We start from the raw sequence: 55960 nt of genomic DNA, 5'->3' as shown, positions 1-55960 counted from the left end.
CGCGTGCCCGGGTTCGCCCGGGTCCTGTGAGTCGCACTGCCAGGTCCCGGGTGACGATCGTCCACTCGAGGTCGGGGCTTTCGTCCCTGAAATCCGGAGCGCGTGGGCGGGAGCGTGGAGGTATGGATGAGTCGTTCACTACCAGAGAGCAAGCCTTCCGCGGCGATGCTGTGGTGGCGTCGGGGCTGGTCAAGGACTTCGGATCCACCAGAGCGCTCGATCATCTGGATCTGACTGTTCATGCCGGCGAGGTGCATGGCTTCCTCGGCCCGAACGGTGCCGGGAAGACGACCACGATTCGCATCCTGCTCGGCCTGCTGCGCGCGTCCGGGGGCCGCGTCACGCTGTTGGACGGCGACCCGTGGCGCGAGACCGCGGCGCTGCATCGCCGGTTGGCCTATGTGCCTGGTGAGGTGAACCTGTGGCCGAACCTCACCGGCGGTGAAGTGATTGATCTGCTCGGGAGTCTTCGGGGCGGGCTGGTGACATCACGTCGGGCCGACCTGCTGGACCGGTTCGAGCTCGACCCGACCAAGCAGGTCCGGGCCTACTCCAAGGGCAATCGCCAGAAGGTCGCCCTGGTGGCGGCGTTCGCCTCCGACGTCGAGCTGTACCTGCTGGACGAGCCGACCTCGGGTCTCGACCCGCTCATGGAGACGGTGTTCCAGGACGTCGTCCAGGGCGTACGCGATCGTGGACACACGGTCCTGCTGTCCAGCCACATCCTGTCCGAGGTCGAGGCCCTGTGTGATCGGGTCACGATCATCCGGAACGGGCGCGCCGCGGAGTCGGGCACCTTCGCCGAGCTACGGCATCTCACTCGCACCGCGGTGGCGGTCGAGACCAGCCGGCCGCCCACCGGCCTGGGTTCGCTGACCGAGCTGCACGACCTGATCATCGAGGGCAGCAAGGCGCGGTTCAGTGTCGATGCCGGCGACCTCAACACCGTGCTCGAGCGGCTCGTGCAGTACGACGTACAGTCCCTGACCAGCTCCCCTCCGACGTTGGAGGAGTTGTTCCTGCGGCATTACGGCGACCAACTCGACCGGCCGACGGAGCTTGAGGCGGTGTGAGCTATGGGCACCATTACGGCAGCCGACTTCAGCGGCACCTGGCGCCTGGCCCGTCTGGCCGCACGCCGCGACCGCTACACCTTGGCCGCGTGGTGCGGAGGACTGGGCCTGTTCGTGGCCGCGACGGCGGCGATGTTCGATCAGAGTCTTGCCGTGCGCGAGGACCTCGTGCGCGAGACCCGGATGGTTGCCGTCAACGCCGGCATGCGCCTGCTCGGGCTCACCTCCGGGCCCAGCGTGGGCGGGTACATGCTGCACCGCGAGTATGTGACTCTCGCTGTGCTGGCTGCCTTGATGAGCACGTTCGCGGTGATCCGGCACACCCGTCAGAACGAGGAGCTCGGTCGCGCCGAGTTGCTCGGCTCCACCGTGGTCGGCCGCTACGCCGGCCTCGCCGCGGGAGTGCTCGTTGCAGTGGCCGCCGACGTCGTCCTGGCCTTGGTGCTCGCTGCCGGCATTGCGGTCAGCGGGCAGCCCCTCGGCGGCGCCCTGCTGGCCGGGGCGTCGGTCGCGGCAGTCGGATTGGTGTGGGTGGGCGTCGCCGCGGTGACGTGCCAGCTGTCCTCCACGACCCGTGCTGCCGCCGGCATCGCGGCCGGCGCCCTGGGACTAGCCTTCGCGATCAGCGGTATCGGCAACATGCTCGGCACCGTCGACCAGGCCGGCCTGCGGGTCACCAGCGCGTGGCCCGCCTGGTTGTCACCGATCGGGTGGGGACAGCAGACACGCCCCTTCGGTGGTGCCACCTGGTGGCCGCTGCTCATCGCCGTCGCCGCCCTCGGCATCCTGCTCGCCGTCGCGGTCGCGCTCGCCTCCCGTCGCGATGTCGGCCGTGGCTTGTGGCCAGAACGGCGCGGCCGGGCCGAGGCAGGACACCTGTTGCTGAGTCCGGTCGGACTGGTGTGGCGCCTGCAACGGAGCGCCTTCACGGGATGGGCGGTGGCCCTGACGACGTTCGGGCTGATCTTCGGCAACCTCACCGAGCAGATCCAAGGGCTCGAGGGCAACGCCAAGGACTGGTGGACCAAGACGGGCGGAACCGACCTGATCATCGACGCCTACAAGGTCTCGATCATCCAGATGGCCGGCATGTTCGTCGCCATCTACCTGGTACAGGTGCTGTTGCGCCTGCGGGCCGACGAGAGCGGCGGCACACTGGAGGCCGTGCTGGCCTCGGGTGTCACCAGGGCGCGATGGCTGGCAGCTCACCTGGTGAACGCAGCCGCCGGCTGCGTCGTCCTCATGGTGCTGTTCGCGGTCAGCATGGGCTTGGCCGCTGGACAGGTTCTCGGAGATCCCGGCACCCAGGTCCGTGAGCTGGTCTGGGCAGGCATCGTGCAGGTCCCCGGCATCCTGGTGATGGGGGCCGCCGTGGCAGCGGTTCTCTGCGCCGTACCGCGTTGGTCGGTCCCGATCAGCTGGACCATCCTGCTCTCCGCCCTCGTGGTGGGCCCGATGTTCGGACCTGGGCTCAACCTGCCCGCATGGGTGCAGGACCTGTCGCCGTTCACCCACAGCCCCAAGGCGCCTGCGGTAGCAGTCACCGCCGCACCCCTGCTCGTCCTGACCGCGGTATGCCTCGGTCTCACTGTGGCGGCGCTGATCTCACTTCGACGTCGCGACCTGGCCCTTCCGGCCTGAGGCGGACCACCCTGATTCAGGACGTGGCGCTCACGCGCAGTTCGGTCAGCACCGCCTCCACCAGCCGAGGCACCGCGGCGGCGACCGGCGCCGACAGATCGGTGCCGAGGGCAACGTCGGTCGCCTCGACCGCATAGACGATCAGCCGATCCGGCAGCCGGTCCAGCACTTCGGCGAGCCGCAGCGCATCAGGGATGCCGAGACCGTGCGAGCCGGCTGCGTGGTGCGAGCGGAGAGCCCCGGCCTGATCGGGCAGCTCGGTGCGATGGATCTCGCCGGGCGTCGACGGCTCGCACAGGACGGCGTCGATCACCACGGCCAGTGGCGCGCCGGCCCATTCCTCGATCAGTCGTGCCGGTTCGCCGTCGGACACCACCAACCGCACACCGGTTGGCCGACGCTTCTCCAGCTCGGCGACGAGTGCCGGCCCGACACCGTCGTCGCGGCGATACTCGTTGCCGATCCCGATCACCACCGGTGTTTTCACAGCCGCTCCACGGAGAGCTCGAGGAAGTGCGTCGAACACGAGATGCACGGGTCGTAGTTGCGGATCGTCCGCTCGCACAGCGCCGTCAGCGGTTCGTCACCGAGATCCAGATGGGCCGAGACGACCCGTCGAAGGTCGTCCTCGATGGCGGCCTGGTTCTGCGATGTCGGCGGTACGATCGTCGCCGCCCCGACCAGGCCGTCGGCGCCGATCGCGTAGCGGTGGTACAGGAGGCCGCGCGGCGCCTCGCTGACACCATGCCCGACCCCGTCGCGTGGACGAACGTCGACGTACGGCGGCTCCGGCGACTGGTACGACTCGATCAATCGCAAGGCTTCCTCGACCGCGTACACGGTCTCGACGGCACGGACCACGATGCTGCGGAACGGATTGCGGCACTCACTGCCGAGCCCGGCGTCGGCCGCGAGCCCGAGAGCCAGCGGCGACAGGCGTTCGTGGTTCAGGGTGTATCGGGCCAGCGGTCCGGTGAGGTACCGGCGGCCGTCGAGCCGGGCGTGCAACGCGGTCGAGTGCGGCACCTGCTCCTCGACAACATGGTTGCCGAAGGCGTCGACTTCGAACGCGGGCCCGTCGGTACGGCGTAGCGTCGTACCACGCTCGATGGCATACCGGTCCGGGTTGTGGACGGCGAGCAGCTCGTGGTCCAGCTCGAGGTCCGGGAAGTCGAAGCCGGCCACCCACCGCACCGTGGCGATCGCGGCGTCGAGTGCCGGGCGCAACTGCATTGCCAGCTCGTCGAGCCGATCTCGGCCGGGTGCGGAGTAGAAGCCGCCGACGCGCACGTTGATCGGGTGGATCGGCCGGCCGCCGACCAGCTCGAGGATCGCGTTGCCGGCCTTCTTCAGCGCGAGCCCCCGCTCGACGATGTCGCGATGGTGAGTGGCCAGGGCGATCGCGTCCGGGTAGCCGAGGAAGTCCGGCGCATGCAGCAGGTAGATGTGCAGCGCGTGGCTGGAGATCCATTCGCCGCAGTACAGCAAGCGCCGCAGCTCACCGATCGGGCCGCCGACCCGAATCCCGCAGGCGTCCTCGATCGCCGTGCACGCACTGGTCTGGTAGGCGACCGGGCAGATGCCGCAGATCCGCGCGGTGATGTCGGGCGGCTCGGTGTAGCTTCGCCCGCGCAGCAAGGCCTCGAAGAAGCGCGGCGGCTCGTAGATCTGCAAGTCCGCACGCTCCACCACGCCGTCGCGGACGGTGACATGCAGCGCACCCTCCCCCTCGACACGGGCGAGCGAGCTGACCGTCAGCTGCCTGGCGCGGTGGCTCATGAGGACCAGCCGCCGGCCGCCGCGTTGAACGTGAGGAAGACCCGGTCGACGTCGCCGTCGGTCATCCCGGCCGCCCGCAGCCGCGGGAGCAGCGCCGCCACGTTCGGCTGCGCCATCGGGCCGAAGCAGCCGAAACATCCACGCCGGTACGCCGGGCACAAGGCCCCGCACCCGGCGTGGGTGACCGGCCCGAGGCACGGCGTACCGTCAGCGACCATCACGCAGGTCAGGCCACGGCGCTTGCACTCGGTGCACACGGAGGTGTCGGGCAGATCCGGCTTTCGGCCGGCCAGGAACGCTGTCAGCACCTCGAGCAGCTGGCGGCGGTCGATCGGGCAGCCACGCAGCTCGAAATCGACCCGGACGTGGTCCGCGACCGCGGTCGAGGTGGCGAGGGTCTCGATGTAGTCCGGCCGGGCGTACACCACCGACGCGAACTCGGCGACATCGCCGAAGTTGCGCAGTGCCTGGATCCCGCCGGCCGTCGCGCAGGCACCGATCGCCACCAGCACCCGCGACTCGGCCCGGATCCGCCGGATCCGCTCGGCATCGGCCGCCGTGGTGATCGAACCCTCGACCAGTGACACGTCGTACGGACCGGGCAGCACCGCGCTCGACGCCTCCAGGAAATGGGCGATCCGCACCCGCCCGGCCAGCGCGAGCAGCTCGTCCTCGCAGTCCAGCACGGTGAGCTGGCAACCGTCACACGAGGCGAGCTTGAAGATCGCAAGCGTCGGAGTGTCCATCATGCCGAGCACACCAGGGTGACTGACGCCTTCGCCAGGGACCGAAGACCGCGCCACCCGGGACCTTCGACCCTGGGGTCGGTACGGCGGCCACCGCACGATCGCGGTATGGGTGCAGCGATCATCGACTCCGTAGGCCTCGGCGCTCTCGTCCAGGTGCTGATCGCCGACGGCTACCAGGTGATCGGGCCAACCGTGTCCGACAGCGCGATCGTGCTGGCCGAGCTCACCGACGCCGGACAACTGCCCGCCGGCTGGGGTGTCGAGACGGGTCCGGGCCACTACCGGTTGCGGCCGCGTGAGGACGGCGCGATGTTCGCCCACTCCGCGGGCCCCCAGTCCTGGAAGACGTTCCTGCATCCGGCCCGCCGCAAGCTGTGGTCCACGGAGGGTGAGGGATCGTTCCGCGCCGCCGAGGAGGAGACGCCGAGGTACGCGTTGCTCGGCGTCCGGGGTTGTGATCTGGCCGCGATCGCGAAGCTTCGCGATGTGCTGGCCGGCGGCAGCCATCCGGACGGGTCGTTCGAGGCGCGGCACCGGTCGTTGGTCGTGATCGCGGTGAACTGCACCGAACCCGGCGAGGTGTGCTTCTGCGCCTCGATGGGCACCGGCCCCGCGGCAGGCCCCGGCGCGGACCTGACCCTGACCGAGCTGACGGCACAGGCACCTGCCGACAGCCATCGATTCCTGGTCGAGGCCGGCACCGATGCCGGCCGCGACCTGCTCGCCCGGATCGACCACCGCGACGCGGCCGATTCCGAGACCGACAGGGCACGTACGGCGGTCGAGGCAGCCGGGCACCGGATGGGACGGGCGATGCCTGAGGTGGATCTGCGAGCGTTGCTGGCCGGCAGCCGTGAGTCGACGCACTGGGAGGACGTCGCGCAACGATGCCTCACCTGCGGCAACTGCACGATGGTCTGCCCTACCTGCTTCTGCACCACCACCGAGGATGTCAACGACCTCACCGGGGACCACACCGAACGCTGGCAACGCTGGTCGTCGTGCTTCGAGCTCGACTTCTCCTACCTGCACGGTGGCAGCGTGCGCAGCTCCGGCGAGAGCCGCTACCGGCACTGGCTCACCCACAAGCTCGGCACCTGGTACGACCAGTTCGGCGGATCCGGGTGCGTCGGCTGTGGCCGGTGCATCGCCTGGTGCCCCGTCGGGATCGACCTGACCGAGGAAGTGGGCCGGCTCGCCGCGGCGGCAGCGACCGGGGAGTCCACTGATGCCTAACATCAGCTTGTTCGACGCCCTCGGTCCGCACGAGCGGGAGGTGCTGCTCAGCACAGCCCAGGACGTGGACTACGACGACTGCGAGCGGCTGTTCGACGAGGACGGCCCGGCTGACCGCTGCTGGCTGATCCAGCACGGCCGCGTCGCGCTCGACACGGCGGTCCCCGGCCGCGGCCATGTCGTCATCCAGACTCTCGGACCTGGCGATCTGCTCGGTTGGTCCTGGCTCGTCCCGCCGTACCGCTGGCAGTTCGGCGCCCGAGCGATCGGTACCGTCCGTGCGACCGCGTTCGACGCCGAGCGGCTCAGGCTGCTCGCCGACCAGGATCCCTCGCTCGGCTATGCGCTGACCCGCCAGCTGCTGGTCGTCGTACTCGACCGGCTGCAGTCCACCCGCGCTCGGTTGCTGGACCTCTACGGCAATCCGGGCGACGAGGGCCGCGCCGATGCCGACTGAACCGATGCTGCCGGTCAGGTACCGGGTCATCAGCCGCACGGTCGAGACCCAGGACTCGGCCACGCTGTGCCTGAAGCCGGTCGACCGTCCGCTGGACCCGTTCCGGCCGGGGCAGTTCGCCATGCTCTACGCGTACGGCGTGGGCGAGGTGCCGATCTCGATCAGTGGCATCGGCCAGGACGGCACGTTGACGCACACCGTCCGGTCCGTCGGTGCGGTGAGTCGGGCCCTGTACGACGCCCGCCCTGGATCCGTGATCGGTGCCCGCGGCCCGTACGGTACGGCGTGGACACCGGAAGGTGCCGCTGGCAACGATCTCGTCGTGGTCGCCGGTGGCATCGGCCTGGCTCCACTGCGCCCGCTCCTGCTGGACGCGCTGGCCGAACGGACGGCGTACCGCAAGATCGTGCTGGTAGCCGGCGCTCGCACACCGGACGAGTTCCTGTTCCGCGCCGAGCTGGATCGCTGGGCGGCGCGTGACGACCTCGACGTCGAACTCACCGTCGACCGGCCCGCGCCGGGCTGGGACGGCCCGGTCGGTTTCGTCACCGAGCCGCTGTCCCGGCTCCGGATCGATCCGGATCGAACGGTCGCGTTCCTCTGTGGTCCCGAACCAATGATGCGTTTCGGTGCGCGCGTCCTGATCCGCAGTGGGCTGCGCGCCGAGCGGATCCGCGTGTCCCTCGAGCGTTCGATGAAGTGCGGGATCGCGCTGTGCGGACACTGCCAGCTCGGCCCACTACTGATCTGCCGCGACGGCCCGGTCCTGGACTACGCAACCGCCGACCCCCTCCTCGCCATACCCCAACTCTGAGCCCACCAGCCACTGGCCTTTGCGCACCCTCATGCGAGTGCTCGGCGAGGTCGGCATCGCCCACTACGCCGCGGAGGGCCAGTCGCCGACGTGCACGGGCCAGCTGGATCAGTGAGGTCCGGGACAGCTGCGCTACCCACGCGCTGCAGATCTGAGGCTGGTGGCTAGGTGACTACGTTTGGCCCGAGCAGCTCACCGACGGACCTCGCCCCGAGCCGACTGAGCGCCCAGTCGAGCCACCCTTGCTCGGCGTTCGTCAACGACCCTACGATCCGCAACTGGTCGGGCAGCAGAAGGCGGCGATGAACCGTGACCGTCTCCCGTACCACCCCTCCAGGCAGGCTCCGCTGTACGGCGAAGCCAGTGTGGTCGACCGCGTCATTGTCGATCGGTACCTCTGCACGCACAACCCGGCTCCAGACGACGCCGCCGACGTGGAACCGCTGAGCAAGCATCGGCTCGGCCAGGGCGCCGAACGTGGCCAGCTTCTCCTGGAGTGGCATCGTGACGAACGGTGTGTACGGATACAGCCCACCGTGGTCTTCGACCCAGACCCACGCGACGCCGGCATCTCGCGTCTGTACGGCCTTCTTATCCAGCACGCCGTACAGACGTGCGCCGAGGTCGACAGTGATCTGAGGGCCGTACAGAGTTCGGTTCCCCGGTGGCTCACCCGGATGAACGGTGAGCACGCCCCAAGGACCGGTGATCTCGACCGCTGCGTTCGACTCCTTACACAGCACGGACGCCTCCACGACCCTTGCTTCCCACGACACCTCGTCGGCTCTGTTGAGAAACCCCGGGACGTTACCCTCCCAATGCAATCCATCCTCATTGGTGATGAGACGCAGTACATGCCCGTCATAGGCCAGTTGGTCCTCGTTCGGAACTGGCCCGAACGTAACAACCTCCAAGAACAGCTCGCGGTTGCCATGTTTGATGAGGACATCGCGCCGAATCGTCTTGATGCCAGCAACGTCTCTGTCGACGAGCAACTGAAGGCTCGCCCACCATCGCAGCGCCTCGATGAACGCCTCAGGCCGGCGGGCGGGAGTCAGGCTGAGCACCGGCGACGCAGCCCCGAGTTCATTGACTCGCTGTCCACTCCCTGGCTGCGTGGCCCGCGACAGCCACGTCGATCCGAAGAAGGCGGTCAAGTCAGCGGCCGCCTGTCCCGCGACTTCCTTACCCGCCTCCGTCAGATAGCCGGCTCCCGCGGCTGCCCGAACCAAGCCTGCCAATCGAGCGGCCGATCACCACGATCAATCCCAAGCCACACATCACGATCCGCAGGATGCACACCTCCCCCTACGACAGCGCCTGCGGCCAGAGCTCGGCTCGAATGCCGGATCAGCCAGGTGATGTCTGGGTCGGTCGCCTCACCGAACGGATGCCGATCGCCCGACGGGTCGACGGGTCGACGGGTCGACGGCATCCTCTCGCTGTAGACACCACTCACCGAGGATACACACTGGCCTGCACGCCAAACTGAGCCGTCACGGGTCACCGGCGGAGATCACTTGTCGGTGCCGTGGATCAGGCCGTCCCAGTCGATCGGAGGGCGGCCGGACACGCCGTCTCCAAGGACGAATCTGCTGGGGTCTCCGGCGGCGCGGGCACCCGATGCCAGCCAGGCAGCCAGGCCGTGGGCGTTGCGGCGTTCGAGCTCGTCGAGGTATGCCCGGCGTTCCTCGACGACTTGTAGCCGCTGCGCCGACGAGGTGGCGTTCTGCAAGGCGGAGAAACTGGCTCGCCACACCAGGCACAATGCATCGTCGCTCAGTTCGGCGGTCTCGACCTCTGCCCGTGCGTCGGACTCAGCCTCGAGCGGCGGGGCGAATTCCAGTACAGCAGTTGGCGAGAGCTCGCCCGAGACCCGTTGGATGGGCCGAGAAGGCACTGTCGAGAGATGACCGTGTTTCCTGAGCCAGCGAACGTAGCGGCGAATTGACCACGGCGATCCACCGATCGCGAGTGCCATGACCAGCATCGCCATCGGAGCGCCGAGTAGCGCCCCCAGTCCGGCGGATGCCACGCAACCGCCGCCACTGAGAGCCGCGCTGGTGGCCACCACTTGTCGTCGGTCCCGCGGGAGTCGGGTGGCGTCTTCGGGATCGAAGGTGATCATCGCCAAGACGCCGCCGACGAGGGCGGCCACGACGAGCAGCATGATGATCGCCCCAAGTGGCCAAGTGAACGCGACGATTCCGCCCACCACGCCGAATACGCCGCAGAAGGCCAACCATACGAAGCGATAGACGCTCCTGGTGGGTTCCACGACACACCTCCTTGCGGTGCTCCGAGTCTGATTCGTACAGCTACGACTTTGCCGCCTTGCGGCAGGGACTGGTACGGCCGCAATCGGCGAACCTGACCGCGGCTTGATAGCCGACGCCCGGCAACCACGGCGGCACGAGTCAGCGTCGCGGTCGAGGCCGTGCCGGGCGCTTTACACCGGCTGGCCATAAGGCTGGTCACAGTTTCGCCGATCGTGGCGGTACGTTTCCGTCTCCTCGAGCGGCACAGTCCGTATCGCAGGCATCCAGAACTGGAGCGGAGCGGCTGTATGACGAAGACGACGGCTGGAAGGTACCGCGGCCAGCGACCGACGGCGTCGCCAGCACCGCGATGTCGCCCTCGATCGTGTCGTTCACCCCGCCGGCCTTCGCGCCCGCCACCGAGCTCTTCGGCGAGGCCGGCAGCATGCTCGCACGTGGGTGCGAGGACTTGGATCTCGTTCTCCTCACCGGCCCACCGCGCGGCGATGCCACGGGCCATGTTCCCGGCGCCGATGATCGTGATCTTCGCCATCGTCAAACCTCCGCGGGACAACCCTGCTCACGTTCCTACTCCCGGCAAAGACCGTTTCACGCATCAGCTCTCAGCAGGAGGATCGGTCGCGGAGGCATCTCCCTTCGACTGCGTCTGCTCAGAGCCCGCCTCGTGATCATCGGGGCCTCGATCGGCGTCAGCCTCGCCCTCGTCCGGATCCAGCAAGTTGTTGCCTGAGGCCCCGCTGGTGGCGACCAGGGCGATCTCCGGGTGGTGTCGGTCGAACGCCGGGCTCTCGGACCGGATCCGAGGCAGTTCGAGAAAGTTGTGCCGCGGTGGTGGACAGCTGGTCGCCCACTCCAGCGACCGGCCCCAGCCCCACGGGTCGTCGACACCGACCAGGGGCGACCTGCGTGACTTGTAGACGTTGTAGAGGAACGGCAAGGTTGAGGCACCGAGGATGAACGCGCCGACGCTCGACACTTGGTTGAGGGTCGTGAAGCCTTCGTTCGCGCCGTACGACGCGTAGCGCCGCGGCATGCCCTCGACACCCAGCCAGTGCTGCACCAGGAACGTGGTGTGGAACCCGATGAACAGCAACCAGAAGTGCAGCTTGCCGAGCTTCTCGTCCAGCATCCGCCCGGTGAACTTCGGCCACCAGAAGTAGAACCCGGCGAACATCGCGAACACCACCGTGCCGAACACGACGTAGTGGAAGTGCGCCACCACGAAGTAGGTGTCGGTGACCTGATAGTCCAAGGTGGGCGAGGCCAAAATGACTCCGGTCAGACCGCCGAACAAGAACGTCGTCATGAAGCCGAGCGACCACAGCATCGGCGTATCGAATGTCACCGAGCCGCCCCAGATCGTCCCTATCCAGTTGAAGAACTTCACCCCCGTCGGCACCGCGATCAGAAACGACATGAACGAGAAGAACGGCAGGCTCACGCCGCCGGTGGCGAACATGTGGTGCGCCCAAACGGCGGCTGACAGAGCAGCGATCGCCATGGTCGCGGCGACCAGGCCGAGGTAGCCGAAGACCGGCTTGCGGCTGAACACCGGCAGGATCTCGGTGACAATGCCGAAGAACGGCAACGCGATGATGTAGACCTCGGGATGCCCGAAGAACCAGAACAAGTGCTGCCACAACAGTGGCCCACCGTTCGCCGCATCAAAGACGTGCGCCCCTAGCAATCTGTCGGCTTCCAGCATCAGCAGCGCGCCGGCCAGGATCGGGAACGCGATCAGCACCATCATCGACGTGATCAACGTGTTCCAGGTGAAGACCGGCATCCGGAACATCGTCATACCCGGGGCGCGCATCGTGATGACGGTCGTGATGAAGTTGACCGCACCGAGGATGGTGCCCAGACCGGCCATCCACAGACCCATGATCCACAGGTCGCCACCGATGCCCGGAGATCGGACCGCGTTGGACAACGGGGCATAGCCGGTCCAGCCGAAGCTCGCCGCGCCGCCAGGGGTCAGGAATCCACTGAATGCGATGAGCCCGCCGAACAAGAACAGCCAGTAACTCAACATGTTCAGCCGCGGGAACGCGACGTCCGGGGCGCCGATCTGGATCGGCATGATGACGTTCGCGAAGCCGACGAACAGCGGTGTCGCGAACAGCAGCAGCATGATCGTGCCGTGCATCGTGAAGAGCTGGTTGTAGACCTCTTCGTTCACGATCTGCAGGCCCGGCTTGGCCAGCTCGGCGCGAATGACGAGAGCCATCACGCCGCCGATCAGGAAGAACGCGAACGACGTGATCAGGTAGAGCTGGCCGATCAGCTTGTGGTCGGTAGTGGTCAGCCACTTGACGGCTGTTGCACCAAGACGACGGCGCGGAAGTATTGCAGGTTCGACCAGGCCGACTCTGCCCGTCACCGACCAGGGACGGTCCTGGCGGGAACCGACATGCGTCAACTGCTCGTGGATCGGGTCGGTGTCGTCGGCCTGACTGGTCCCCACGGGCCGACTCACCAGTTCGCCGGCGGGTCGCTGGCGGGGAACGAATCCTCGCCCCACACGTCGACGATGTCACACAGCGGTCGTGAAGGCGCCGCCGGAGGAATGGTTCCCGTGCGCCAGGGATGCGGGTGCGGGCTCTGAAGTTCCTTGGAGCGTTGGCATCGCAGGCACAGACTGGCGGTCGGCATAGCCTGCAGCCGGTCTGTGGAGATGGCGCGACCACACCGTTGACACACCCCGAAGCGACCGATCGCGAGCCGGAAGAGAGCAGCGTCGACGTCCACCAGCGCGGCCCTGGTGGCGGTCATCAGCGTTGCTGTCACTTCGCCCAGGGAGTCGTCAGATGTGTCCATCGCGTCGTACGTCAGGTCTGTGAGCTGATCGAGGCGAATCCGGCGCTGCCGTTCGAGCTCGCTCCGGTACCACCCCGAGTTGGGTGTCTGCCGGCCACGTGGTGGCCTGGGTGGCGCCGTCTGATCGAGATCGCTCATCGAGTCCTCCTCGTCGCAACGGATCGCGGAGTCGCGATACCCCTCGCGCCCGCGATCGCACGAGTCCAACGATGCCGCGTCGCCCGCGGGCTTGGTACGTGCCCGATCGGCGAAGCTCAGCATCCGTCGTTGCCGGGTTCCGGCAACCTCGCAGACCTGCCTGGGGATCCGCGATTCGCCTGCATCATCGGGCGGTCCGTCATCAGGCACCTCGCTCGCAGGGAAGATGGCATCCCGAGACCCGTGTCGGCGAGGATTCTGGGGCTCAGGGCTCGATCAGGCCGGCCCGGATCGCGTAGCGGGTCAGTTCCAGCCGGTCGCGGAGGCCGAGCTTCTGGAGCATGTTCGCCCGGTGCCGCTCGACCGTCTTGACGCTGATGAACAGGGTTCCCGCGATCTCCTTCGAGGAGTGACCCTCGGCAACGAGCTTGAGGACCTCCTCCTCGCGGGCGGTCAGGATCTGCTCCGGGATGGTCTGGCCGAGGCGTGCCCGATTCAGGTAGTTGCGGATCAGCGCGTTCACCGCTCCCGGGTAGAGGAACGGCTCTCCGCGCATCGCGGCCCGGCAGGCCTCCACCAGGTCGCGGTCGGCGACGGACTTCAGTACATACCCCGCCGCTCCGGCCTTGAGGGCTTGAAAGAAGTACTGCTCGTTGTCGTACATCGTCAGCATGAGAATCCGCAGGTCAGGTCGGCGCGACGACAGCTCACGCGCTGCCTGCAGCCCGGTCATCCGCGGCATCGCGATGTCAAGAATCGCCAGATCGATCTCGGTGGACAGGGCCAGGTCGACGGCCTCCTTTCCGTCCCCTGCTTCGGCGACCACCGTCAGCCCAGGTTCGCTGTCCAGGATCAGCCGAACACCGCGGCGTACCAGTGCATGGTCGTCGGCGAGCAGGATGCGGGTGGCGTCCGGTGCAGCCATGCTCATACTCCGTTCCGGTCAAGAGGCACCAGCAGGTTCACCTCGGTGCCGCCTGCCGGCGCGGCGCCGACATCGAGGGCGGCACCGACCAGCAGTGCGCGCTCCCGCATGCCACGGATTCCTGCTCCCTCGTGGGCCAGCCCGAGGCCGCGACCGTCGTCACGGATCTGGAGACTGACAACTCCCCCGCCGTGGCGCAGACTGATCTCGACCTGGGTAGCCTCCGCATGACGGGCGACGTTGGTCAGCCCTTCCTGGGCGACCCGGTAGATCACCAGCTCGGCCTGCTCGTCCAACGCAGGGAGACCAGGCTGGAACTGGTGACGTATTGCGAGACCGGTGTGCGTGGACAGCTCGGTGACCAGCGCAGTCAAAGCACTGACGAGACCAAGGTCCTCCAGCACACCCGGCCGCAGTCTCCGCGCCAGACGGCGTACCTCGTCCAGGCTCTCCCGGGTCGTCTCCTGAGCATGGAGCAGGTCCGCGCGCAGGTCGGAGTCGTCCACCCGCCCGGCCGCGCGTTTGAGTTCCAGCAGTACGGCGGTCAGGCTCTGACCGACTTCGTCATGCAACTCCTGGGCGATCCGTCGCCGCTCCGCCTCCTGGGCAGACAGCGCACGCGTACTGCTGGTGGCACGTTCTGCCTCCAACCGCGACAGCATGTCGTTGAAGGCACGGATCAGCTGCGCGACACCACCATGTCCGGCCACCGGCAGGCGCTGCCCGGGCTTCAGCAGATCGACCGTCGCCATCCGGCGGCTCAACCGATCCAGTGGAGCCAGACCCACCTGCAGTAGTACGGCGTTCGCGACCAGCATCACCGCAAATCCACCCAGCAGCACCAATGCCTCGGTAAACACCACTGGAGCCGACACGGTCACCGGCGCCCACAGCAACAGCGCCGTCGCGGCAGCAAGCACCACCGCGTTCAGCGCAAAGATGCGCCAGAACAATGGCACCGCAAGCACCCCCCTCTGCACCGCAGTGGTCTGATGGCTCGGCGAATGTTGCATGCTGCCCAGCCTGCCTGCTCTCCCCCTGCAAGTCGATCGGGCTGACACTCACCCGCCGGGTGCTGCCTGCAGCTGTCCGAAGGCCCGAAATGGGTGTCAGGCCCGATGGTCTGCGCCCACTGCATCGCCGATGGTGGTGACAGAGCCATTCACGAGCCTCTAGACGGCCGACACAGACAGCCGGCGTGCACAATGCCTCCCAGGTGCACGCCGGCCTCCGGCCGCCGTCCCTTGAAAGGACCCGATTCAATGTCCACCGACACGGGCCGCATCCAGCACCTCACAAACCACGAAGCACGCCGGCGACTGGAACACGAGCGCAGCTCGCGCCTCGTCCAACTGCGGGCGATCGAGGAGTCCGCGCCGTATGCGGACGAGGACCTGCAGGCGGCGCAGACCGCCGCGATCGAGGGTGTGCTCGAAGAGATCGACGCTGCCGGGCGGCGTCTGGACGACGGCTCCTACGGAGACTGCGACAACTGCCGAACCGCCATCCCCGTCGAGCGTCTCGAGATCCTGCCTTACGCGCGCCTTTGCGTGGGGTGCCAGCAACGCGCCAGCTGAGAGTCGATCCAGTCGAGGAGTTGTGTCGTGACCCATCAGATCTCCGCAGTCCATAGTCGACGCCTCGAGCCCGCACAACTCACCGTTCTGCGGGCGGGTCTGCTCGAACAACTGCTGTTCCGGCGTCAGCAGCTCCGGGATATCGCCTGGGAAGCCACCGAGGTCGCCAGCATGGCAGGCTCCCGTGATACCGCCGCGCACAGCGAGATCCGTCATGAACTCACCGTGGCCGCACAGACCGCATTGGCCGAAACTGAGGCCGCTCTGGCCCGAATAGACGCAGGGAGGTACGGCGGATGTGGCCGATGTGGCCGCGCCATCAGCCTCCAATGCCTGTCCGTCCACCCTCAGGCGCGCTATTGCACACGGTGTCAGCACTTCCTCGCGACCCAGCAATGAGCGGATTCACCGCGCCCACAACCGTGAGGGTGGCCCGACAGCCTGGATAAATGGGTGCTGGTCCCGATGGTCGCCGCGGTCGGTATCGGGCATGGTTGAAGGTAAGGCGCAACTGGGACGAACGGTGCACAACATGTGCTTCCGTTTGCTGCAGCGGCGTCTACTTTCGTTTCCAGCGTTCGTGAGAGGACGTATCTTCAGTGACCACCGTGGCCCGCTCCCCCAGCATGACCGTGCACGAGGCACGCCAGCGCCTGCAACACGAACGCAACTCCCGCCTCACCCAACTCAGCGCCATCGAAGACGGTGCCGCTCTCGCGGACAGGGACCTCGCGACGGCGCGGACAGCCGCCATCAGACGGGTGCTGACCGAGATCACGGCAGCCGAAGACCGCCTGACCGGCGACACCTATGGCAGGTGCCAGGGCTGCAAGACCCGCATTCCGGTCGAGCGGCTCGAGATCCTGCCGTACGTACGCTACTGCGTCATGTGTCAGCAACCCGCCGCCTGACCGACGCCAACCAGAAATCGGAGCCCGGGCCGTTGCATCCTGCGCTGCCCGACCTCTGGTAGGCCCGGCCCAATCTGTTCTCTTCTGACGCCTTGTAAAGGGTGTGAAGTCTTGAGCTACATGTTCGCCGTTGTCAACGAAGTCGAACTAGGTCCCGAGGACCTGGCTGCCCTCCGCGCAGACCTCCATGCTGAGCACGCGTTCCGGCTGGAGCAGCTCGATGGCCTCGCCGGCATCTCGCCGAGCCGCGACGACCTACCGGCCGACCAGCACGCCCGTGAAGAGGTGCTGACCGCTCTTGCCGCCGCTGCCCGGGTGGTACTCACCGACGTCAGCGCCGCGCTGCGTCGGATGGACGCCGGCCAGTACGGCAGCTGTCGCCTCTGTGACCGGCCCATTCCGCTGGCGTGCCTGCGCATCCTGCCGCACGCCCGGTACTGCGGCCCGTGCCACCAACTCAAGGAGGCAGTCTCTTGACGCCTCAAGGAAGCAGTCTCGCGACTCCGGCCTCGCATACGCCGTTCCCGCGTACAGCGGCGCTGCGACGGCGAGGTACGTGGTCGGCCAGCCAGCGTTCGTCCGGCGTAGCGATCGACCTGGGCAGCGCCCGCACCAGGGCGTGGATGCCGGACCATGGTCTGATCTTCGACGAGCCCACGATCATCTCGCCGGGCGCGGACGGTCGCAGTCGTCCCGTGCAACGCGGCGTCGTCGTCGACGAGGCGGGGGCCGCTCGCGTACTCGATCGCCTCCTCGGCCGTCGAGCCGGCCTCGGTCACTACTCGATGGTTGTGTTGACGACCCCGGTCCTATGCCCTGGTCATCACGAGAGCGTGTCACGCGCCGCGCTGGAGGTTCTCGACGCGCGGGTCGTGCTGACCATCGACGGTGTGAAAGCCGCCGCGCTCGGAGCAGGCGCAGACTTTGCCCGGCCGCTGCTGGTGCTGGACATCGGAGCCGGCCTGACCGAAGTGGGTTTGCTCGTGGACGGCGGCGTGACGCAGGCCCATCGACTGAACGTGGGAACCTCGGATCTTGGCAGGACCACGACCGTTGCCGAGCTCGTGCAATCGATCGTCTCAGTGGTGACCGACCTCCTGCACCTTGACTGCGGTGGACTCGTTGTCGATGCCCTGGACCGTGGGCCGCTACTCACCGGAGGCGGCGCGCTGCGTCCGGAGATCACTTATCGGCTGGCCAGACAACTGCTGGCCCCGGTGCGTCCTGCACCCGCCCCCCACACCGCCGCCGTCCGCGGCGCCGGTCTGGCCATTGCCGCAGCCCACCGCCACCCCTCGATCCTCACCGAACAGCCGCAGTGACTCCACAGCACCGATCAGTCAGACCGACAGCATTCGCCGAACGAGGGAGATTGGTTCAGCCGCGGCGGGTGTGGCTTCGTCGTCGAGAGGCATCCGGCGAACCTTTCTCGCTGGTCTGGCCGGGTGTCTGCGGGGCTGCCGCGAGGTTCGTCAGGTTCGCCAGGACGTCTTGGTATGCCTTGTCGAAGCTGGCGATGCCGTTGTCCTCCAGGGTGCGGCCCACGGCCGTCATGTCGATGCCGACTGCCGCCAGGCAGACCATCAGTTCGGCTGCCTGCGGTACGCCGCCGTCGACGGTGCGAGCCGTGGTGCCGTGATCCTCGAAGGCGGCGATGGTCGCTTCGGGCAAGGTCGTGACCGTGTCGGGGCCGATGAGCTCCTCGACGTAGCGGGTGTCACGGTCCTTGGGGTTCTTGGTGGACGTCGAGGCCCACAGCGGACGCTGGACATCCGCGCCCAACCTGGCGAGCCGGTGCCAGCGGGGTGTGGAGAACTGCTCGGTGAACAATCGGTAGGCCAGTTTGGCCTGCGCGACCGCGGCCTGGCCGCGCAGGGCCAGCGCCTCGTCGGTCCCGAGTGCCTCGAGGCGCTGGTCGACTTCGGTGTCGACCCGACTGACGAAGAAGGAGGCGACGCTGCTGACCGTCGAGGGATCTCCGCCGTTCGCTGTCAACTTCTCCAGCCCGGACAGATAGGCCTCGATGATCTCGGCGTAGCGAGACAGGGAGAACAGCAGGGTCACGTTGATGCTGCTGCCTTCACCGGTCAGCGTTTCAAGGGCGGCTACGCCTTCGGCGGTTGCCGGAATCTTCACGAGCAGGTTCGGTTGTGCGATCCGCCGGTGGAGCCACCGCGCGGCGGCTATCGTGCCCGGAGCGTCGTGAGCCAGCTCTGGAGATACCTCCACCGACACGAAACCGTCGGCGCAGTCACCGCCATCGAACACTGGGCGAAGGACGGTCAGCGCTTGACTGACGTCGGAGATGACCAGCTCCCAGTAGGCCTCGTCCACCGATTTGCCGGCCGCCATCAGCGCCGAGAACTGTTCGTCGTAGTCGTGGGAGCCGTTGATACTTCTGGCGAAGATCGTCGGGTTCGCGGTGACGCCACGGATCCCGTCGGCGACCATGCGCGCCAACGTGCCGTCACGCAGGTACGTGCGGGTGAGGTTGTCCAGCCACGGGCTCTGCCCGCAGTAGCGGTAGAGATGTTCAAGCTTGGTCATGGCGTTCTCGATTTCCCTGGCATCTGCCAGTCGCAACGGTGCGTGTGCCGGCAGGACTCAGTTGTCCTTGCCGTGGATGAGGCGGTCCCAATCGATCGCAGCGTGGCCCGGGATGCTGTCTCCCAGGACGTACCTGCTGGGGTCTCCCGCAGCTCTGGCTCCGGATGCCAGCCACGCCGCGATACCACGCGCATTGCGGCTCTCGAGTTCCTCGAGATAGGCCCGGCGCTCGTCGACCACCCATAGCCGTTGCGCCGGCGACCTGGCGCTTTGGAGAGCCGAGAAGCTGGCCCGCCACGCCTGGCACAACGCGTCGTCGCTCAGCGACGCCGGCGCAACGCGAGGCGCGGATGGCCGGCTCGGCTCGGTCCACGAGGTCGGCGCCGCCGCGGACCCTGCCGAGCGCTCGGCGGGGTCCGCGTGGGCCGGACGCAATGATGGGCTGGGCAGGTGGCCGCGTTCCCTGAGCCAATGACGGCAGTATTCGAGAGCGTAGGGCGACCCGCCTGCGGTGATCGCCAGCAGCAGGACCACGGTCGGACCGCCAACCATCGCCCCCACGCCGACGACTGCCAAGGTCCCGATCCCACCCAGGATCGAGCTTCTGACGATTATTCGCCGGCGCTCACGCGGCGGCCGGTTGCCGTTGGCGTCCAGCAGGATCATCACGACTACACCGCCGGTCACGGACCCGCAGATGGACAGCGAGATGACGGCCGACAGGGACCACGTGAACGCGACGAACACCCCCAAGGCGCCGAGAAGGCCACAGAAGAACAACCAGACGACTCGATAGACCTTCATGGTGTGTTCTCCCGCACCGTTGCGCCGGGCACGTCGAGGCGGACGGCGACTGATCGGTCCACGACAACCTCCTTACGGTGGCGGGCTGTTCGTGCACCTACGACTGTGCCGGGGCGTGGCGATGACGGGTACGGCAACGATCGGCGAACCTGGAGCCGGCATGTTGGCCGACGCCCGGCAACGATGGTTCGCTGCAGACGCAATGACGCCTTGGCTAGGCGTGTGCCTCCGCGCCCGAGGGAAGATCACGCCGAGGCCACTCGAGCAGGCGCGCGCCGAGTACGGCGATGTGCAGCGTGAACCGCTGTGCCGGGTCGCCCGGGTCGTGTCCGGTCAGGGTCTTGACCTTGTCCAGCCGGTAGGTGACGGTGCGGACCGACATGTTCAGGCGCCGGGCCGCCTCGGTGGCGACCTCACCGGTAGCGAAGTACGCCTCGAGGGTCTGCAGAAGAGGCTCAGCGCCGCCGCGGGCCTGGGTCAGCGGGCCGAGCACAGCCTGGATCAGATCGACGATGGCGGCCTGGTCGCGAATCAGAACCCGGTAGACGAGCATGTCGCGGGCATCCACCACGGGCGTGTCGAGTTGCAGCCGCTCGGCCAGCATCAGCGCCTCGCGCGCCTCCTCGTAGGAGCGCGCGATGCCGTAGGAGCCGGGGTAGGGGCGGCCGACGGCGACACGCCAGGTACGGCCCCCCCGGTGCCGGATCAACGCATCGTGGACGAGTTCCCCGACGTCTCTGCTGGGGGTGCGGGGGACCGGCGTGGGGGCGGTTGCCGGGAGCAGCATCACCAACAGGCCCTCTTTGGTGGCGACGAGCACCTCGCGGTCCCCGAACTGGTCGAGGATGAACCGTTCCAGCATGCTCGCTGTCGTGTCGCCGTCGGGCAGCACGTCCGCGGGGGCGGCCAGGACCACCTGGTGGGGCCGGCCGAGGTCGAGCCCGAACGGTTCGGCGCGCTCGACCATCCGGGAGACGTCGGCGTCGCCACGGAGCAGGTCGTCGACCAGCTCGCGGCGCAGCGACTCCTCTTGCCTGATCAGCTGCTTGGTCGCGACCTGATAGCTGTCCACGAGGACGGCGATCGCTTCGCCGACGGCCCGCAGTACCGCCTGGGCCGAGGCGCGGACCGTGTCGCGGTCGCGGTACGGCACGACATCGGGCAGGTCCCGCCACATCCGCCAGGCCGCGGACAGGTACAGGTCGACGACCCGCCCGGCGGGGATGCCCTGCTCGGCGGCGCGACGGCCGAGTTCACGCACGATCGCCAGCTCATGCTCGCGCGGCCGCCGCCCGGAGATGGCCGCGTCCGCGAGGAGGGTGAGGTACTCGACCAGCAGCTCCAGCGGCGCCTGCGAGTCTCCGGCCGCCGCCTGCGCGATCGCGGTCAGCCAGGCCTCGTCAGCGGTATTCGGGGCGCTGTCGCTCAGACCTGACAGGCGACCGAATTCGCTCATCTCGCTCCCCTCCCAGTGGAATCGATGCAACTGTGCGGCGCTGTTCCAGTAGAGCATCGTTGCCGGGCGTCGGCTATCAGGGCCGTCACAGGATCGCCGATCCTGGCAGTACCTGTGGCGCCGCCGGAACGGCACAGTCGAACCGCAAGGGCATCCACAGCTGAAGCGGAGCGACGACATGACGAACACAATCGTTGTAGACAACCGCGGCCGCCGACCGGTCCTGGTCGGTGTCGACGGCTCGGTGTCCGCGCAAGCCGCGCTCGCCTGGGCGGCTGCCGAGGCGACGTACAGACGCTGCCCGCTGCACATCGTTCACACCTTCACCTGGCCGATGATCGGAGATCCCTTCGGCCTGAACCTCACCGAGCCCATGAACGACGGCCTCCGGACCGCTGCGGGATGGATCCTCGGCGAGGCCGAGAGCCAGGCGCGCCGCGCCGCTCCCGACATCCGTGTCACCGCTGAGCTGTTCGCCGCCGGCGCCGTCCCGACGCTGCTGAGCCAAGCTCAAGGCGCCGAACTGGTGGTCGTCGGCAGCCGGGGAGTCGGCGGCTTCCGCGGCCTGTTGCTGGGGTCTGTCAGCTCCACCGTGGCCGCACACACCCCGTGCCCGGTGGTCGTTGTCCATCCGCACCGGCACGGCAGTGCGTTCCCCGCCTCCCCGACAGGCCGGATCGTGGTCGGCGTCGATGGATCGGAAGTCTCGGCCGCGGCGATCCGGTTCGCCTTCCGGGAGGCCGCGCGCCGCCGTGTCGGAATCACCGCCGTGCATGCCGTGATGCCGACCCGCCGGCAGTCATCGGTGCGGGTGCCGGCGGACATCGTCGAGCAGGTCGACCGCCAACTGCTCACCGAAGCGATGGACGGCAAGCGGATCCTGATCCCCGGCATCGACGTGAAGACCAAACTCGTCCACAGCCACCCGGTCCAGGCGCTCCTGGACGAGGCCGACGGCGCCGAGCTGATCGTCGTTGGTTCACGTGGTCGCGGTGGCTTCACCGGGATGCTGCTCGGCTCGGTCAGCCAGGCCGTCCTGCACCACGCCGCATGCCCGGTCGCAGTCGTCCACCCCCGCCGGACGAAGGCCAACAGACCCTCGCCTGCGCAGCAGTCCATCCTCCAGATCGCCACACCGAGCCGTTTCGCGAAAGAGAAGCGTTAGGCGCTGAGGCGTTTCTCGCTCGAGGTGGAGAAGACGTGGACCTTCCCCGGCTGCGGGGCGAGGTAGACCAAGGAGCCTTTCTCGCTGTGAGTTCGGGTGCCGATCCGGGCGATGATCTGCTGATTCAAGGTGGCGTGCTCGGCAGCACCGTAGAGGAACGCGTCCGAGCCGAGTTCCTCTATCACCGCGACCCTCACCGGCAGCCCCTCGTCGGCGAGGTGGAACGCCTCCGGGCGGATCCCCAGCATCAGGGTCTTGTCGTCGCCGGCCTTCGCCAGGATGCTGCGCTCGATCGGTACGACGTAGTCGCCGATCTTCGCGCCGCCGACGGTGATCTCGGCCTCGATCAGGTTCATCGCGGGCGAGCCCATGAAGCCGGCCACGAACACGTTCCTCGGCCGGTCGTACAGGCCTAGCGGGGTGTCGACCTGCTGCAGTCGACCGTCCTTCAGTACGGCGACCCGGTCGCCCATCGTCATGGCCTCGATCTGGTCGTGGGTGACGTAGACGGTGGTGACGTCCAACCGGTGCTGCAGCTCGGCGATCTGGGTCCGGGTCTGCACGCGGAGCTTGGCATCGAGGTTCGACAGCGGCTCGTCCATCAGGAACACCTGCGGGTCACGCACGATCGCACGACCCATCGCCACCCGCTGACGCTGACCACCGGACAGTGCCTTCGGTTTGCGGTCCAGGAACTCCTCCAGGCCCAGCAGCTTCGCCGCCTCGGCGACACGCCTGGCCCGCTCGTCCTTGGGCAGGCCTTGCATCTTCAGCGCGAAGCCCATGTTGTCGGCGACCGACATGTGCGGGTAGAGCGCGTAGTTCTGGAACACCATCGCGATGTCCCGCTCCTTCGGCGCGAAGTTGGTGACGTCGCGGTCGCCGATGTAGATGGAACCCTCGTTGACCTCCTCGAGGCCGGCGAGCATCCGGAGCGAGGTCGACTTACCACAACCCGACGGGCCGACGAGAACCATGAACTCGCCGTCGGCGATGTCCAGATCCAGCCTGTCTACGGCCGGGCTCTCGCTGCCCGGATACACCCGGGTGGCGCCCTTGAACGAAACAGTTGCCATGTCGCGCTTCCTTTCCTTCGCCTGCCGGACGATCCGGACGACGTTCCCGGCACTCCTCTGAGTTGCCACGCCGGATCAGCACAACCAACGGAAGGTCCAATCAGGATCTGGTGGCCCGGCCGTCTGGTCGGGCGCGGTGATGCTTGCACCGGCCGGCGCCTGTGTCGCGGCGATCTGTGAGCCGTTTTGTGCGGCCGGTGCAACCGCGGGCGTCGGGGCAGCGCCGACGACTGGCTCGGGGATCTCGGGCGGTGTCGATCGTTCCAGAAACCGGAGCAGCTCGACCGGGAAGGGCAGCACCAAGGTCGAGTTCTTCTCAGCGGCGACCTCGGCGACAGTCTGCAGCAACCGCAGCTGCAACGCGGCCGGGTGCCCAGTCATCACTTCCGCGGCCCGACCCAGTTTCTCCGAGGCCTGCAGTTCACCGTCGGCGGTGATGACCCGCGCCCGACGCTCCCGCTCCGCCTCGGCCTGCCGCGACATCGACCGCTTCATCGTCTCCGGCAATGCGACGTCCTTGATCTCCACCCGTTCGATATGCACACCCCAATCCAGCGCAGGACTGTCGATCATCAAAGCCAGACCCTGATTGAGCCGTTCCCGGTTCGACAGCAAATCGTCCAGATCACTCTTACCGATGATCGACCGCAACGACGTCTGCGCCACCTGACCGATCGCCGACACATAGTCCTCGACATCCACGGCCGCACGGACCGGGTCGATCACGCTGAAGTACACGACTGCATCGACGCGAACCGTCACGTTGTCGCGGGTGATCCCGTCCTGGGCCGGGACCGGCATCGTGATGATCTGCATGCTGACCTTCTGCATCCGGTCAGCGACCGGCACCAGGAGAGCAAGCCCCGGTCCCCGGACGGTTGGAAGCACCCGACCGAACCGGAACACGACACCACGCTCGAACTGCCTCACCACGCGCACACAGCTCGCCGAAACAACCAACCCCACGACCAGTGCTGCGAGTAGTACGCAAATGACGCTGATCATCTGTCCTCCATAACCTCCTTCGTCCTGCAGTGACGACATTGCCCGCTGCGGGCCCGCAACCGGTACGGCGCTGATCGGCGAACTGAGGCTGACGTGATCGCCGGTGCCCGGCAACGATGGGCTTTTCGCAGCGCCGGGCCACTGTCTTCACAATGGACGGCCGCAGGTTGGCGCTCCACATCCCAGTGGAGGTTCGTTGCCGGACGTCGGCTACAAGCCTGGTCGCAGGTTCGCCGATCGAGGCACTACCCGTCGCACCGGTGGAACGGCACAGTCGAAGCCGCAGGGCATCCAGAGCTGAAGCGGAGCGACGACATGACGAAGGCAACTGCTGAGAACAATCGGGGTCGTCGATCGGTTCTGGTCGGGGTCGACGGATCGGTGTCCGCGCAAGGCGCGCTGTCCTGGGCCATCGCGGAGGCGTCGTCGAGGCACTGCACCCTGCGCATCGTTCACGCCTTCAGCTGGCCGATGATCGGCAACGCCCTGGACCTGGCCTTCGTCGGTGACACGGACCTCGGCCTCCGGTCGGCCGCCGAGTGGATCCTCACCGAGGCGGCAGCCCGTGCGCGAGAAGTTGCTCCCAACCTCAGAGTCACCACCGACCTGTTCGTCGGGCCGCCCGCGGCGACCTTGCTGAGCCAGTCGCACGACGCCGACCTGGTGGTCGTGGGCAGCCGTGGCGTCGGTGGCTTCCGCGGCCTACTGGTGGGGTCCGTCAGCACGACGGTGGCCGCACATGCAGTGTGCCCAGTGATCGTCGTCCACCCCCACGGCGACGGTACGGCGTTCCCCGCCACGCCGACCGGGCGGATCGTGGTCGGCGTCGACGGCTCGGAGATCTCGTCCGAGGCGATCCGCTTCGCCTATCAGCAAGCGACACGCCGGCAGATCGGCATCACCGCCGTACACGCCGCGATGACGACTCGACAGCACCCGTCCCTTCGTGTCCCCGCGGAGATCGTCGACCAGATCGACCGGCTACTACTCGCCGAGGCGATGGAGAGCAAACGCGTGCTCTTCCCGGGCATCGACGTACGGACGAGGCTTGTGCACGGTCACCCGGCTCAGGCGTTGATCGACGCGTCGAAGGGCGCCGAACTGGTCGTCGTCGGGTCCCGCGGCCGCGGAGGCTTCGCCGGCATGTTGCTCGGATCAGTCAGTCAGGCGGTGCTGCAGCACGCTGGCTGCCCCGTCGCCGTGGTCCGTCCGCACCGAACCCCATTCGTCAGAACCTCGTCCGCAGACCAGCTCCGTTTTGCGACCGCATCACTGGACAGGGGCTCGGACCTGAAGGAGCAGTCATGACACCGACACCGCAAGGCCTGCCGGAAAGCCTTGGGTTGCACAGCCAACTGCTCGACCTGGACCCGTCAGAGACCCAGGAGTGGCTGGAATCGATCGACCAGGTGGTCGACCATGCCGGGCAGAACAGGGCGCGATACCTGCTGCTCAGCATCCTGCAACGGGCCCGCGACCGCCGCGTCGGTGTTGCCAACCTGCGCAGTACCGACTACCTCAACACGATCGCACCCGATGCCGAGCCGACCTTCCCCGGCGACGAGTACGTCGAGCGGCGGATCCGGGCGTACAACCGCTGGAACGCCGCGGTCATGGTGCACCGGGCGCAGCGACCCGGCATCGGCGTCGGTGGGCACATCTCCACCTACGCCTCCGCCGCGGCGCTGTTCGAGGTCGGATTCAACCACTTCTTCCGTGGCCACGACGCACCCGGCGGGGGCGATCAGATCTACTTCCAAGGACACGCCTCACCAGGTATCTACGCGCGCGCGTTCCTGGAAGGACGACTCACCGAAAGCCAGCTCGACGGGTTCCGGCAGGAATTCTCACATGCCGGCCTGGGCGGCGGACTGCCGTCGTACCCGCACCCGCGGCTGATGCCGGACTTCTGGGAATTCCCCACGGTCTCGATGGGACTCGGGCCGATCAATGCGATCTATCAAGCTCGCTTCAACCGCTACCTGCACAACCGTGGCCTCAAGGACACCAGCCGGCAGCGCGTGTGGGCGTTCCTCGGCGATGGCGAGATGGACGAGCCCGAGTCACTCGGCGCGATCGGCGTTGCAGCCCGCGAGGAGCTCGACAACCTCACCTTCGTCATCAACTGCAACCTGCAGCGCCTCGACGGCCCGGTCCGCGGCAACGGCAAGATCATCCAGGAACTGGAATCGTACTTCCGAGGTGCCGGCTGGAACGTCATCAAGGTGATCTGGGGTCGCGAATGGGATCCGCTGCTGGCCGCCGACACCGACGGCGCTCTGCTCAACCTGATGAACACCACACCCGACGGCGACTTCCAGACCTACAAGGCCGAATCCGGCGCGTTCGTCCGGGAGCACTTCTTCGGCCGCGACCCTCGCACGGCCGCCATGGTCGAGCACCTGTCCGACACCGAGATCTGGAACCTCAAACGCGGCGGACACGACTACCGCAAGCTGTACGCCGCCTATCTGGCAGCCACCCAACACACCGGGCAGCCAACGGTGATCCTGGCCAAGACCATCAAGGGTTGGACCCTCGGCTCCCACTTCGAGAGCCGCAACTCCACCCATCAGATGAAGAAGCTGACCATCGACGACCTCAAGGGCTTCCGGGACCGGCTGTTCCTGGACATCCCCGACTCGGCGCTCGACGAGGTGGAGCCACCCTACTACCGACCCGCGGAGAACTCGCCAGAGGTGGAGTATCTGCACGAGCGGCGGCGCGCCCTCGGCGGGTACCTGCCCGCGCGCAGAGTGCACAGCAAGCCTCTTGTCCTGCCCGGCGCCACAGCGTACGACGTCGCCCGACGGGGCTCAGGCAGGCAAGAGGTCGCCACCACCATGGCGTTCGTCCGGCTGCTCAAGGACCTCATGAAAGACCCGAAGATGGGTCACCGGTTCGTGCCGATCATCCCCGACGAGGCCCGCACCTTCGGTCTGGATTCTTTGTTCCCGTCCAAGAAGATCTACTCGCCCCACGGACAGAACTACATGTCCGTGGATCGCGAACAGATGCTGAGCTATCAGGAGGACATCCACGGCGTTCTCCTCCACGAGGGCATCACCGAGGCCGGCTCTGCCGCGTCCTGGACAGCCGCCGGTACGTCGTATGCCACCCAGGGCGAACCGATGATCCCGCTCTACATCTTCTACTCGATGTTCGGCTTCCAGCGCAGCGGCGACCAACTCTGGGCCGCGGCCGACCAGATGACCCGAGGATTCCTCCTGGGCGCCACTGCCGGCCGCACCACCCTCAACGGCGAAGGCCTGCAGCATCAGGACGGCCATTCGTTGCTGTTGGCATCTACGAACCCTGCCTGCGTCGCCTATGACGCCGCCTATGCCTTCGAACTCGGCCACATTACCGCCGACGCACTCCGGCGTATGTACGGCGATCCGCGGCCCGGCGAAGACCAGGACGTCTTCTACTACCTCACTCTCTACAACGAGCCGATCGCGCAACCGGCCGAGCCCGACGGTGTCGACATCGACGGGATCCTCGCCGGGATGCACCGCTACTCCCCGGCCTCGGAGGGCGACGGTCCGAAGGCGCAGATCCTTGCCTCCGGCATCGCGATGCCCTGGGCAATGGAAGCGCAACGCCTCCTGCAAACCGATTGGGGCGTGCAGGCCGACGTGTGGTCGGTGACATCGTGGACCCAGTTGCGCCGTGACGCACTCGCCGCCGAAGAATGGACACTGTCGCACTCCGGCGAGCCGCCCCGAATCCCCTACGTCACCAGGCGTTTGAACGACGCTCCCGGTCCGGTCGTGGCCGTGTCGGACTGGATGCGCGCCGTACCGGACCAGATCGCGCCCTTCGTGCCTGGCACCTGGACCTCGCTGGGCACCGACGGGTTCGGCCACTCCGACACCCGCGCAGCCCTGCGCCGCCACTTCGGAATCGACGCGCAGTCCATCGTCGTACGGGTGCTGCAGCAACTGGCCGGGCAGGGCGATGTCGACGACTCAGCACCGCGGCAGGCCATGACGAACTATCACCTGACTGACGAAGCCTAGGAGGAACCATGCGCGTCTTTGTAGCCGGCGCACTGGACTCCGACGCGCTGAGCCGCGTAGTCAAGGATGCTGCACCCGATGCGGTGGTCACCTCCTTACCGCGATTCCGGCCAAGATCAATCCGCGCCGGATGAGCCGCGACTTCGCACAGACAAACCGACTGCGGACAGGGGGCACCCGCAACCTGCTGTACGCCGGAACTGCCTCACCGACGGTTCGGATCTCCGGGTGTTGCCGATGATCGGCAACCAATTGCCCGCGAAGTCAGCCGGTGGGCGGCGGTGCCAGTTCGTGACCGCGGGACAAGCATAGAAGTACATCGACGCTCTAGAAGGAGTACATGATGAGCACTGAGGGGCGTACCGCCCACACAACGCGCCGGGAGGCGCTGTCGGACCCGGCCTACCAGGCGTTCCTGTTACTGCGAACGGTCTTCACGATCGCGCCGATCGTGTTCGGCCTCGACAAGTTCGCCAACCTGCTGACCGACTGGCCGGGCTACCTGGCCCCATGGATCAACGACATCGTCCCTGGCTCCGGACAAGACGCGATGTACGCCGTCGGCGTCATCGAGATCGTCGCCGGCGTGGCCGTCGCCCTGATCCCACGCTACGGCGCACTGCTCGTCGCGGCCTGGCTTGCCGGCATCATCCTCAACCTGCTCACGCTCTCAGGCTTCTACGACGTCGCACTACGCGACTTCGGCCTCCTGATCGCCGCCCTCGCACTGGCCCGGCTCGCCACCAGGTACGCACCCGCCCGACAGCAGTCCTGACAAGAACGACGAACACCTCATGATGCCCACTCACGTCGAAGGATCCGCCCATCGACCAACTGACCGGCGTCCCGCGCCGGAGTGGGTGGTCGACCGGCGGAGCCTTCGATCCTGCCGCAGCCGACAAGCCTGACGAGCGACGTCGTGGACTGGTTCGGATGGGCGCTCTTCGGGTTGGTGGCCACTTCCGCGCTGACTGCCGTGATGATCACTGCGCAACTGGGCGGCCTCACCCGGCTGGACCTTCCGCTCGTACTGGGCACTCTGGTCACAGAGGACCCGGATCGCGCCCGGGCCGCGGGGTTCCTCATCCATCTCGTCGTCGGCCAAGTGTTCGCGCTCGGATACGCAGCCGTGTTCGCACTGTTGCATCGAGCCACCTGGTGGCTGGGCGGGCTGCTTGGCCTGCTGCATGTCGCGATTGCGCTGATGGTGTTGCTCCCAGTGCTTCCCGGCTTGCATCCCCGGATGGCATCACCCCGCGCGGGACCCGCGAGCAGGGCCGTGCTCGAGCCGCCGGGTCTGCTCGCCCTCAACTATGGCGTGCAGACTCCAGCGGTGGCCGTCGTGGCCCACCTTGTCTACGGCATCGTGCTCGGCCTGCTTCTCGAGGTCCGTTGAGATGAAGCCGATCGCCGACTACGGGCTGCTCGGTGACACCCGCACCGCGGCACTTGTCTCCAGTGACGGCTCGCTCGACTGGCTGTGTGTTCCGCGGTTCGACGGTGACCCGATCTTCGGAAGACTTGTCGGCGGGCCGGCCGCAGGCAGGTTCCGGTTGGGCCCGGCTTCCGCGGCCATAGTTGTCAAGCGCAACTACCGCCACCACAGCGCGACCCTGGAGACTACCTGGGCCACCTCCGACGGCAAGTTGACCCTGACCGAGGCGATGGTGGCGGAGGTAGCCGGACGGCTGTTACCTGCGACAATCCTGATGCGGCGACTGTCCGCAGACGACGGAGCGGTCGAGGCCCGCGTCGAATTCGACCCCCGCCGCGGTGAGGAACACAGCCGGCCGCGCGTCCGGCGCCGCGGCCAGGATCTCGTGTGCGAATGGGGCGCGCAGGCCATCTCGCTGAGCTGCGATGCGGGCCTAGCCATCGAGCCCGGCAGAGCAGCGTCGTTCACGGTCACCCCTGATCGGCCAGTCACGTTCGTCCTCACCGTCGCCCACCGAGAACCGCTGATCCAGGTTGATGCTGCCACCGCATGGGCACTTCTCGCCGAGGACGAGGGCCGATGGCGCGACTGGACGGCTCGGGTCGACCAGAACCTGCCCTTTCGTGAGGAAGTCATTCGCAGCCTGCTGACACTGCGCCTGTTGACATACTCGCCGTCCGGTGCGCCCGTGGCCGCACCGACCACCTCGCTACCCGAGCACCCCGGCGGGGTCCGGAACTGGGACTACCGCTTCGCTTGGCCCCGAGACGCCAGCATAGGGATCGCGGCGTTCCTCAACGTCGGCATGGTCGAGGAAGCCCGAGGTTTCCTGTGGTGGCTGCTGCATGCCAGCCGCCTGCAACGTCCCCGCCTCCCGGTTCTCCTCACCCTGGACGGTCGTCGAGCGCCCCCGGAGCGTGGTCTGCGAGACTGGCCCGGGTACGCCGGCAGTGTCCCGGTCCGCGTGGGCAACGGTGCGGCTCAACAACACCAACTCGACGGCTACGGGTGGGTGCTCGACGCTGCCTGGACCCTCGTGCAGGCGGGACATCCGCTCTATTCCGAAACGTGGCGCGCGATGCGGGGTTTCGCCGATCTGGTCGCGCGACGGTGGAGCGAGCCGGACGCGGGCATCTGGGAAGTCCGTGGAGATCAGGTGCACCACGTGCATTCCAAGTTGATGGCATGGCTGGCGCTCGACCGAGCCCTGCGGATCGCCGAGACGCACCGGTTGTCCGCCCGTCGACGTCGACGCTGGCAGGCCGCCCGCGAGGCTATCCGCCGCGAAGTCAAGCTGCTGGGCTTCGACACCAGCATGGGTAGCTACACCAGAAGCTACGGCTCGCAAGAGCTCGACGCCGCTCTCCTCATCCTGCCCCGGATCGGACTCGAGGAGCGCGGATCACCGCGTATCCGCGGGACGATCGACGCCATCCGCAGCCAACTGAATGCCGATGGTCCCTTGCTGTACCGCTACCCACCGGGGCGTGACGGACTGCCGGGTACCGAAGGCGCGTTCCTGCCCTGTTCTTTCTGGCTGGTTGAAGCGCTCGCGCTCGACGACCGCCGGGGCGAGGCCTTCGACCTGTTCACTGAACTGCTGGGCCGCGCCGGCCCATTGGGCCTGTACGCCGAGGAGATGGATCCCAAGACAGGCGAGCAGCTCGGCAACTACCCGCAGGCGCTGACCCACGCCGCCCTCATCCAGGCCGCACTCACGCTCCGAGATCTCCCGCCTGTCTCATGACGTTCCGGCCCGGACTGGGCCGAGACGACTGTTGCTTCGCGCAACACGAACGTCCGCGGGTGTGTGACGTCTGTCGATCCGCTTGCACCATTGCCGGTTCCCGGCAATCTGCGCGGTTCGACCTTCGCCGAAGGTGCCAATACCCCGCGAGGCGGCGGAGCGGCAGAGTCGGAGATACCCGATCAAGCATCCGGGAGTGTGCCATGCAATCCCTTGTCGCCACCCGAAGTGAGTTGCTCGACCGCCGCCGGCGAGCAGTCTTCGTCGCTCAAGGCCGCGATCTGCTCAAAGACAAGAGAACGGCGCTGGTGCGGGAGTTCCGGCATTATCAGACCGAGCTCCTGAACGGACTGGAACAGTTGCGGAGCCTCGCGGTCCAGGCCCGGCAGCGTCTTGACGAGGCCACCGCGGTCTGCGGACCGGAGCCCCTCGCATCGGGTGCCCTGGCCGCCGCGACCGGGATCGGCGCAGACCTGCGATCCCGGACCGTGGCCGGGGTTCACGTCGTCGACCTGCGTCATGATCCGGTTCGCCGCAACGCACGTACCCGGGGCTGGGCATCCGCCGTCACCCCGGCCTGTCTCGACACTGTCGCGCTGGCCTACGAGGAGCAACTGGAGCGGCTGCTGGACCTGTGCGCGGTGGAGTTGAGCGTGCGTCGGTTGGCCACGGAGATCGCGCGGACCACCAAGCAGGTCAACGCACTGGACAACATCGTGCTCCCCCGGTTGCACGACGAGGCACGCCGGATCGCGCTGACGCTGGACGAACGTGAACGCGAAGAACATGCTCGGCTCAGGCGCGCCCGTACCCGCCGGGCCGCCCGCGACGCGACGACTGACGACCCCGGCCGCACCCGGAGCGCAGCATGAGCCGCGCGCACGACGACAGCGACACGGTCGACCAAGCGACGCCGCACGAACTGGTGCGCGAGCTCGAGAACTCGATCGCCGCCCGGCTGGCCGCGGCGGAGCAAGCCCGCGACGAGGTAGCACTAGCTCGCGTGCAGGCGGATCACCTCGTCGCCGAGGGCGAAGCGCGAGCGGCGGAGGCGGCGCGGCAACGAGCGGCCGCGATCCTGTCCGCCGCCCGCGCCGAGGCTGCCCGTGTGACCGACGCCGGCATCCGCCGCGCGGCCGCCCTGACCGCGATCGCCGCCCGGCGCCGCGACCAGGATGTCGCTGCCGTCGTCTCGTCGGTCTTGCCACAACAGGATCGGTCATCGCGGGAAGAGGCGAGCTGACCATGATGGTTCCGCTCACCCAACTCGAAGTCGTCGGGCTCAGACCACGCCTCGACGACGCCCTCGCGGCCCTGCAGGAACTGCGACTGGCCGAAGTCGTCACGATCGTCGACCCAGGCGACCCCCCGGCCGACCTGACTGATCTCATCGCCCGTACCGACGCCCTCCGTGCCCTCTCCACCCAGCCGGCGACCGGCCCAATGCTGGATGACACCGCACTCCGGGCCACCCTCGACGACCTTGAACCTCAGGTCGCGAGGCTGCGGGCAGAAGACGAAGAGCTACGCGGCGAGGCCGACGCACTGCCCCGATCCATCGACGCCCTCGATGCGTTGCAGCCCCTCGTGCCCGAACTGGGCCGCTTGAACGACCGTCAGCTGGCGAACCTGGGCCTGGCGAGCATGGCGCTGGTCCTCGACGATCCGGACCTGCGGGTCGTCCCCGAGCTCACCAGGCAACTCGCCGAGCTGCTCGGTCGGGGCCACTTGCTGGTCACCTCGGCTGCGACGCCTGGCAGTCCCGTCGGCTGCCTGCTGGTCCTTCGCCGCGGCGACCTCCCAGAGGTCGACGCTCTCCTCGGCACCGAACGCATCGTCGAGGTCGGCGTTCCCGCCGCCTACGCCGGCAAGTCGTTGCGCGCGACCGTCGAGGCGATGCGCGAACGATTGTCCGTGGTGCCCGGCGAACGGGAGCGCGTCCAGCAACAGCTGGCCGCCACGATCGATCCCGTCGCCGGATCGCTGGACGCGACCGCCGCATCGCTGCGGGTCCGCGCCGAACGGGCAGCCGCCGCCAACCAGGCGGACCTGTCCTCGCGAACATTCGTCCTCAGGCTCTGGGTCCCGGCCAAGGGCACCGCGGTGGTCGAGCGGGCTCTGGCCGACCGGCTCGGCCAGGCCGTCGCCGTCGAGCGCACGGCGTCTTCCGACGCGCCCGCCCAGGACGAGCCGGTCCTGCTGCGGAACCGGCCAGGCTGGCAGCCGTTCCAGCAACTGGTCGGCTTCCTGTCGTGGCCGGCGCGCGGTGGCCTGGACCCCACCGGGCTGATGGCGTTGGTGCTCCCGATCTTCTTCGGTGTCATGGTCGGCGACGTCGTGTACGGCGCCGTACTGCTCGCCGCCGCGTTGTGGCTCAGATCGCATTGGCCGACGAACGGCACGATCGGTGAGGTCGGCCGGGTGCTGGCGCTCGGCGGCGGATGGACTGTCCTGTTCGGCCTCCTGTACGGCGAGGCGCTTGGCAGCCTCGGACACAGCATCGGCATGCCGGCGCTGTGGTTCTACCGCGGCGGCCCGACCGCACTCCAACCGCTTCTGCTGTTCTCATTGGCCATCGGCCTCGTCCACGTCGTCCTTGGGCTGCTGCTCGGCGCATGGACAGCCGCCCGGGGACACCACCGCCGGCACCTGGCCTCGAAGGCGGGAAACCTTCTGGTCCTGGCCGGCCTGTTCGGTCTGGCCGGCGTCGCCGCCGCCGGATTCCCCCACGGGCTGCTGACCCCTGCGGTGGCAGCGCTCATCGTCGGTGTCGTCGTGGCCTGCGTGTCCCAAGGTGCCCTGGGGTTACTGCTCGGCCCGCTTGAACTGATCGGGATCCTCGGCAACGTCTTGTCCTACCTGCGGCTCGCCGCGGTCGGACTTGCCTCGACCTACCTGGCCGAGGTCGCCAACCAACTCGGCGCCCGCGGACCGCTGCTCCTCGGCGTCGTCGTGGCCACCCTTTTCCACGCCCTGAACCTCGCCTTGGCGGCCTTCAGCCCGATGATCCAGGCCCTCCGGCTGCACTACGTCGAGTTCTTCGGACAGTTCCACGACGGCGGCGGCCGGTTCTTCGCACCACTCGGCGGCTCTGTTGCCCCCGGCCACGAATCCGACCGCCCCACGGCGCCCCCCGCGCCAGACCGTACGACGCCCGAGCCGGTCCCGGCCGGGTCACCCGTCTGAAAGGACCCACATCATGGTACTCGGACTGATCGCCATCGGCGCCGGCCTGTCCGTCGGTCTCGCCGCACTGGCCACCGGCTACGCGCAGGCTCGGATCGGCGCCGCCGCCATGGGCGCGGTAGCGGAGAAACCTGAACTGATCGGCCGCGCGATCCTGCTCGTCGCCATCCCGGAGACGCTGGTCATCCTCGGGTTCGCGGTCGCAGCGATGATCATTCTGCTGCTCGGCGGGCAGGTCTGATGGCGCTGCTCGATCTGCTCACCGCGCTCGAGGAGGAAGGTGCGGCAGAACATGAGAAGGCCCAGCAGGACCGCCGCCGCCAGGCAGCTCAGATCCTCGCCGAGGCCCGCGAGCGCATCGCCCAGGCCCATCAGGAGACCGTGAAGGCGGCCGAGCTCATCGCCCACCAGCAGGCAGAAGCGCTGCTGATCGCAGCGCGTTCCGGCGCCCGCCGGGCTGCCCGGACCGCGCGCGACGACGCGCTGGAGGAGGTCCTCGCACAGGTTCGCGAGCAGTTGCTCGCGCTGCCGGGCAGCCCTGCCGGCGCGGCTGCCGCCATCGCATCGGCGCACGAGGCCCTCGCCGCGATGCCAACCGCCGCTGTCGTCCGAGTCCACCCGGCCGACGCTGCGACGCTGCGGCCGGTCTTGGCGGCGAAACTGGTCGCCGACCTCGGAACCGGCGGAGCCATTGCCGAGGACAACCAAGGCCGCTACATCGACAACACCTATGTCACCAGGCTTGCGAACACCTGGCCGGCGATCCGCGCCGGACTGAGCCGCTCCTGGGATCACGAGTCATGACGCCCCGCGCAGACTTCATCGCCGGCAACACCCGGCTCCGGGCGCGACTGCCCGCCCTGCTCGGCCCCTTCGACTACGACCAACTCGCCGGCGTCTCCCGGGAAGCGGCCGCCCAACGACTTGCCGCGTCGACGTACCGTCCCTACCTGAACCGCGACCGGACAGGCGACGATCGGCTCCCCGACGCGATCGGCCGCCGGCTGCGGGACCTGCTGGGCGGAGTACGCGGACTCTACGGCGGCATCGCCGGTACCGCGGTCGCGGTGCTGCTGGCCCGGCACGACCTGCAGGACGCCCTCGCGCTGATCCGCGGTGCACGAACCGGCCAACCCGCCGCGGACCGGATCGCCGCGGTGATGGGTGTCGGTGCACTCGATCAGCGAACCGCCGCGGACATCGCCGCAGCACCCGACGGCGCCACGGCTGTCCTGCGACTGGCCGCGCACCGGCTGCCCGACCCGCTGACGGCCCGGGCGCTTCCCGCTGCTTGGGAACGCTTCGAACTGAGCGGCGACCCCGACGAGCTCGAGACCACGGTCGCCGCAGCCGCGATCGACGGCTGGATCGACCGGCTGGAATGGGTCGGTCGGGCCGCCCGGCCCGTGCTCGAGGTGATCCATGCCGAATGCGACCGGGCCAATCTGCTCGCCGTACTGCGCGACCCGGCACTGGAGACACCGCGCCTTCTCCCTGCAGGGTTGGTCTCCGTGGCCGCGCTGCAGGCCGCCCGGCGAGGCGATCCGCAGCCCACGGGGGCCGTCCGTCCCAGCTGGCGACAAGCCCTTGAACGGCACCTCCACGACCAGGACCTCCCCGCGCTCGAATGGGACTTGGACACCACCCTGTGGCGCCAGGCCGTACGCGGCCTGCGCCGCGGCGACCCACTCGGCGCGGACATCCCCGTCGGTTACGTCCTCGCCGCCGAATGCGAGGCGCGCACCATCCGGCTCCTACTCGCCGGCACTGCCCCCACACACGACGTCCGAGACCTGCTCGTCCGATGACCACGGCGCCGCCCAGAAAGGAGCAGCCCATGACTGACGCACTTGTCATCGCCACACCCGCCACCGCCATCGGCTTCCGTCTCGGCGGCGCACGAACCATCACCGCCGCGGACGCCGACCAGACGATCGCCGCGGTCACGCACGAGATCGCCGACGGCAAGGCCGCGGTCATCGCTGTCCACGGAGCACTCTGGTCGCTTGTCACACCGCAGATCCGCGCCACCTGGACCAAACAGGCCTCCCCACTCATCCTCAGCCTCCCTGACGAGGACGGCGACATCTCCGCGGCAAAGGACGCGGCGCTGCGCGACCTCCTCGCCCGCGCCATCGGCTACCAAATCACCTTCACCCCCAGCGGAGGCACGTCATGACCACGCCCAGACAACACACCGGGCTCGCGACCCGAGATCGCCGGGGCGTGACCAGGAGGATCACCACCGACACCGGCCGGGTGGTCAAGGTCTCCGGCCCCGTCGTCAGTGCCACCGACCTGCCCCACACCCGCCTGTTCGACGTGGTGCGGGTCGGCACCGAGCAGCTCCTGGGCGAGGTCATCAAGATCGACGGCGACTTGGTCGTGATGCAGGTCTTCGAAGACACCACCGGACTACAGGTCGGCGAACCGGTCGAAGCGACCGGCGAACCGCTGTACGCCGAACTCGGGCCAGGGCTGCTCGGCGGCATCCTCGACGGCACCCAGCGACCACTGGAGAATCTGAGCACCGACGGCAACCTGTACATCGCCAGAGGCGCCGACCCGCCTCGGCTCGATCGCCACCGTCGGTGGGAGTTCCGCCCTGCCGTGGAGATCGGTGACCGCGTCGGCCCCGGTGACCTGCTCGGATCCGTCCCCGAGGGACACGCCATCGAGCACCGGATCCTGGTTCCAACAGGTCTGGCCGGCGTCGTCACCGCTATCCGTCCTGGACCGGCCACCGTGCTCGACCCTGTCGTCGACATCGACGGGCATCCGCTGGCGATGATGCGCAGATGGCCACTACGCCGCGCCCGTCCGGTCGCGGACCGGCTGCCGTTGACCGTGCCGTTGATCACCGGCCAGCGGGTCCTCGACCTGCTCTTCCCGGTCGCCCGCGGCGGAAGCGCCATCATCCCGGGCGGCTTCGGGACCGGCAAAACCGTACTGGAACAGGCCCTGGCGAAGTTCTCGACCGCCGATATCGTCGTTTACGTCGGCTGCGGCGAGCGCGGCAACGAGCTGACCGAGGTGCTCGAGGAGTTCCCTCAGCTGACCGATCCGCGCACCGGCGCGCCCCTGATGGAACGCACCGTGCTCATCGCGAACACCTCCAACATGCCCGTCGCCGCCCGCGAAGCCAGCATCTACAGCGGCATCACGATCGCCGAGTACTACCGGGACCAGGGCTACGACGTCGCCATGATGGCCGACTCGACCAGCCGCTGGGGCGAGGCGCTGCGTGAGGTGTCCAGTCGGCTGGAGGAGATGCCCGCAGAGGACGGCTACCCCGCCTACCTGGCGACGCGGCTGGCAGGGTTCTACGAACGAGCCGGCGCCGTCCAGTGCCTCGGCGCACCTCCGCGCACCGGCTCGGTGACGATCGTCGGCGCGGTCTCACCAGCCGGCGGTGACTTCTCCGAGCCCATCACCCAGAACAGTCTGCGGCTCGCAGGGTGCTTCTGGGCACTCGACACCGCCCTGTCGCGGCAACGTCACTTCCCCGCCGTGAACTGGCTGCGGAGCTTCTCCCAGTACGGCTTGGACGAATGGTTCGACCGGGAGGTCGGCGCCGAGTGGTCCCCGCTGTGCCGCTGGGCGTCCGCGGCCCTGCAAGACGAGGGCGATTTGCAGGAGGTGGTGTCGCTGCTCGGTATCGAGGCGCTGGCCGCCGAGCAACGGATCACTCTGCGCATCGGGCAGGCGTTGCGCGAAGATCTGCTCCAGCAGTCCTCGTTCGATGACCTCGACGCGTCCTGTCCGCCCCAGCGACTGCTGGCCATGCTCCAGGTCATCCACGCGTCCGCTGCCGCGATGACGGCCGCGCTCCAGCGCGGCGTCGCGATCACCGACATCACCGCCGCACGCGTGCTGGCCGACCTCGGCCGGATGCGTCGCTGGCCCACCGACAACGTCGACGAATCCGCCACCCGCCTTACCCAGCGGATTGTCGAGGAAATGAGCTCGCTGTGACCACAGTCGAAGCCCAGGTAACTCCCTTCACCGTCGGGCACCGCACCGTGACCCGGGTCGCCGGACCGCTCATCATCGTGGACGGCATGGACGGCGTCGGCTACGGCGAGCTGGTCGAGGTCGAGACCGGCGACGGCCCGATCCGCGAAGGTCAGGTGCTGGAGCTCGACGGCTCACTGGCCGTCGTCCAGGTCTTCGGCGGAACCGTCGGCATCGGACGCCGCGAAACCTCCGTCCTCACCCGCGGACGCGCCGCGCGCACCGGTGTTGGCGCCGACTACTTCGGGCGGGTGCTCGATGGTGCCGGCAGACCACGCGACGGCGGGCCGCAACCCGTACCGGACGACTACCGCCACGTCAACGGACTGCCACTCAACCCGATCACCCGCTCCCATCCCGACCAGTTCATCGAGACCGGCGTCTCGGCGATCGACGGACTCGTCACGGTGGTCCGCGGTCAGAAACTCCCGATCTTCTCCGGCGCCGGGCTGCCCGCGAACGGCCTGGCAGCGAGGATCGCGGCCCAGGCACGGGTGCCTGGCGATGACGCCGAGGTCGTCGTCATCTTCGCCGCAATGGGCGTGACGCGTCGCGAGGCGGAGTTCTTCCGCGCGGAGTTCCTCACCGGCGGCGCCGCCGACCGCAGCGTGCTCCTGCTCAACCTGGCCGACGACCCCACCATCGAGCGCCTCCTGACACCGCGGGTCGCACTCACCATGGCCGAATTCCTGGCCTTCGAGCAGCACCGGCACGTCCTGGTCGTCATGACCGACATGACCGCGTACTGCGAAGCGCTGCGGGAGATCTCCGCCGCACGGGAGGAGATGCCGGGCCGGCGCGGCTACCCCGGCTACATGTACACCGACCTGGCCTCGCTCTACGAGCGGGCCGGCCGGGTTCGCGGCGGCACCGGATCGCTGACCCAGCTGATGATCCTCACCATGCCGGACGACGACATCACCCACCCGATCCCCGACCTCACCGGCTACATCACAGAGGGACAGATCGTGCTGTCGCGTGAGCTCGACCGCCAGGGCATCGAACCACCGATCGACGTGCTCCCTTCACTCTCACGCCTGATGAACGCCGGCATCGGCGCCGGGAAGACCCGCGACGACCACCGGGGCCTGGCCGATCAGCTGTACGCCTGCTACGCCCGGGGCCGCGAGGTCCGCCGCCTGATGTCCATCGTCGGCGAGAGCGGACTGCCGCCCGAGGACCGGCGCTATCTTGCCTTCGCCGCGGCGTTCGAGAGCACCTATCTCGACCAGGGAGTCGCGCGGCGGACCCTCACCGACACCCTCGAGCTCGGGTGGCAACTACTCACCCCGTTTCCTGCCGCGGACCTCAAGCGCGTCAGCGCCGAGCAGTTGGCCCGCTACCACCGCGAGGAGGAGTGACGGTGGTCAGCAACTGATGGATCCTCCTGTCCTTGTCTGGGGCCTGACCGTCGTCGGGATCGTCGCCCTGCTGCTGTTCGACTTCTTCTTCCATGTCCGCGCGGCGCACACCCCGACCCTCTGGGAGGCCGCGATCTGGTCCGCCGGCTATGTGGGGATCGCCGTCTTGTTCGGCGTCGGCGTGTGGTCGTTCGGCGGCGCGGCGATGGGCGCCGAATACTTCGCCAGTTATGTAACGGAGAAGGCGCTGTCCGTCGACAACCTCTTCGTGTTCCTTATCATCATGGCCAGCTTCGGCGTGCCCGGACCCGACCAGCAGAAAGTGCTGCTTTTCGGCATCACCTTCTCGCTGATCGCGCGCAGCGGCTTCATCTTCCTGGGCGGCGCACTGGTGAACTCCTACGCCTGGGTGTTCTACATCTTCGGACTCATCCTCCTCGTCACCGCCGGCCACCTGCTCGAGCCCGCCGGGACGAACGGCCGCTCGGCCGACAACATCATGGTCCGCCTCGCCAAGCGGCTCCTCCGAACCTCTGAGTTCTACGACGGCGACAAGCTGTTCTCCATCGAGCACGGCAGACGGGTGATGACTCCGATGCTGCTGGTCATGGTGGCCATCGGTGGAACGGATGTCTTGTTCGCACTGGACTCCATTCCGGCGATCTTCGGTCTCACCCAGAGCGTGTTCATCGTCTTCACCGCCACCGCGTTCTCCCTGCTGGGACTGCGCCAGCTGTACTTCCTCATCGACGGCCTACTTGACCGTCTCATCTACCTGACGTACGGCCTCGCAGCGATTCTCGGCTTCATCGGCATCAAGCTCATCCTGCACGCCTTGCACGAGAACAACCTGCCGTTCCTCAACAACGGCGAACCACTCGGTGTCCCCCAGATCAGCACCGCCTTCTCGTTGAGCGTCATCGCAAGCGCCCTGACCGTCACCGTCATCGCCTCGCTGATCGGCGCCAGGTCCAGGTCCCGAGGGGCTCGGTTACCGTGACGACTACCGGGGCCAGCCAAGGTGGTCGATTCGCCTGCGGAGGAAGGCGTCAATGCCAAGCGCCGGCTCACGGCGAAACCAAGAGGATGTGATCAAATGAAGCACCAAGCGTCGGACAACGATCAAGTCACACAGCCCCTGACGCAGGACGGTGAGTCATGACTGCCGGAGGCGTGCGGGTTCGCAGGATCTACGACCAGGCCGCGACCGACGATGGTATCCGGATCCTGGTGGACCGCATCTGGCCGCGCGGCATCCGCAAGGACGCAGCCGCGATCGACGTCTGGGCCAAAGACGTCGCACCGTCCACGGAACTGCGCAAGTGGTACGGCCACGTCCCGGAGAAGTTCGGACAGTTCGAGGCGCGCTATCGCGAGGAGCTCGCGACACCGCCCAAACGGGAGGCACTCGACGAGCTGCGCACATTGGCCCGTGGCTCCACACTGACGCTGGTGACCGCGACCCGGGACGTGGATCACAGTCAGGCTGCCGTGCTGGCGGAGCTCCTACGAGAATCACGCTGAGCCACACCCACAGGTCGGGTAGTGACTGGGTGGCCTACGGACCAAGACGCGGTCTGATCTGCAGGCCGGGACGGCGCCGGTGAACCGTCAGATAGGACAGTCCGTCCTTGCCGGCGGCGATGCTGCGCGTCGAGCCGCGCGGCAACCACACGAGGTTGCCGTCGGCAAGAGACTTCGAACCATCAGGGGTATCGACGGTGCCGCTTCCCGCCACGACGACGAGCAGGACGTCGAGTTCCGGCTCGGTGTGGGTTTCCACACGCTGCCCGCGAGGCAGATGAATGAGATTCGCGTCGAGCTCGCGCCCCGGCTCGTCGAGCTTCCACCGCGCGCCAGAGGGAAGGAGCGAGTCGCCGGTCAGCTCGCGCACGTCGGCAAGGATCCGCGCCATCGGCCGTTCGGCCGCCAGATCGGCGGGAACAGGCGACCCGGCCGCTGAGTCCTCAGCCATCGACGGCGACCCGTCCGATCCGGACTCGCCACTCGTCGGGTCCGGTCTGCAGATAGTCCCAGGTGAAGGCGCCCGCATGGATGGCCTCGAACTCCCGGCGCAGCGGCTTGGGGTCGTGACTGTTGACCAGGATGAACGCGTCTCCGGGCGCCAGGCTGGCATAGCGGGCGAAGACCCGCGGGTGACGGCCACCGCGCGCGATCGTCCGGACATCGATCACCGTCGGCTCCTCGACTCTCTCCCCGGCCAGGTAGGCCCGCAGGTCGGCGGCCAGCAACGACGGATCCACGCTCGGCAGGCCGGCGAGCGCCGGCAGCAGTACCCACTCCTCGATCTGGAGCTGAAGATCGAGCGCCGCGATCAACGCACCGGTCCTTGCCGCACCCGATCCGGCCCGGGCATCCAGATCGTCGATCTGGGCGTTCAGCGCCGCGGCCCCGAGACGAAGGGCATCGACCACCAGCCGTGTCTCGGGATCCGCGGCCGCGGGCGCGTACAGGTCCCGATCGGCGGCGGCCAGATACTGGCGCAACTCATGACGGCAGAAGTCGACCAGCTCCGCGGACACCTGCTGATCGGTGCCGCTGATCGCCTGCGGCGCGGCCAACTCTGTGAGTCCGGACCGCAGCCGCTCGTGTGCGTCACGGACCACGCCTTGAGCGATGACGTCCGGATCGGTCTCGGTCGCCTGGATGTAGATCTCCGAAGCCGGCATGGTGCCACTCTCCTTCGCATCGCTGTTTCGAATGATTATTACATGTGATATTTGTAGTAATTACAAGCGTCTGGTGAGGAGCCAGTTGTGACCTACGTGATAGCGATGCCATGTGTCGACCTGAAGGACCGCGCGTGCGTGGACGAGTGCCCGGTCGACTGCATCTACGAGGGCAGGCGCTCGCTCTACATCCATCCCGACGAATGCATCGACTGCGGCGCGTGTGAACCGGTATGCCCGGTCGAGGCCATCTTCTACGAGGACGACCTGCCCGAGCAGTGGAAGGACTATCAGGCGGCGAACGCGGGCTTCTTCGACGATCTCGGATCCCCCGGCGGGGCCTTCAAAGTAGGCGTCGTCGACCACGACCATCCCCTGATCGCCGCCCTTGCGGTGCAGCATCAGGAAAGCTTGCCATCATGACCAGAGCTCACTCCGATGACGCCGAGAAGCCGCGCCGCGCCGCAGTGCTCGAAGCCCTGCGATCCTCCGATGATCCGCTCGGTGTCACTGAACTCGCCGAACAGCTCGGGATCCACCCCAACACGGTCCGCTTCCACCTCGACGCCTTGGTGGCGCAAGGTCTGGTCGACCGCCGACTCGAGGAGCCGTCCGGCCGAGGCCGGCCCCGAACCGTCCACGCCCCTCATCCGGGGATGGACCGCGGCGGGCGGCGTGAATACCACCTGCTGGCCAAGATCCTCCTCAGTCAGTTGTCCACGAACCCCGATGCGGGCGCTGCTGCCGAGGCCGCGGGCCGCAACTGGGGCCGCTACCTCGTCGAGCAGGTCGATCCGACCCATCGGACCGACGCCGCAGAGGCCACGCAACGACTGACCGCGATGATGACCGAACTGGGCTTCGCGCCAGAGTCTGCCGGTGACCGGATCAGATTGCGCCACTGTCCCTTCCTCGAACTTGCCGAGGAGTACTCCTCCACCTTGTGTCCGTTGCATCTCGGCCTGATGCGAGGGGCCCTCACGCAGGTCCGCGCACCGATCGCGGCCACCCGCCTCGAGCCGTTCGCTGAGCCTGACGCCTGCCTCGTCCACCTGTCCCCTACCCGCAGCCGTACCGCGGGCGTCCGTCCTCAGCAGCGGCGTCAGAGGAGCAACTGATGTACCTCACCAGGATCGGCACGACACCACGACGCCGCGCGCCCATCCCCCACGGCCCGACCATGGAGGTCCTCGTGGCCGCTGAGACCTCCGACAACATCGCGATGGTCCAGGTGTGGATCCCGCCCGGCGGCGGCCTGCCCGAGCATGACCACGGTCCGTCCGAGATCGTCCTGGTCCACCTGTCCGGCTCGATCGAACTGCGGGAAGGCGACCAGCACCACCGACTCGCCCCCGGCGCCGTCGCACACATCCCGACCGGGGAACGAGTCAGCCTGGCCAACCCGGGCACTGAGCCCGCGGTGATGATGATCATCGCCTCGCCGCCCGAGTTCGTCGCGCGCCTCGCGACCTGGCCGGCGGCCTAGGGGCCTTCGGCAACATGACACTCGTCTCACCGATGTGCGGGCGGCACCAACACAGATCCAGGAGGAACAGTGAACGCAGCACCTGCCGCGGTAGCAACTGCCGCCATCTTCGTCTGGCTCGGCATGGTGCTGGCGATCTCCTTCCTGGAGACGCCACTCAAGTTCCGGGCCCCCGGGGTCGACATCCCCATCGGACTGGGCATCGGCCGCATCGTGTTCCGGGCGCTCAACCGCGCGGAGATCACGTTGGCGCTGGTCACCCTCGCCGCGATCGCTGCCGGACGGCCTACAGGGACGGTAGCGGCTCTGGCCGCGATCGTCATCGTCATCCTGGCCGGACAGCTCATCATTGTTCGGCCACGACTCAACCAGCGCACCGACCGCGTCCTCGCCGGTCAGAACCCGCCCCGCTCAGCCGCCCACCATGTGTACTACGTCGGACTCGAGGCCGCCAAGGTGCTCACCCTGGCGGCGCTCGGTGTCTGCCTTCTGGTGGCGGGGTGACCCGCCGCCCCAGGCCATAACGTGTTCGGCCAGCGGCACCGAGGCGTCCGCCGGCCGATCCGGGTCGACCCGACTGCTTGGTCCGGAGCAATTCCTGGACCGCCGCAATGCCGTCGTCCACAAGTTGACCTGCATCCCGGGCCACCGCTCGGTTGTCGACCAGCCAGAATGCGTTGAACGCCCGCTTGTCGACCTCGCCGCGGATGACGAGGCGGCCGAGCAGCAATCCGGGCGAAGCTGGCCCGTCCGCGCGAGCGGACGACAAGGATGGAGCTGACCTGTGCCGCTCTGAGCAGAGACGGCGCGGCAGGCCCTGGACGATCAGGTGTTCGGGCTCGGCCGCGGGTCCAGTGAGGTTCGCGAGTTGGCCATCGGACCTGATCCAACCGAGTACACCTGCCGGCCGCCCGCCCGATCGCCGAGCACCTGGGCCAAGCCAAGGTCTCCATCACCCAAGACATCTCCATGGGCCGCCAAGCCGTCGACCCAGCCGCCGCCGTCGACGCGTCGGGTTCCGATCTCCTTGGCACGGTGACAGCGCGCACAGTAGCGAGTGTGCGGCACGATGAGAAGGCGCTGCAGACCGATGGCCGCTTCGCACATCTGGCAACGGCCGTACTGGCCGGTGTTCATCCGAATCAACGCGGCCTCGATGTCGCTCAGTACCTCTACAGCAGCAGCGGTCAGCTGGGCTTGAACCTCGATCCGCGCGGTGGTGCATTGCTCCTTCGGCCGATTTGGCCTGGACGGGTCCAAGAGATCACGCAGCTGGTTCCGGCGGAAGAAGCGGTCTTCCTGCAACCTGAGCTTCAGGACGGCCAGTGCTTCGGCAGGCATCCGCCGCTTGCCCGGGGTGGCCATTCGAGCGGCCGCCACTGCACCTCCGGCAACTCCGACCAGGGAACCCACCTGTCAGCCTTCCCATTGGCTGCCGTGTCCATCCATCACTGTCGCAGCCGGCGGGATGATGACGACTGGGACAGACGCCTCGTGAGCGACCTGCTCGCTGACCGACCCGAGCAGCAACCCGGCGAAGCCGCCCCGTCCGCGTGAGCCGACTACGAGCAGAGAGCTGTCCTGAGCGGCTCCGATGAGTGCTGGTGCGGCACGCCCCTGGACACGCAGTTGCTCAACCTCGGCACCGACCCTTGCGAGGTCTACCCCCGCCGCTCCATCGGCAAGCGTCCGTCGTGCCGTCTCTTCGAGTGTGGCGGGGTCAGCCAGTTGCGGGGCGTACGAGGACATGAGGGCTGCAGTGGGTTGCTGCCATCTGTGGATGACGACCAGACCGGCACCGCGCAGCCTGGCCTCCGCTGCCGGCCACGCGAGTGCCTGCTGGGCGGTCCGGCTGCCGTCGATGCCGACAACGATCTTCTCCATCGATCTCTCCTCAAATGATGTACGTGCGTGTCGAGCGCGTCCTTCGCAGCTGTCACGGCGTCTTCTGTTGCGCCGTGCGTGGCCGATGGCCCGGCAAGGGCAGTCGATGCCGGTCGCTGCGCGTTCGGGTCTGGCCCAGACCCGCCAGTCTGTCGGTGCTGACGGCGCGGCCAGGTGTCATCGCGTCTCCGAGTTGCTCATCGACGCCCGCTGTGAAGCGCGATCGTCGATGGACCGCCGTACGACGGCGGTCGCCTGCTTGGCCAAGGCTTCCTGCTTGATCCGGTAGGCCCGTGCGGCAACTCGGATAGTGATGATGACCACCGTCACCCCGAGCAGCATCAGCAGGACCATGTCGCTTCCGCCGGACGCTGTCATGGTTACCACTCCTCCATCGCTAGGGAACTTTCATCGCTACATCTCATGTAGCGTAAATGGGTGCAGATCTATTCCCGGCAGACTGAACCCATGCACCACGCCTCGACCGACCGGCCGGCCGACCGACCGACCGACCGACCGACCGACCGACGAGCGCACTCTCCCAGACATCCTGGAGAACAGACGCGGCCAAGGCCTGCCAGAAAGCCTTCGTCTGCACACAGCCGACTGCTCGATCCGGACCCCTCAGGGACCCAGGAGTGGCTGGAATCGCTCGACCAGGTGGTCGACCATGCCGGGCAGAACAGAGCGCGAAACCTGCTGCGCAGCGTCCCGCAGCGAGCGCGTGACCGCCGCGTCGGTGTTGCGAATCTGTGCAGTACCGACGATCTCAACACGATCGCACCCGACGCCGAGCCGGTCTTCCCCGGCAACGAGCACATCGAGGCGGCGGATCCGGGCCTACAACCGCTGGAACGCCGCAGGCATGGGTGCACCGCGCGCAGCGCCGACGTGCGTCAACTGCTCGTGGATCGGGTCGCTGTCGTCGGCCTGAGTGGGGTCCCCACGGGCCGACTACCAGTTTGCCGGCGGGTCGCTGGCCGGGAACGAATCCTCGCCCCACACGTCGACGATGTCACGCAGCGGCGACGTCGTAGGAAGCCGTCGCTGGTCCTCGAGCTCGCGGCGATACGCCTGCGAGCCGGCGGCGTGCCGGTCAGGTGGAGCGCTACGTGGTACCACCGGATCCATGTCGGTCATCGAAACCTCCTCGTGCCACGGATCTCGTTGCCGCGATACCTCACGCCTCCAGGTCCGCACCATTCCAACGATGCCGACTCGCACGCGGGGTGAATACATGCCCGCCCGGATTGCCTGGCGGGCGAGTATCAAGCGGTCGCAGAGTCCAAGCTTCTGGAGCATGTTCGCCCGGTGCCGCTCGACCGTTCTGATGCTGATGAACAGCGTATCGGCGATCTCCTTCGAGGAATGTCCCTCGCGACGAGTTTGAGGACCCTCCTCGCGGGCTGCCAGTATCTGCTCCGGGATCGCCTGACCGAACTGGACACGGTTCAGCCAGTTGCGGATCAGCGCATTCACCGCCCCCGGGTCAAGGAAGGGGCCTCGAGATCCAGTGTGGCGCCGACCAGGAGGGCACGCTCCCGCATGCCACGGATTCCGGCTCCCTCGTGGGCGAGCCCTCGGCCGCGGCCGTCGTCACGGATCCGGAGACCGACAACTGCGTCGCTGTGCCGCAGGGAGATCGCGACGCGGGCAGCATCGGCGTGGCGGCGACGTTCGTCAGTACCTCCTGGGCGACCCGACGCACGACCGTTCGGTCTGCTCGTTCAACGCGGGTAGACCAGGCCGAAAATCCTGAAGTACCGCGAGGCCGGTACGCGTGGACAGGTCGGTCGCACGTTCGGCCTCCAACCGCGCCAGCACGTCGTTGAAGGCTCTGATCAGCTGACCACCAATCTGCCCAGCGGCACCAGGGCTTCGGTGAACACCACCGGAACAGACACCGTTACCGGCACCCACAGCCATCCAGCCTGCCTGCAACCGCACAACAAATCGATCCGGCCTGACACTCATCTGTCGACCGGTACCTGCGGGTCTCCGTGCGCACGAAATGGGTGTCAGGCCCGATGGTGAACGATCGCAGCATCGCCGATGGTGGAGACAGAACCAACTCACGAGCCTCAGGACGGGCGACTCAAGACCGCCGGCGTACGCGATACCTCCAAACGCGTACGCCGGCCCCCATTGCCGTCCCCTTGAAAGGATCCGATGCAAGTGACCACCCACCTGGGCCGCGCGCCGAACCTCACTGAGCACGACGCCCGCCAGCGCCTCGAACACGAGCGCAACTCCCGCCTTGCCCAACTCAGGGCGATCGAGGAGTCCGCACCGCACGCGGACAAAGGTCTGCAGGAGGCTCAAACCGCCGCGATCGAGCGTGTGCTCGAGGAGATCGAAGCTGCCCGCCAGCGTCTGGCGGATGGCTCCTACGGAACCTGCAAGAGCTGCCGGTCCTCCATACCCGTCGAACGCCTCGAGATCTTGCCGTACGTGCGCTTCTGTGTCGGGTGCCAGCAGCGCGTCAGTTGAACACACGGGGTCCGCACCCGCCTTCGGATCGAGCTACGCGCTCGCCTCCACTCGAGGCTGCAACGATGAGCGGACTGCGCAGAGTGGGGGCAGTCCGTCCGGGCGCCTGGCCATGGAGCCGGTTCGCTCGGGTCCGGCGGTCGGGTACGCACGTTGCCGAGATCGATCACGCTCGACGATCTCGTCGACGAGACCCGCGACATGGTGGCTGATCTGCTCAGCCACGACTGCGCCCACATGTCGTCGACGCGCTCGACGGAGGACCACTGCTGGCCGGTGATGGTGACCTGCTCGCGGCCATCACGTACCAACTGTCCGAACAACTCTCCTGCGTGGCTCAACCCGCACCCGCCCGCCCCGTACACAGTGGCCCTCCGTGGCGCGACTGCCGTCGCTATGAACGCTGACGTCTCATCACGGCTGCCATGCCGGGTCGGCACAACCTGTGGGTAGTCCGCCCCACTGTGGTTATGCCGACCCGGCCGCCTCGTGGGACGCGGCCAACGCAGCCCCTTGTGCTCTGACCGTCAGAGCCGGTACTGCGTTGCCGGCCGCAGGCTTGATGGGCTGCTGCGCACCGGCACCGGTCGGCTTCGAGGTGGTCTCAGGAGGTGTTGATCGTTCCAGGAATCGAAGCAACTCGACGGGGAACGGCAGCACCAGTGTGGAGTTCTTCTCCGCGGCGACCTCGACGACGGTCTGCAGGAGCCGCAACTGCAGCGCGGCCGGATGTTCGGTCATCACCTCGGCTGCTTGGGCGAGCTTCTCCGACGCCTGCAGCTCACCGTCCGCGGTGATGATGCGGGCCCGGCGCTCCCGCTCCGCCTCGGCCTGCCGCGACATCGACCGCTTCATCGTCTCCGGCAGCGCGACGTCCTTGATCTCCACCCGCTCGATGTGAACACCCCAGTCCAGCGCGGGACTGTCGATCATCAGTTCCATTCCCTGGTTGAGGCGTTCCCGGTTGGACAACAGGTCATCCAGGTCGCTCTTGCCGATGATCGACCGCAGCGAGGTCTGCGCGACCTGACCGATGGCCGACATGTAGTCCTGGACGTCGACGCCCGCGCGCACCGGGTCGACCACGCTGAAGTAGACGACCGCGTCGACGCGAACCGTCACGTTGTCACGGGTGATGCCGTCCTGCGCGGGGACCGGCATTGTGATGATCTGCATGTTCACCTTCTGCAGCCGATCGGCAATCGGCACCAGCAGTACCAAGCCGGGCTGCCGGATCTCCGGCAGTACCCGACCGAACCGGAACACCACTCCTCGCTCGAACTGCCTCACCACGCGAACGCTTACCGCCGCCGCGATCAGGCAAACGACAAGTGCCACGAGCACCACGTCAAAGACGATCATTCTTGCTCCGTTGGAAAGGGCTCCGCGGTGTCGTCACCGACGACCCGCAGGCACAACTGGTTGTGCCGAATTCCTACGACGAACTCCCGGTCCGCACAGAGCCAATGATGGCGTCGAACGCACGGACTCGGTACGGGCCCTGTCGGCGAAGGTCGGGATACGCTCATTGCCGAGTACCGGCAACCTCGCGGCTGGCTACAGCGGCTGGGGCTCGGTAGGGCGACCGTCGCCGGGATCCTCGCGTTGTAAGGAACTCGGTGGGCATTCCCATCTCCTGTGCAGCGGGCGGTCGTAGGTGAGTCCAACGAATTCGTCGTACGCGCGGAGATGTCTGCCTCAGCGCGCGGGCCGGCGTGGAGTCACTGCGGGAGTCAGGAACGCGAGAGCGCGGTCGGCCCACCCCTTGCGTGGGGTGCCGAACCTGAGGACCTCGGCGAGGTAGGTGCCCACCAATATGCCGAGCACGGTGTCGGGGTCGACGTTGGCGTCAAGCCGGCCAGTCCTGATGTCGACGTCCATCAGGTCGGCGAGGGAACTCAACCGGGTGGCCAGTCGTGCGCGTACTGCGGCGGTGAAGCCGGGATCGCTGTTGGCGATGATGGCGGCGGTAGCTCCCGGGCCGAGTCGATTCTCCAGGATCTCGCCGATCCTCTCGAGGACCCATCGCAGCTTCTCGCCAACCGGGAGGTCTGGCGCCAAGGGTGCGGGGTCGATCAGGTGCTCGAGGACCGCGCTCATCAGCTCGTCCCGGCTGCGGTAACGGCGGTAGATCGTTGTGCGAGCGATGCCGGACCGCGCCGCGACCGCCTCGATGTTGACCGCGGCCGGGCCCTTCTCGCGCAGCAGTCCGAGCGCCGTTCGGATGATGCCCTGGTCGGTCGACGCGAGTCGAGGCCGGCCGCGACCGGATGTGCTGCGTGGCATGGGTTCAGTCTCCCGGGAATAGATCTTCATCCATTTACGCTACAACGAGTGTATCGCAAAAAAAACTCGGAGTGGCGACAACCTCGTACCTCGCACCGCCGCTGAATTCACGGTCCTCGGCAGAGGAGACGTCACACCAGACCGATCGTAGGAGGACATCATGGTTAGCAGCTCGACACAGCACCACGGCTCCATCGGGAGCGTGTCACAGCTCGGCATCCCCGACGAGGTGGACGTGGCAATCGTCGGCTCCGGCGGAGCGGGACTGACGGCGGCACTCACCGCCGCGAAGGAGGGGGCGCGGGTCCTGGTTGTGGAGTCCCGGGAGATCGTCGGTGGCGCCACCGGGATCTCTGCCGGTGCGGCGTGGATCCCCAACCACGGCTTCTCCACCGAGGACCTGAAGGTGAGCGACGACCTGGATCAGGCCCGCCGTTACCTTTATGGCGAAGGCCGGGACAAGATCCTCGACCACGACCTGGTGGAGCAGTTCCTGCAGACAGGGCCCGATGTCGCCCGATTCATCGAAGAGCACACCTCCTTCGGATGGATTCCGACGATCTGGCCGGACTACCGTTCCGACATCGATGGCGCGTCGGTCGGCCGGGCCCTCTTTCCCGGCCCCTACTCCCCCGAGGGACTGGGCGAGGCCGCCAAGTTCGTGCGACCGGCGCTGACAACAGGCATGGCCAAGAATCCGCTCCCGTTCTGGTTGCTGGGTGGGATCGGCATCGATGACGTCTGGCTCGCCGGCCCGGCACTGGTCGGAGCCCTGCTCGAGGCCGGCCTGCGCAACGGTGTCGACGTACGTGTCGAGGCACCCGCGGTCCGGCTCGTCACGGACGAATCCGGAGTGCACGGCGTCGTGGTCCTGGCCGATGGCGTCGAGCACACGGTGCGAGCCACCAGAGGGGTCGTGCTGGCCAGCGGCGGGTTCGAGAGCTCACCCGAGGTCACCACCACCCACCTCGGCGCGCCCTTCGGCCTACAGGTATCTCCGAAGGGCCATGACGGCATCGCGGTGCAGCTGGCCCAAGAAGTGGGCGCTGATCTCACCGGCGTGGACGACGCTTGGTGGATGCCCGGCGTGCAGTTGCCCGGTGAGGAACTGGAGGGCCGTCCACTCAGTCGTGTGTTCCTGGGTGAGCGTGCTCTGCCACACAGCATCATGGTGAACAGCATGGGTGAGCGCTTCGCCAACGAGGCCCTCCCGTACGACCAACTCGGCAAGATCATGCGAGAGATCGACCAGGAGACGGGCACTATGCCAAACGCCACCGCGTGGCTGATCTTCGACCAGAACTACTGGACCAAGTTCGGCATCTTCGGCATCACCCCGGGCGGAGAGGTACCCGACTACCTCCACCGCGCCGAGACGTTGTCGGAGCTCGCGGCCAAGATCGACGTCGACGAGCTGGGACTGCTCCGCACGGTCGACCGGTTCAACCCCGAGTCCGCACGCGCTCGCGACCCGCAGTTCAATCGCGGTGACACGTTGTTCGACCGGTACTTCGGCGCCTTCTATCCCCGGCTGGGCAAGAACTCGCCCGACGCGCGGTTCCCCGCAGCCACCGCAAAGGCCCGGATGCGCATCGCCGCGGCGATCGGACCGGTCGTGAGCAAGCTCGCGGGACGAGTGGCGAAGAAGAACGATCCCGAGCGCCTGCGTTCCATCGTCGTCGGTCCCCTGGCGAGGATCATCCGCTCCGTGCTGAAGAGCCCGAAGTCGAGCGTGCTCGGCCCGGTCGACACCGCGCCCTACTACGCACTCAAGGTCGGGGCCAGCGCGCTCGGCACCGTGGGCGGTCCGAAGACCGACGCCCTCGGGCGCGCGCTGAACACCGAGGGAAGGGTCATTCCGGGCCTGTACGCCGCCGGCAACGCGGGAGGTGCACCCACGAAGGGCTTCTACGGAGGCGCTGGAGGCACGATCTCGCTGGGGCTCGTGTTCGGCCACCTCGCGGGACGAGAAGCAGCGCAGCGGCAGAAAAGTGAACAGCCGCCACGGTTATCCCACCGTGGGCTCGACACGAAGCACCCGCGCGGCAACTCGGACAGAGAGAAACACCGATCCCGAGACCGGGAGCGTTGATCAAGCGCGTACCCGGAGCCAGCTGACTCCGTCCTGCCTCGAGACGTCGATTCAGAGGTTGCTGTCGGCAGTCGGGAAACCGTCGGGCAGCGGAGCGGCAGGCCCCGCGTCGGATGCAACGGTCACGTCACAGTCGAGCCCCAGGCTGTAAGCGGCCATCGAGATCGAGCCGGCGGCATGTCCGTCGACCAAGAGATCGAATGGCTCGTCGCCGGCGAGCCCGGCAGCGTAGAGCAAGGGCAGGAAATGGTCTGGTGTGGGAACAGCCTTGGCGAAGTCAGGGTGGGCGTCGAGAGCGGTTACCTCCGTGGGAGAACCCTCGAGCACCTCGCGTGCAGCCTCGTCGAAACGCAGAGCCCAGTCGTACCCCGAGTCCGGTTTGCGGTAGTCGACTGCGCGCAAATTGTGGACGACGTTGCCGCTGCCGACGATGAGGACGCCCTCATCGCGCAGCGGGCTCAACTTCCGGCCGAGTTCGAGGTGATGGTCGAAGTCCTTGAACGCATTGAGGGACATCTGGACGACGGGAATGGAGGCGTCCGGGAAGGCGTGGAGGAGAACCGACCAGGTGCCGTGGTCGATTCCCCAACTGTCGATGTCCTGCCCCACCCACTTGGGCTTGCAGACGTCCGCCACGAGTTCCGCAACCTCCGGTGCCCCGGGCGCCGGGTACTGCACGTCGAACAGTTCTTGCGGGAACCCGTAGAAGTCGTGGATGGTGCGGGGCCGCGGCATCGCGGTGACTGCGGTGGCGTTGGTGTACCAGTGCGCAGAGATGACCAGGATGGCTCGGGGCCGCGGCACAGATGCCCCGAAGATCCGCCAGGCCTCGGTGTAGCGGTTCGTCTGCAGCGCGTTCATCGGGTTGCCGTGGCCGAGGAAAGCAACGGGCATCCGGGTATTGTTCACGTTCGTCTCCCCCGGTTCGAGTCCGAGCCCGACCTTACGCCGCACAGCCGCACAGCCGCATCACCGCGCCGACACCGGAACCGGAACCGACAGACGATCCAACGGTCTCGTCCTACTTCACATTGGCCGAGCCGTCACCGCACCAGACCGGCCGGGTTACTGGTTCTGCAGCCGCACCGCGGGCGGCGTGATCAGTGCGTCGAGCGTCAGGTTCGGAACGAACGCCATGCTGCTGGGTGGACCCGTGTTCGGGTTCGACCGCAAGGGCGGCGTCTACACGGCCCCGGTGGTCCGGGTGACGGTCCAGGCGAAGGGAAAGCCGGAGGTCGAGGCCGTTCTCCACGACGGGTTCTGGTTCGCGAACGACCGGCAGGTCTACGCGACCACCGATGCCCCGGAGAGAGGGAGCGCACGCTTCCGTACACCAAGACCTCCCTCGACGGCAATCGTGCCAAGGCAACCGCTGACCACTACGCGAGAGCCGCCGCGGTGGTGGCTGGGATTCGCCGCAAGACGACCAACGGGATCGGGCGGTCTGTCCGCGAGCCGAACCGTCCGACATCCGGGTAGCGGGCCATCACCTCCTTCCAGAGCTCGTCGCGCTCGACCCCGCCCGCTTCTGCCGCGTGCACCGCAACGACGTCGGTGCCGATCTCGACTGCGGCGTTCGGATGAGTTCGGAGATTGTGCAGCCAGGCGGGATCGCTCGGCTCGCCTCCGTTGGACGCGACGACGACCACGCGGTCGCCGGCATGGCAGGAGTACACCAAGGGAGTGACCCGTCGCGTTCCGGTTCGCGCCCCGACGTGGTGCAGGAGCAGGACGGGCGTTCCAGCCAGGGGCCCGCCGAGCCGGCCGCCGTTCGCGCGGAACTCGGCGACCACCTGGCTGTTGTCCGGACCTGTCATGAGCCGAATCCGTAGCTCAGCGCGACCTTGCCACGGTCGAGCTTCCGCACCTCGAGCAGCTCGGCTCTACGTCGTGGTGAGGTCGCGAACAGCGCGGTGCTGTTCGTGCCGGCGACGAGCGGGTACGTGATCAACCGCAGCTCGTCGACCAGACCTGCGTCGATCAGGGACGCGGTGATTCGCGCTCCACCGACAAGGTAGATGTCCTTGCCCGGCTGCTGCTTGAGTGCGGCCACGTCGTCGATCGAACGCAGGAAGGTCGTGTTCGGCCACGACGTGGTCTGCAGGGTGCTGGACAGCACGTAGTGGGGCGTCTGCTTGATGAAGTCGGCCCACTCCCGCTCGGCCTGCGTCGGCGGCTCGCTGGTGATCCACACCGGCGTGTCCGGCTTGGTCTGGATCCCGGTCCAGTACGACTCGTAGCCGGGATACATGCCTGCGCCGAGCAGGCAGGCGTCGATCTGCGGCGTCAGGCCGTAGTCCTCCGACCATGCCTCGACCCAGTCGGCGGTACCGTCCGGGCCTTCCACCTTCGCGTCGAGCGACATCTTCATGGCGGCGATGATCTTGCGCATTGCGTCCTCCGTCTGCTGTGCGGCCGCCCGTCCGTCGGACGGCCTAGACAGACAGACCCGCGCCGGTCCGCCGATTCGTCGCGCGCAGCGAAAGTTCTATTCGGACGGCAGCCCGAACGCCGGGAACAGGCCGGGATCCTGGAACGCGACCATGCGCGTGATGCCGGTGGGAGAGACGCTCAGCACGATCACCGCGTGCGGGTGGTGGACACCATCGGGACCGCGCGAGTACACGCCCAGCGCCTCCTGATTGTTGGCTCGGGTCCGTACGATGCGCAGGCCACCAGGCTCGAGCAGCAAGGTGGCACCGAGGAAGCGGGCCACCGGATCGCGGCCGGCGAACCAGGTCAGCAGCGGCGGCATCTCCAGGACGGCGTCCACGCGCAGCAGCTCGGCCACCGCCGAGGTGTCCGCGCCCTCGAT

The 55960-nt window shown here is 67.6% G+C and carries 60 protein-coding genes and 1 pseudogene (2 of these 61 cut by a window edge); 34 read left to right on the top strand and 27 right to left on the bottom strand.

The window, feature by feature from the left end; genetic code table 11:
* From ACZ6O0_RS36875 to ACZ6O0_RS36865, 3 genes are all read left to right on the top strand, one after another.
* A protein-coding gene (locus tag ACZ6O0_RS36875; RefSeq protein ID WP_465769685.1) for an acyltransferase family protein crosses the window boundary here: on the top strand, positions 1-30 show its end. 1170 nt of this gene lie to the left of the window's left edge; the window shows 30 of its 1200 coding nt (coding positions 1171-1200); its start codon lies off the left edge, out of view; it ends in the stop codon at positions 28-30.
* 92 nt (positions 31-122) lie between these two features.
* Positions 123-1073, top strand: a complete 951-nt coding sequence (locus tag ACZ6O0_RS36870; RefSeq protein WP_465769684.1) for an ABC transporter ATP-binding protein — start codon at positions 123-125, stop codon at positions 1071-1073.
* A gap of 3 nt (positions 1074-1076) precedes the next feature.
* Positions 1077-2714 carry an ABC transporter permease gene (locus tag ACZ6O0_RS36865; protein ID WP_465769683.1) on the top strand — a complete coding sequence of 546 codons (1638 nt, stop codon included), beginning with the start codon at positions 1077-1079 and terminating at the stop codon, positions 2712-2714.
* A 16-nt stretch (positions 2715-2730) separates the two neighbouring features.
* Here the strand turns inward: ACZ6O0_RS36865 and ACZ6O0_RS36860 are convergent, their stop codons facing one another.
* From ACZ6O0_RS36860 to ACZ6O0_RS36850, 3 genes are read right to left on the bottom strand one after another with little or no spacing between them, the layout of a single operon-like run.
* Positions 2731-3201, bottom strand: coding sequence for a hydrogenase maturation protease (locus ACZ6O0_RS36860; protein ID WP_465769682.1), 471 nt, complete (start codon positions 3199-3201; stop codon positions 2731-2733).
* Positions 3198-4493, bottom strand: coding sequence for a Ni/Fe hydrogenase subunit alpha (locus ACZ6O0_RS36855; RefSeq protein ID WP_465769681.1), 1296 nt, complete (start codon positions 4491-4493; stop codon positions 3198-3200). The genes ACZ6O0_RS36860 and ACZ6O0_RS36855 overlap by 4 nt, the downstream gene beginning before the upstream one ends.
* The gene (locus ACZ6O0_RS36850; RefSeq protein ID WP_465769680.1) at positions 4490-5242 is read right to left on the bottom strand and encodes an NADH-quinone oxidoreductase subunit B family protein; all 753 of its coding nucleotides are present in this window, start codon (positions 5240-5242) and stop codon (positions 4490-4492) included. The genes ACZ6O0_RS36855 and ACZ6O0_RS36850 overlap by 4 nt, the downstream gene beginning before the upstream one ends.
* A gap of 105 nt (positions 5243-5347) precedes the next feature.
* Between ACZ6O0_RS36850 and ACZ6O0_RS36845 the strand changes: the two genes are divergently transcribed.
* Genes ACZ6O0_RS36845 through ACZ6O0_RS36835 form a run of 3 tightly spaced genes read left to right on the top strand, consistent with a single transcriptional unit; the run spans position 5348 to position 7749 of the window.
* Positions 5348-6478: a 4Fe-4S dicluster domain-containing protein gene (locus ACZ6O0_RS36845; RefSeq protein WP_465769679.1), complete on the top strand. Its 1131-nt coding sequence runs from the start codon at positions 5348-5350 to the stop codon at positions 6476-6478.
* Positions 6471-6935 carry a Crp/Fnr family transcriptional regulator gene (locus tag ACZ6O0_RS36840; RefSeq protein WP_465769678.1) on the top strand — a complete coding sequence of 155 codons (465 nt, stop codon included), beginning with the start codon at positions 6471-6473 and terminating at the stop codon, positions 6933-6935. Before ACZ6O0_RS36845 ends, ACZ6O0_RS36840 begins: the two co-directional genes overlap by 8 nt.
* A complete protein-coding gene (locus ACZ6O0_RS36835) occupies positions 6925-7749 on the top strand; it encodes an FAD/NAD(P)-binding protein (protein ID WP_465769677.1) in 825 nt (274 codons plus the stop codon). The genes ACZ6O0_RS36840 and ACZ6O0_RS36835 overlap by 11 nt, the downstream gene beginning before the upstream one ends.
* Positions 7750-7913: 164 nt before the next feature.
* Here ACZ6O0_RS36835 and ACZ6O0_RS36830 read toward each other — a convergent pair whose 3' ends face one another.
* The 7 genes and pseudogenes from ACZ6O0_RS36830 to ACZ6O0_RS36800 form a co-directional block, all read right to left on the bottom strand.
* Positions 7914-8981: a hypothetical protein gene (locus ACZ6O0_RS36830; protein WP_465769676.1), complete on the bottom strand. Its 1068-nt coding sequence runs from the start codon at positions 8979-8981 to the stop codon at positions 7914-7916.
* Positions 8982-9265: 284 nt separating this feature from the next.
* Entirely contained in the window at positions 9266-10027 is a 762-nt protein-coding gene (locus tag ACZ6O0_RS36825; protein WP_465769745.1) for a hypothetical protein, read from the bottom strand.
* 407 nt (positions 10028-10434) lie between these two features.
* A pseudogene (locus tag ACZ6O0_RS36820) lies at positions 10435-10560 on the bottom strand (NAD(P)-binding domain-containing protein); the annotation flags it as partial.
* A gap of 63 nt (positions 10561-10623) precedes the next feature.
* Positions 10624-12393, bottom strand: coding sequence for an aa3-type cytochrome oxidase subunit I (ctaD, locus tag ACZ6O0_RS36815; RefSeq protein WP_465769743.1), 1770 nt, complete (start codon positions 12391-12393; stop codon positions 10624-10626).
* Between the two features lie 110 nt (positions 12394-12503).
* A complete protein-coding gene (locus ACZ6O0_RS36810; protein ID WP_465769675.1) occupies positions 12504-12986 on the bottom strand; it encodes a TraR/DksA family transcriptional regulator in 483 nt (160 codons plus the stop codon).
* 265 nt (positions 12987-13251) lie between these two features.
* On the bottom strand, positions 13252-13911 hold the full coding sequence (locus ACZ6O0_RS36805) for a response regulator (protein ID WP_465769674.1): 660 nt from the start codon (positions 13909-13911) through the stop codon (positions 13252-13254).
* Between the two features lie 2 nt (positions 13912-13913).
* A complete protein-coding gene (locus tag ACZ6O0_RS36800) occupies positions 13914-14870 on the bottom strand; it encodes a HAMP domain-containing sensor histidine kinase (RefSeq protein ID WP_465769673.1) in 957 nt (318 codons plus the stop codon).
* Between the two features lie 303 nt (positions 14871-15173).
* On the opposite strand from ACZ6O0_RS36800, the gene ACZ6O0_RS36795 reads away from it, so the two are divergent.
* The 5 genes from ACZ6O0_RS36795 (at position 15174) to ACZ6O0_RS36775 (ending at position 17721) form a co-directional block, all read left to right on the top strand.
* On the top strand, positions 15174-15488 hold the full coding sequence (locus ACZ6O0_RS36795; protein ID WP_465769672.1) for a TraR/DksA family transcriptional regulator: 315 nt from the start codon (positions 15174-15176) through the stop codon (positions 15486-15488).
* A 27-nt stretch (positions 15489-15515) separates the two neighbouring features.
* Positions 15516-15887, top strand: a complete 372-nt coding sequence (locus tag ACZ6O0_RS36790; protein WP_465769671.1) for a hypothetical protein — start codon at positions 15516-15518, stop codon at positions 15885-15887.
* 200 nt (positions 15888-16087) lie between these two features.
* Positions 16088-16399: a TraR/DksA family transcriptional regulator gene (locus ACZ6O0_RS36785; protein WP_465769670.1), complete on the top strand. Its 312-nt coding sequence runs from the start codon at positions 16088-16090 to the stop codon at positions 16397-16399.
* Between the two features lie 120 nt (positions 16400-16519).
* Positions 16520-16876: a TraR/DksA family transcriptional regulator gene (locus tag ACZ6O0_RS36780; RefSeq protein WP_465769742.1), complete on the top strand. Its 357-nt coding sequence runs from the start codon at positions 16520-16522 to the stop codon at positions 16874-16876.
* Between the two features lie 218 nt (positions 16877-17094).
* Entirely contained in the window at positions 17095-17721 is a 627-nt protein-coding gene (locus ACZ6O0_RS36775; protein WP_465769669.1) for a rod shape-determining protein, read from the top strand.
* A gap of 55 nt (positions 17722-17776) precedes the next feature.
* Here the strand turns inward: ACZ6O0_RS36775 and tal are convergent, their stop codons facing one another.
* The 3 genes from tal to ACZ6O0_RS36760 all read right to left on the bottom strand — a co-directional run bounded on the left by tal (position 17777) and on the right by ACZ6O0_RS36760 (position 21206).
* Positions 17777-18946 carry a transaldolase gene (gene tal, locus ACZ6O0_RS36770; protein WP_465769668.1) on the bottom strand — a complete coding sequence of 390 codons (1170 nt, stop codon included), beginning with the start codon at positions 18944-18946 and terminating at the stop codon, positions 17777-17779.
* 57 nt (positions 18947-19003) lie between these two features.
* Positions 19004-19750 (bottom strand): hypothetical protein, encoded by a 747-nt coding sequence (locus tag ACZ6O0_RS36765; protein ID WP_465769667.1) that lies wholly within the window; start codon positions 19748-19750, stop codon positions 19004-19006.
* A 214-nt stretch (positions 19751-19964) separates the two neighbouring features.
* Positions 19965-21206 carry a PucR family transcriptional regulator gene (locus ACZ6O0_RS36760; RefSeq protein WP_465769666.1) on the bottom strand — a complete coding sequence of 414 codons (1242 nt, stop codon included), beginning with the start codon at positions 21204-21206 and terminating at the stop codon, positions 19965-19967.
* Positions 21207-21384: 178 nt separating this feature from the next.
* On the opposite strand from ACZ6O0_RS36760, the gene ACZ6O0_RS36755 reads away from it, so the two are divergent.
* Positions 21385-22371, top strand: coding sequence for a universal stress protein (locus ACZ6O0_RS36755; RefSeq protein WP_465769665.1), 987 nt, complete (start codon positions 21385-21387; stop codon positions 22369-22371).
* On the opposite strand, the gene ACZ6O0_RS36750 is transcribed toward ACZ6O0_RS36755, so the two are convergent.
* The gene (locus tag ACZ6O0_RS36750; protein WP_465769664.1) at positions 22368-23447 is read right to left on the bottom strand and encodes an ABC transporter ATP-binding protein; all 1080 of its coding nucleotides are present in this window, start codon (positions 23445-23447) and stop codon (positions 22368-22370) included. The two genes, ACZ6O0_RS36755 and ACZ6O0_RS36750, sit on opposite strands and share 4 nt — an antisense overlap.
* A 75-nt stretch (positions 23448-23522) precedes the next feature.
* The gene (locus ACZ6O0_RS36745; RefSeq protein WP_465769663.1) at positions 23523-24566 is read right to left on the bottom strand and encodes a slipin family protein; all 1044 of its coding nucleotides are present in this window, start codon (positions 24564-24566) and stop codon (positions 23523-23525) included.
* Between the two features lie 201 nt (positions 24567-24767).
* Here ACZ6O0_RS36745 and ACZ6O0_RS36740 point away from each other — a divergent pair, with 201 nt between their 5' ends.
* From ACZ6O0_RS36740 to ACZ6O0_RS36665, 16 genes are all read left to right on the top strand, one after another.
* On the top strand, positions 24768-25760 hold the full coding sequence (locus tag ACZ6O0_RS36740; protein ID WP_465769662.1) for a universal stress protein: 993 nt from the start codon (positions 24768-24770) through the stop codon (positions 25758-25760).
* Entirely contained in the window at positions 25757-28474 is a 2718-nt protein-coding gene (gene aceE, locus ACZ6O0_RS36735) for a pyruvate dehydrogenase (acetyl-transferring), homodimeric type (protein WP_465769661.1), read from the top strand. Before ACZ6O0_RS36740 ends, aceE begins: the two co-directional genes overlap by 4 nt.
* Before the next feature lie 343 nt (positions 28475-28817).
* Positions 28818-29249 carry a hypothetical protein gene (locus tag ACZ6O0_RS36730; protein ID WP_465769660.1) on the top strand — a complete coding sequence of 144 codons (432 nt, stop codon included), beginning with the start codon at positions 28818-28820 and terminating at the stop codon, positions 29247-29249.
* A gap of 144 nt (positions 29250-29393) precedes the next feature.
* Positions 29394-29870 carry a hypothetical protein gene (locus tag ACZ6O0_RS36725; RefSeq protein ID WP_465769659.1) on the top strand — a complete coding sequence of 159 codons (477 nt, stop codon included), beginning with the start codon at positions 29394-29396 and terminating at the stop codon, positions 29868-29870.
* A gap of 1 nt (position 29871) precedes the next feature.
* Positions 29872-31656, top strand: coding sequence for a glycoside hydrolase family 15 protein (locus tag ACZ6O0_RS36720; RefSeq protein ID WP_465769658.1), 1785 nt, complete (start codon positions 29872-29874; stop codon positions 31654-31656).
* A 203-nt stretch (positions 31657-31859) separates the two neighbouring features.
* On the top strand, positions 31860-32528 hold the full coding sequence (locus ACZ6O0_RS36715; protein WP_465769657.1) for a V-type ATP synthase subunit D: 669 nt from the start codon (positions 31860-31862) through the stop codon (positions 32526-32528).
* The gene (locus ACZ6O0_RS36710) at positions 32525-32899 is read left to right on the top strand and encodes a hypothetical protein (protein ID WP_465769656.1); all 375 of its coding nucleotides are present in this window, start codon (positions 32525-32527) and stop codon (positions 32897-32899) included. Before ACZ6O0_RS36715 ends, ACZ6O0_RS36710 begins: the two co-directional genes overlap by 4 nt.
* 2 nt (positions 32900-32901) lie before the next feature.
* Complete coding sequence (locus tag ACZ6O0_RS36705; protein WP_465769655.1) at positions 32902-34842, top strand: V-type ATP synthase subunit I; 1941 nt, start codon at positions 32902-32904, stop codon at positions 34840-34842.
* Positions 34843-34855: 13 nt separating this feature from the next.
* Positions 34856-35083 (top strand): hypothetical protein, encoded by a 228-nt coding sequence (locus ACZ6O0_RS36700; RefSeq protein WP_360375522.1) that lies wholly within the window; start codon positions 34856-34858, stop codon positions 35081-35083.
* Positions 35083-35646 carry a hypothetical protein gene (locus tag ACZ6O0_RS36695; RefSeq protein WP_465769654.1) on the top strand — a complete coding sequence of 188 codons (564 nt, stop codon included), beginning with the start codon at positions 35083-35085 and terminating at the stop codon, positions 35644-35646. Before ACZ6O0_RS36700 ends, ACZ6O0_RS36695 begins: the two co-directional genes overlap by 1 nt.
* Positions 35643-36650, top strand: coding sequence for a V-type ATPase subunit (locus ACZ6O0_RS36690; RefSeq protein ID WP_465769653.1), 1008 nt, complete (start codon positions 35643-35645; stop codon positions 36648-36650). The genes ACZ6O0_RS36695 and ACZ6O0_RS36690 overlap by 4 nt, the downstream gene beginning before the upstream one ends.
* A gap of 29 nt (positions 36651-36679) precedes the next feature.
* Complete coding sequence (locus tag ACZ6O0_RS36685) at positions 36680-37021, top strand: V-type ATP synthase subunit F (RefSeq protein ID WP_465769652.1); 342 nt, start codon at positions 36680-36682, stop codon at positions 37019-37021.
* Positions 37018-38817, top strand: a complete 1800-nt coding sequence (locus tag ACZ6O0_RS36680; protein WP_465769651.1) for a V-type ATP synthase subunit A — start codon at positions 37018-37020, stop codon at positions 38815-38817. The genes ACZ6O0_RS36685 and ACZ6O0_RS36680 overlap by 4 nt, the downstream gene beginning before the upstream one ends.
* Positions 38814-40217: a V-type ATP synthase subunit B gene (locus ACZ6O0_RS36675; protein WP_465769650.1), complete on the top strand. Its 1404-nt coding sequence runs from the start codon at positions 38814-38816 to the stop codon at positions 40215-40217. Before ACZ6O0_RS36680 ends, ACZ6O0_RS36675 begins: the two co-directional genes overlap by 4 nt.
* Before the next feature lie 16 nt (positions 40218-40233).
* Complete coding sequence (locus ACZ6O0_RS36670) at positions 40234-41217, top strand: TerC/Alx family metal homeostasis membrane protein (protein WP_465769649.1); 984 nt, start codon at positions 40234-40236, stop codon at positions 41215-41217.
* A 158-nt stretch (positions 41218-41375) separates the two neighbouring features.
* The gene (locus ACZ6O0_RS36665; RefSeq protein ID WP_465769648.1) at positions 41376-41741 is read left to right on the top strand and encodes a DUF488 domain-containing protein; all 366 of its coding nucleotides are present in this window, start codon (positions 41376-41378) and stop codon (positions 41739-41741) included.
* 34 nt (positions 41742-41775) lie between these two features.
* Here the strand turns inward: ACZ6O0_RS36665 and ACZ6O0_RS36660 are convergent, their stop codons facing one another.
* Both ACZ6O0_RS36660 and ACZ6O0_RS36655 read right to left on the bottom strand, forming a co-directional pair.
* Positions 41776-42192 (bottom strand): cupin domain-containing protein, encoded by a 417-nt coding sequence (locus ACZ6O0_RS36660; RefSeq protein ID WP_465769647.1) that lies wholly within the window; start codon positions 42190-42192, stop codon positions 41776-41778.
* Positions 42185-42907, bottom strand: a complete 723-nt coding sequence (locus ACZ6O0_RS36655) for a DUF2249 domain-containing protein (protein ID WP_465769646.1) — start codon at positions 42905-42907, stop codon at positions 42185-42187. The genes ACZ6O0_RS36660 and ACZ6O0_RS36655 overlap by 8 nt, the downstream gene beginning before the upstream one ends.
* Before the next feature lie 87 nt (positions 42908-42994).
* Here ACZ6O0_RS36655 and fdxA point away from each other — a divergent pair, with 87 nt between their 5' ends.
* From fdxA to ACZ6O0_RS36635, 4 genes are all read left to right on the top strand, one after another.
* Complete coding sequence (gene fdxA / locus ACZ6O0_RS36650; RefSeq protein WP_465769645.1) at positions 42995-43330, top strand: ferredoxin; 336 nt, start codon at positions 42995-42997, stop codon at positions 43328-43330.
* Positions 43327-44025, top strand: a complete 699-nt coding sequence (locus ACZ6O0_RS36645) for a helix-turn-helix transcriptional regulator (RefSeq protein WP_465769644.1) — start codon at positions 43327-43329, stop codon at positions 44023-44025. The genes fdxA and ACZ6O0_RS36645 overlap by 4 nt, the downstream gene beginning before the upstream one ends.
* Positions 44025-44393 (top strand): cupin domain-containing protein, encoded by a 369-nt coding sequence (locus tag ACZ6O0_RS36640; protein ID WP_465769643.1) that lies wholly within the window; start codon positions 44025-44027, stop codon positions 44391-44393. Before ACZ6O0_RS36645 ends, ACZ6O0_RS36640 begins: the two co-directional genes overlap by 1 nt.
* Before the next feature lie 69 nt (positions 44394-44462).
* Positions 44463-44897 carry a hypothetical protein gene (locus tag ACZ6O0_RS36635; RefSeq protein ID WP_465769642.1) on the top strand — a complete coding sequence of 145 codons (435 nt, stop codon included), beginning with the start codon at positions 44463-44465 and terminating at the stop codon, positions 44895-44897.
* A 321-nt stretch (positions 44898-45218) separates the two neighbouring features.
* Here the strand turns inward: ACZ6O0_RS36635 and ACZ6O0_RS36630 are convergent, their stop codons facing one another.
* The 4 genes from ACZ6O0_RS36630 to ACZ6O0_RS36615 all read right to left on the bottom strand — a co-directional run bounded on the left by ACZ6O0_RS36630 (position 45219) and on the right by ACZ6O0_RS36615 (position 47756).
* On the bottom strand, positions 45219-45806 hold the full coding sequence (locus ACZ6O0_RS36630) for a TraR/DksA family transcriptional regulator (RefSeq protein WP_465769641.1): 588 nt from the start codon (positions 45804-45806) through the stop codon (positions 45219-45221).
* A 3-nt stretch (positions 45807-45809) separates the two neighbouring features.
* Positions 45810-46277: a universal stress protein gene (locus tag ACZ6O0_RS36625; RefSeq protein WP_465769640.1), complete on the bottom strand. Its 468-nt coding sequence runs from the start codon at positions 46275-46277 to the stop codon at positions 45810-45812.
* Positions 46278-46454: 177 nt separating this feature from the next.
* A complete protein-coding gene (locus ACZ6O0_RS36620; protein ID WP_465769639.1) occupies positions 46455-46655 on the bottom strand; it encodes a hypothetical protein in 201 nt (66 codons plus the stop codon).
* A gap of 576 nt (positions 46656-47231) precedes the next feature.
* Positions 47232-47756: a response regulator transcription factor gene (locus ACZ6O0_RS36615; RefSeq protein ID WP_465769638.1), complete on the bottom strand. Its 525-nt coding sequence runs from the start codon at positions 47754-47756 to the stop codon at positions 47232-47234.
* Between the two features lie 696 nt (positions 47757-48452).
* Here ACZ6O0_RS36615 and ACZ6O0_RS36610 point away from each other — a divergent pair.
* The gene (locus ACZ6O0_RS36610; RefSeq protein ID WP_465769637.1) at positions 48453-48767 is read left to right on the top strand and encodes a TraR/DksA family transcriptional regulator; all 315 of its coding nucleotides are present in this window, start codon (positions 48453-48455) and stop codon (positions 48765-48767) included.
* A 468-nt stretch (positions 48768-49235) separates the two neighbouring features.
* Here the strand turns inward: ACZ6O0_RS36610 and ACZ6O0_RS36605 are convergent, their stop codons facing one another.
* Positions 49236-50057 carry a slipin family protein gene (locus tag ACZ6O0_RS36605; RefSeq protein WP_465769636.1) on the bottom strand — a complete coding sequence of 274 codons (822 nt, stop codon included), beginning with the start codon at positions 50055-50057 and terminating at the stop codon, positions 49236-49238.
* 408 nt (positions 50058-50465) lie between these two features.
* Positions 50466-51053: a TetR/AcrR family transcriptional regulator gene (locus tag ACZ6O0_RS36600; RefSeq protein ID WP_465769635.1), complete on the bottom strand. Its 588-nt coding sequence runs from the start codon at positions 51051-51053 to the stop codon at positions 50466-50468.
* 160 nt (positions 51054-51213) lie between these two features.
* Between ACZ6O0_RS36600 and ACZ6O0_RS36595 the strand changes: the two genes are divergently transcribed.
* On the top strand, positions 51214-53145 hold the full coding sequence (locus tag ACZ6O0_RS36595; RefSeq protein ID WP_465769634.1) for an FAD-dependent oxidoreductase: 1932 nt from the start codon (positions 51214-51216) through the stop codon (positions 53143-53145).
* Between the two features lie 51 nt (positions 53146-53196).
* Here ACZ6O0_RS36595 and ygiD read toward each other — a convergent pair whose 3' ends face one another.
* The 4 genes from ygiD to ACZ6O0_RS36575 all read right to left on the bottom strand — a co-directional run.
* Entirely contained in the window at positions 53197-54054 is an 858-nt protein-coding gene (gene ygiD / locus ACZ6O0_RS36590) for a 4,5-DOPA-extradiol-dioxygenase (protein WP_465769633.1), read from the bottom strand.
* 470 nt (positions 54055-54524) lie between these two features.
* Positions 54525-54962, bottom strand: coding sequence for a nitroreductase/quinone reductase family protein (locus ACZ6O0_RS36585; RefSeq protein WP_465769632.1), 438 nt, complete (start codon positions 54960-54962; stop codon positions 54525-54527).
* Complete coding sequence (locus tag ACZ6O0_RS36580) at positions 54959-55537, bottom strand: dihydrofolate reductase family protein (RefSeq protein WP_465769631.1); 579 nt, start codon at positions 55535-55537, stop codon at positions 54959-54961. Before ACZ6O0_RS36580 ends, ACZ6O0_RS36585 begins: the two co-directional genes overlap by 4 nt.
* Before the next feature lie 96 nt (positions 55538-55633).
* Positions 55634-55960, bottom strand: partial view of a sigma-70 family RNA polymerase sigma factor gene (locus ACZ6O0_RS36575; RefSeq protein ID WP_465769630.1) — the end only. 633 nt of this gene lie beyond the right edge of the window; the window shows 327 of its 960 coding nt (coding positions 634-960); its start codon lies off the right edge, out of view; it ends in the stop codon at positions 55634-55636.

The organism is Kribbella sp. NPDC048837 (assembly GCF_055586945.1).
Note: the sequence above shows the minus strand (reverse complement) of the source record. Positions and strands in the feature narration are given on the sequence as shown.

Coding starts and splice junctions, on each gene's coding strand:
- ACZ6O0_RS36870 (WP_465769684.1), top strand. CDS start 123: ATGGATGAGTCGTTCACTACCAGAGAGCAAGCCTTCCGCGGCGATGCT.
- ACZ6O0_RS36865 (WP_465769683.1), top strand. CDS start 1,077: ATGGGCACCATTACGGCAGCCGACTTCAGCGGCACCTGGCGCCTGGCC.
- ACZ6O0_RS36855 (WP_465769681.1), bottom strand. CDS start 4,493: ATGAGCCACCGCGCCAGGCAGCTGACGGTCAGCTCGCTCGCCCGTGTC.
- ACZ6O0_RS36850 (WP_465769680.1), bottom strand. CDS start 5,242: ATGATGGACACTCCGACGCTTGCGATCTTCAAGCTCGCCTCGTGTGAC.
- ACZ6O0_RS36845 (WP_465769679.1), top strand. CDS start 5,348: ATGGGTGCAGCGATCATCGACTCCGTAGGCCTCGGCGCTCTCGTCCAG.
- ACZ6O0_RS36840 (WP_465769678.1), top strand. CDS start 6,471: ATGCCTAACATCAGCTTGTTCGACGCCCTCGGTCCGCACGAGCGGGAG.
- ACZ6O0_RS36835 (WP_465769677.1), top strand. CDS start 6,925: ATGCCGACTGAACCGATGCTGCCGGTCAGGTACCGGGTCATCAGCCGC.
- ACZ6O0_RS36810 (WP_465769675.1), bottom strand. CDS start 12,986: ATGAGCGATCTCGATCAGACGGCGCCACCCAGGCCACCACGTGGCCGG.
- ACZ6O0_RS36805 (WP_465769674.1), bottom strand. CDS start 13,911: ATGGCTGCACCGGACGCCACCCGCATCCTGCTCGCCGACGACCATGCA.
- ACZ6O0_RS36795 (WP_465769672.1), top strand. CDS start 15,174: ATGTCCACCGACACGGGCCGCATCCAGCACCTCACAAACCACGAAGCA.
- ACZ6O0_RS36780 (WP_465769742.1), top strand. CDS start 16,520: ATGTTCGCCGTTGTCAACGAAGTCGAACTAGGTCCCGAGGACCTGGCT.
- tal (WP_465769668.1), bottom strand. CDS start 18,946: ATGACCAAGCTTGAACATCTCTACCGCTACTGCGGGCAGAGCCCGTGG.
- ACZ6O0_RS36765 (WP_465769667.1), bottom strand. CDS start 19,750: ATGAAGGTCTATCGAGTCGTCTGGTTGTTCTTCTGTGGCCTTCTCGGC.
- ACZ6O0_RS36760 (WP_465769666.1), bottom strand. CDS start 21,206: ATGAGCGAATTCGGTCGCCTGTCAGGTCTGAGCGACAGCGCCCCGAAT.
- ACZ6O0_RS36755 (WP_465769665.1), top strand. CDS start 21,385: ATGACGAACACAATCGTTGTAGACAACCGCGGCCGCCGACCGGTCCTG.
- ACZ6O0_RS36750 (WP_465769664.1), bottom strand. CDS start 23,447: ATGGCAACTGTTTCGTTCAAGGGCGCCACCCGGGTGTATCCGGGCAGC.
- ACZ6O0_RS36740 (WP_465769662.1), top strand. CDS start 24,768: ATGACGAAGGCAACTGCTGAGAACAATCGGGGTCGTCGATCGGTTCTG.
- aceE (WP_465769661.1), top strand. CDS start 25,757: ATGACACCGACACCGCAAGGCCTGCCGGAAAGCCTTGGGTTGCACAGC.
- ACZ6O0_RS36730 (WP_465769660.1), top strand. CDS start 28,818: ATGAGCACTGAGGGGCGTACCGCCCACACAACGCGCCGGGAGGCGCTG.
- ACZ6O0_RS36720 (WP_465769658.1), top strand. CDS start 29,872: ATGAAGCCGATCGCCGACTACGGGCTGCTCGGTGACACCCGCACCGCG.
- ACZ6O0_RS36715 (WP_465769657.1), top strand. CDS start 31,860: ATGCAATCCCTTGTCGCCACCCGAAGTGAGTTGCTCGACCGCCGCCGG.
- ACZ6O0_RS36710 (WP_465769656.1), top strand. CDS start 32,525: ATGAGCCGCGCGCACGACGACAGCGACACGGTCGACCAAGCGACGCCG.
- ACZ6O0_RS36705 (WP_465769655.1), top strand. CDS start 32,902: ATGATGGTTCCGCTCACCCAACTCGAAGTCGTCGGGCTCAGACCACGC.
- ACZ6O0_RS36700 (WP_360375522.1), top strand. CDS start 34,856: ATGGTACTCGGACTGATCGCCATCGGCGCCGGCCTGTCCGTCGGTCTC.
- ACZ6O0_RS36695 (WP_465769654.1), top strand. CDS start 35,083: ATGGCGCTGCTCGATCTGCTCACCGCGCTCGAGGAGGAAGGTGCGGCA.
- ACZ6O0_RS36690 (WP_465769653.1), top strand. CDS start 35,643: ATGACGCCCCGCGCAGACTTCATCGCCGGCAACACCCGGCTCCGGGCG.
- ACZ6O0_RS36685 (WP_465769652.1), top strand. CDS start 36,680: ATGACTGACGCACTTGTCATCGCCACACCCGCCACCGCCATCGGCTTC.
- ACZ6O0_RS36680 (WP_465769651.1), top strand. CDS start 37,018: ATGACCACGCCCAGACAACACACCGGGCTCGCGACCCGAGATCGCCGG.
- ACZ6O0_RS36670 (WP_465769649.1), top strand. CDS start 40,234: ATGGATCCTCCTGTCCTTGTCTGGGGCCTGACCGTCGTCGGGATCGTC.
- ACZ6O0_RS36665 (WP_465769648.1), top strand. CDS start 41,376: ATGACTGCCGGAGGCGTGCGGGTTCGCAGGATCTACGACCAGGCCGCG.
- ACZ6O0_RS36660 (WP_465769647.1), bottom strand. CDS start 42,192: ATGGCTGAGGACTCAGCGGCCGGGTCGCCTGTTCCCGCCGATCTGGCG.
- ACZ6O0_RS36655 (WP_465769646.1), bottom strand. CDS start 42,907: ATGCCGGCTTCGGAGATCTACATCCAGGCGACCGAGACCGATCCGGAC.
- ACZ6O0_RS36645 (WP_465769644.1), top strand. CDS start 43,327: ATGACCAGAGCTCACTCCGATGACGCCGAGAAGCCGCGCCGCGCCGCA.
- ACZ6O0_RS36640 (WP_465769643.1), top strand. CDS start 44,025: ATGTACCTCACCAGGATCGGCACGACACCACGACGCCGCGCGCCCATC.
- ACZ6O0_RS36625 (WP_465769640.1), bottom strand. CDS start 46,277: ATGGAGAAGATCGTTGTCGGCATCGACGGCAGCCGGACCGCCCAGCAG.
- ACZ6O0_RS36620 (WP_465769639.1), bottom strand. CDS start 46,655: ATGACAGCGTCCGGCGGAAGCGACATGGTCCTGCTGATGCTGCTCGGG.
- ACZ6O0_RS36600 (WP_465769635.1), bottom strand. CDS start 51,053: ATGCCACGCAGCACATCCGGTCGCGGCCGGCCTCGACTCGCGTCGACC.
- ACZ6O0_RS36595 (WP_465769634.1), top strand. CDS start 51,214: ATGGTTAGCAGCTCGACACAGCACCACGGCTCCATCGGGAGCGTGTCA.
- ACZ6O0_RS36585 (WP_465769632.1), bottom strand. CDS start 54,962: ATGACAGGTCCGGACAACAGCCAGGTGGTCGCCGAGTTCCGCGCGAAC.
- ACZ6O0_RS36580 (WP_465769631.1), bottom strand. CDS start 55,537: ATGCGCAAGATCATCGCCGCCATGAAGATGTCGCTCGACGCGAAGGTG.